Below are 55,379 nucleotides of genomic sequence, written 5' to 3'. Positions count from 1 at the left end.
GAGCCCCCTCTAAGCTGATCGCATGCAGTTCGAGCCCGGTGATCGCCGCCGCGTTCTGCCGCGCCATCTGCGACCGCAGCCGGAACCCGACGTGTTCTCGTACTCGATCCGTGCCGCACGGTCGGGCGACCTGCCATACGTTCGCGAGATCTACAACCATTTCGTCAGCAACTCGGTCGTCACGCTCGATGAGCGACGCAGCAGCATCCCCTATTGGCGGGAGAAGTTCGCGCTGCTGAACAAGCTCGGCCTGCCCTTCCTGGTGGCTGTCTCGCCGGCGGGAGTCGTGATCGGGTACGCGCTGGCGCAGCCGTGGGCGGGGAAGAACGCCTATCGATACACCGTCGAGGACTCGATCTACCTCGGGCCGGGGGCCGGCGGCAAAGGCCTCGGAGCCGCACTGCTGCAGGCGCTGATCGACGCATGCGAGCAGCTCGGCATCCGCGAGATGGTGGCCGTGATCAGCGACACCAAAGCAGACGCGTCGATTCGCCTGCATGCCAGGCTCGGATTCGTCGAAGCCGGGCGTACGGGTCGCGTCGGTCACAAGTTCGGCCGCGATCTCGGCACCGTCTACATGCGACGTGCCCTGCGCCCGAGCCGCCGGCGGAAGTTCTTCAGCATGAGCTCGGGGCGCTGAGACCCGAGATCACGCCGGGGGAGCGGGGATGACCGGGATCGCGGCCAGCAGCGTCTTCGTGTAGTCGTGCGTCGGGTGCAGCAGCACGTCCGCGGTGGTGCCGCGCTCGACGATCTCGCCGTCCTTCATCACGACGACGGTGTCGCAGAGGTTCTGCACCACCCCGATGTCGTGCGACACCAGCACGAGCGTGAGGTCGGCGGTGCGGCGCAGCTCGATGAGGAGCTCGAGGATCTGCGCACGGACGGTCACATCGAGCGCCGACAGCGGCTCGTCGCCGACGAGGATGCGCGGACGGTGGACGATGGCCCTCGCCAGAGCGATGCGCTGCCGTTGCCCGCCCGAGAACTCGTGCGGGTATCGATCGCCCATCTCGGGCTCCAGTCCCACCTGCTCGAGCACTTCGCGCACTCTGGCTCGGTGATCGCCATCGATCCCGAGCGCCCACAGCGGCTCGCCGACGGTCTGCGCGGCGGTCATCCGCGGGTCCAACGAGGCGTACGGGTCCTGGAAGACGAGCCCGGTCTGACGGCGCAGCCAGTGCAGCGATCGTGCGGATGCGGACGCATCCACCGCTCTGCCGTCGAGGGTGACGGTGCCGGACGTCGGGCGGTCGAGACCGAGAAGCAGTTTGACGAGGGTGGACTTGCCGGACCCGGACTCGCCGATGATGCCGACGGACGACCCCTCGACGATGTCGAGATCGGTCGGCGCCAGTGCGGTCTGCCGTCGGGTGCGCTCGAAGGTCGAACGCTTCGGGACCACGAAGTCGCGCTGCAGCGACCGGGCCTCGATCAGGCTCATCGTCTGCCTCCCTCAGGACGCCAGAGCGTCGCGGTGGCGTCGCGGAGGAGACCCTGCGTGATGGGGGACGTCGGAGCGGTCAGGAGCGTGCTCACGGGTGCAGCCTCGACCACGAGTCCGTCTTCGAGCACGACGCCGTGGGTCGCGACCTGTGCGAGCACCGCCAGGTCGTGCGTGATGAACATGAGAGACATGCCCTCCTCCTCGACGAGCCTCAACAGCAGTGAGAGGATCTCGGCCTGGATGGTGACGTCGAGAGCGGTTGTCGGCTCATCGGCGATGAGGAGACGCGGCCGGCACGCGAGGGCTATCGCGATCGCCACTCGCTGCCGCTGACCGCCCGAGAGCTGGTGCGGATAGCGATCGACGATCGAGGCGGGGTCGGGCAGCCGCACGCGTGCGGCCTCCTGGATCGCACGCTCGCGGGCCTCTCGCCGACCGATGCCCTCGTGGATGCGGATCGACTCGGCGATCTGTCTGCCGACCGTGCGGATCGGGTTCAGGGCGGTGCGAGGCTCTTGGAACACGATGCCGATCTCGTCACCGCGCAATCGCGCGAGTTCGCGATCCGGAAGTCCGATCAGCTCGGTGCCGTTCCAGCGGATGCTGCCGTTCGCGACCGCCCCCTCGGGGAGCAGCCCGAGCACCGCGAGAGCGGTCAGCGACTTGCCGGAGCCGGATTCGCCGATCAGGCCGAGGCGGGACCCGTCCGGCACCTCGAACGAGATGCCGTCGACGACGGTGCGTCCGTCGATGCGGACGACGAGGTCTGTCACCTCGAGGCTCATGCGATCACCGCCGGCGTATGGACCTCTGCCGCGCGGTGGCGCAGCGTGGGATCGGTGGCCTCCCGCAGCCCGTCGCCGAGGAGGTTGAGCGCCAGCACGGTGATCGTGATCGCCAGGCCGGGCCAGATGACGGACAGCGGGTGCACGCCGATGTAGCGCTGCAGGTCGGCGAGCAGCAGTCCCCAGCTCGGCTCCGTGACCGAGGCGCCGAAGCCGAGGTACGACAGGCCGGCCTCGGCGAGCACCGCGACCGCCATCGACCACGAGAGCTGCACGATGAACACGGGGGCGACGTTCGGAAGAAGATGTCGAGCGAGGCTCTGTCCGGTCGTGAGGCCGGACGCTCGCGCGGCGAGGACGAAGTCGCTCTGCTGCACGCGGCGCAGCTCGGGTCTCGTGACGCGGGCGATGTTGACGCCGAAGCCGATGCCGACCGACCAGATCACCACCCACAGCGAGCCGCCCCAGACCGATGAGATCATCATGGCGATCAGCAGCACGGGGAAGGCGATCAGGATGTCGACGAGCACGGCGACCGTCTCGCGCAGCCAGCGGGCGGTGAGCGCACCCAGGGCGGCGAGGGCTATGCCGACGAGGGTCGCGACGACACCGGCGCCGATGCTGACGAACACGGTCGTGCGAGCGCCCGCCATGAGCAGGCTGAGGATGTCACGGCCCGTGTCGTCGGTGCCGAGCAGATGCGGCCAGCTCGGGATCGACCAGCGAGCGCGCACATCGGACTCCTGAGGATCGAACGGCGTCCAGAACAGCGAGACGAGTGCGGTGAGCGCGATGACGGCGACGACGATCACGCCGAATCGCCCGGTGGAGGTTCGCACCAGCGTCGGAAGCCAGCCGCGCATCACGCCTCCCTCTGGCGCGGATCGACCGCGCGGTGGATCAGGTCGACGAGGAATCCCACCACGAGCACGAATCCGGTGAGCACGAGCAGCTCGCTCTGCACTTTGATGAGATCGCGCGTGCCGACGTCGGCGACCAGCATCCGTCCGATGCCGGGAAGCGTGAAGAGCTGTTCGATCACGACCGACCCGACGATGATGCCGGCGATCTGGAGTCCCAGCACGGTGATGATCGACAGGCCGACGGCGGGGATGCCGTGCGAGATCAGTGCCCGCGTGCGCGTGAGGCCCTTGGCTGCCGCCGTGCGCACGAAGTCCTGCCCGGCGGCCTGAAGGGTGGCGCTGCGGACGAACCGCATGAGCATCGCCCCCTCGACGATGCCGATCGTGAGAGCAGGCAGGATGAGCGACTCGAGCGCCTTCCAGGGCGTGCTCCATCCGGTGCGGGGGAAGCCCTGTGGCGGAAGCCAGCCCAGCCAGACCGAGAAGACGACGATGAGCATCATCCCCGCCCAGACGACCGGCACCGCGGCGAGTGCCTGCGCGCCGACGCTGAGGGCGGTGCCTCCGCGTCCGCCGCGGCGCAGCGCGGCCAGGATCCCGAACGGCACCGCGATGAGCACGGCGATCAGGAGGGCGAGGATGCCGAGGGGCACCGTCACCTGAGCCTTCTCGAGCAGTTCCTCACCGACGGAGGCGCCGGAGAGCAAAGACGTGCCGAGGTCGCCCCGGAAGATGCCCCCGATCCACTCGGCGTACTGCGCGGGAAGGGGGCGGTTGAGGCCCAGCGACTCGCGGAGCGCCTCGACCTCGGCGGGGGAGGCCTGGGTTCCCGCGATCAGCTGCGCGACGTCGCCGGGAAACACCCGCAGGGTCAGGAAGATCACCGCACTCGACACGAGGAGCCCTGCGATGAGCAGGACTCCTCGGACGAGCGCGTAGCGGATCACGACGTGCGCGTCATCACTGCTCGGTGGCCACGGTGACGCCGGCCAGGTTGATGCGCGAGTTGATCGAGTCCTCGGGGAACCCCGTGACGAGTGGGCTCACGGCCGTGATCGTCGCGCCGTTGTACAGCCAGTCCGCCGCATGGTCCTCGGAGACGATCCGAGCGGCCTCGGCGAGCAGGTCCGCCGACTTGTCGGGGTCGACCTCGGCCAGCGCCTCGGTGTAGAGGCTCTGCACCTCGGCGTTGTCGTAGCCGAAGTAGTACTCGGGGTTCGCGAAGTTGCCGAAGTCTCGCGGCTCGACGTGCAGCACGAAGCTCAGGTCGTAGTCGTGGTTGGTGTAGACGTCCTCCAACCAGGTCGGGAACTCGACCGAATCGACATCGAGGGTGACGCCGACCTTCTGGAAGTCGGAGATGAGGACCTTCGGGACCGTCGTGCCGTAGAAGCTCGGGATCGTCAGGGTGAGCTCGAGCTCTTCCTGCCCGGCCTCGGCGAGCAGCTCCTTGGCCTTCTCCGGGTCGTAGGAGACGACATCGGAGAGGTCTTCGTAGCCGGGGTCGAGTTCGGGGATCGGTCCGTAGAGGGTGGAGCCAGCGCCGACGGCTTCGACGAGAGCCTCGTGATCGATCGCGAGACGCAGCGCTTCGCGCACCCGGACGTCGTCGAGAGGCGCCTTGGCGTTGTTGAACGCGAGCGTCGCCTTGTCGGTGGTCCGACCGGTGGTGAGCGAGAAGTCGCCGGACTCCTCGAGCTGCGGGGCGAGATTCGGATCCACAGCGGTGAGCACCTGGACGCCGCCGTCGAGGGCGGTGTTCACTCCGGCCGTGAAGTCGGGGATGTACTGGAACTCGACCTCGGCGACTCCCGCAGGCTCGCCCCAGTACGCCTCGTTGCGGGCGAACGTGATGGCACTGCCCTTGCTCCATCGCTTCAGGGTGAAGGGGCCGGTGCCGTTCTCGGCGGTCTTGAGATCGGTCGCGTCGCCGGTCTGGAACACGAGGCCCGCGGGGCCGGTGAGCGAGAACAGGAAGTTCTGGTTCGGCTCGGTCAGCGCGATCTGCACCGTGGCCGGGTCTGGAGCTGTGATCGAGGCCACCGAGGCGAACTCGGCATTGCCCTGCAACGTCGCGTCAGTGCGCACGGCCTCGTACGAGGCGACCACATCGGCCGAGGTGAGTGCGGTTCCACTGTGGAAGGTGATTCCCTCGTTCAGCGTGAACGAGTACGTGAGTCCGTCTTCGGAGACCTCGTAGTCGGACGCGAGGCGCGGCACAGTCTCGTTCTCCTGCGTGCGGCTGACGAGACCCTCGTAGATGTTGTCGATCAGGATCTGCTCGAGCGCTGCACCGCTGGTGCGACGGATGTCGAGGTTGGTGGGCTCGAGCACGAGACCCACCTGCAGCGTCGCGTCCGGGTCGGGCTCTCCCGCCGGTTCGGTGGTCTCCGGCTCGGCGGCACCTGCGCAGGCGGTGAGGACGATGGCGCTCGCCGCGATCGCGGAGATCAGCGCGAGTCGTCGCGTACGTCGGAACATGGGGTGGTTTCCTCTCGGGGCGGCAGTTGCTGTGTGCCGATGGATCGAGCCTAGGGATGTGTCGGGGTGGTGAGGGCGAGATGTGGAACGGAAGGTCACATTCCGCGCGAAGCGAGGGACGAGGAGATCAGTGTCGCCAGCTCGGCGGGTGCGGTCTCCTGCACGTTGTGGGTGGCCTGGACGGCGGTGACGCGGGCGTGGGGCAGGCGCTCGGCGAACTCCTCCGCATCCGCCTCGCTCACGAAGCCGTCGATCGCGCGGACGAGCGTCACGGGGGCTGTCACCTCCGTGAGATCCTGCCATCCGGTGCTGTGGAGCGGTGACGGCGCCGAGACGTCGCCGGGGTCGTGGGCTGCCAGCGTCTGAGCGGCGAGGTGGGCGAAATGGTGCTTCCACTCGACACGTCCGTCGTCGCGCACACGCGTGTTGAGGAAGACGCCGCGCTCGGTGTCGGATCGGGCGCCGCCGAACCCGAAGGAGATCGCACGGTCGACGAGCTCGTCGCGCGTCTCGAAATCGGTGGGGCCGGCGTAGAACTCGCGCAGCGCGGCTGGGCCGGCGGAGGTGTCGATGCCGGGAGTGATGTCGACGACGATCAGCCCCGAGACGAGGTCGGGTCGAGCAGCAGCGAGCGCTGCCCCCGTGAGGCCTCCGAGCGACTGGCCGACGACCAGCTGTGGGCCATCGGTCCAGGCGTCGAGCGCTGTCGCGACATCGAGCGCGAGCGTGCGAGGGGAGTAGTCGACGTCGCTGCGCCAGGAGGAGTCGCCGTGCCCGGCGAGGTCGATCGCCAGCACCGGATGCCGGAGGGCGAGCACCGTCGTGTCCCAGGTGTGAGCGTTGAGCCCGGCGCCGTGCAGCAGCGTCACGCGGGGCGTCTCCTCGCCGAACCGGAGAGCGCTGACGTGACGGCCGTCGGGGAGAGGCAGCGTGACGCGCCGGACGGATGGTACAGAGACCCCCATCGCCTGCGCCTGTGCGGGAAGATAGTTGAACTCGCTCGTGTCGATCGCCACTTGCATATTCTGCTCTGTCTTCGGGGTGGTGCGGAAATGCCGCGACACTGTGACAACCTCTTGTGTGCGATCGGGTGTCAGATTGCGCATCCAGCGCGGTGGGGATCTATCACTATGCATTCCTCCGCCCGGTGTGCGGCCTGCCGGAACAAGTGCACAACGGAATATCATTGAGGCATGAGCGAGACGCGAGTGCACCTCTCCAAGACCGAGCCGGCTGCCTATCAGGCGCTCGACGCCTTCGCACGTACGGTCGGAGAGATCTGCGCCGCGAACGGCATCGACGACCGTCTCAAGGAGATCGTGATGATCCACTCCTCGCAGCTGAACGGATGCAGCTACTGCACCCGTCTGCATGTCGACAGGGCGCTCAAGGCCGGCGTCGACACGGACACGCTCATGCAGATCGCGACGTGGCGAGAGAGCGATGTCTTCAGCGATCGCGAAGAGGCGGCACTCGAGCTCGCCGAGGCTTTCACGTTCATCTCGGAGGAGGGGATCTCCGACGACGTCTACAACCGTGTCGGGGGAGTCTTCACGGAGAAGGAGTACGCAGCACTGAGCTGGGCCTGCATCTCGATCAACGCGTTCAACAGGGTCGTCATCGCCGGGCGTTACCCGGTTCCGCCGCGCGCTCCACAGGCGCAGGCGTGACCGTCCTCGACATCGGCGGCGTCAACAATTTCCGCGACGTCGGCGGACTGCCCGCACAGGGCGGGCGGATCCGTTCGGGAATGCTGCTGCGGTCGGGCCAGCTCTCGGCGGCCACCACAGCGGGTGTGCACGAGGTCCGTCGTCGCGTCTCGCACATCGTCGATCTCCGAGACGGTGAGGAAGTCGCTGCGGAGCCGACCGAGATCGAGGGGCCTGACACCACTCACCTCCCGTTGTTCCTCGGATCCGTGCGCTCGTTCTTCGAGACCGATACGAGTCTGGAAGACCTCTATCTTCATCTTCTCGAGGAGAGCGGAGAGCGGCTCGTCGCCGCCATCCGCATCATCGCGGCCGGAGAGCCGACCCTGGTCCACTGCACGGTGGGCAAGGATCGCACCGGGGTGACGGTGGCCCTTGCGCTTGCCGCAGTGGGCGCCGACCGTGAGGCGATCATCGAGGACTACGCGCTCACGGAGTCGCTGCTGCCGGCTGAGCGGTCGAATCGCATCGCCGCCTACCTGAGGGCGCAGCATCCGCAGGCGGTGCACGCGGTCGCGTTGGCCACACAGTCACCTGCGCCCGTGATGAGGGGGCTCCTCGAGCAGGTGGACGAGCGGTGGGGCTCTGCCGCCGGCTATCTCCGTGCGAACGGCATGACGGATCAGGAGCTCGGGGATCTTCGGGAGGCACTCGTGGAAGAAGTGCCCGAGCAAGGTTAGGCAACCCTTCGCGTGCTGTATGATGGATTCATCATGGAGACCTTCCTCGAGACCCGCAGCACGCGTGCCGAGCGTCGCGCCGCACGTCGTCGTGCTCACCACCTGGTGACCGCCGACGAGCACTCGTTGGCCGAACTCGAGGTCTTCCTCTCGACATTGCCGCTGTGCGCCTCGGGCCGGATCTTCATCGAGGTCGCTGACGCATCGGACATCGGTGTGATCGACGCGCCTGGCCGCATGACCGTCACCTGGCTCGCTCGAGCCCAGCGGTCAGGAGCACCCGGAACGGGTCGCGCCTGCGCTCCCGGCGAGGCGCTCGCGCGAGCGACCTGCGCCTGGGCTGACGAGATGCTCTGCGACGACGAGCTCGAGACGCACATCACCCTTCTCGGCGGTTACCTCGGCACTGCCGACATCGTCGAGCACCTGACCGGCGCACTCGACATCCAGCCCGCTCAGATCCACGCACCCGAGCGGTTCGGACTTCTGCCCGTCGAGCGCTAGGCGCTGAGCGTCTGCGGTCGAGTGCGGCTGCGGCGGACGTAGTTGCCGTCTTCGAGTCCTGCCTCGATCTCGAAGCGGTTGCGCAGGGGGTCGCGGCCCGCGAAGAGATAGAGCACCGGAAGCAGCACTCCGTACCGCAGCCACTGCGCCTTGTGCACGGCTTCGTGCCGCAGCATGGCGTCGCTCGGTCGTGCGTCGCCGGTGAGGAAGCAGCCGCCCACGCACACCCCACCGCGATTGAACGTCCAGTTCGGCATCCCCTGGAACACCCAGAGGCCGGCGCGTCTTTCGACGGGTCCGGTGCTCCACAGCGAGCCCCAGCACCAGCCGACGGCCGTACCCCACCAGTAGCCGAGTCGGCTGATCGGCGAGCGGAGCAGGAACGCGGGAATTCTACGGTCGAGTCGTCGACCACGGGCCAGGGCGAGATCGGCGGCGGGCCGCCAGTCGGCGGTCATGCGACGGCACCGACGAGGCGGAGCAGGGCGCCGAGGTCGTCGACCGCGTCGGCGGGAGAGCGAGGGGCGAACCCGGCGATGGTCGCACCTGCCAACGGCACGCGTGACCGCAGTGCCCGGATCGCGGCGCTCAGAGCAGCAGGTGCGAGTCCGAACGGGGCGGGGGAGGAGACACCGGCGATCTCGGCGGGGTCGAGCACATCGACGTCGATGTGCACCCACACGCGCCGCGCACCGGTCGCCTCGACCGCGTCGGCCAGCGCATCGGGCGAGTCGAGATCCCGGACGGACAGCTGGGTGAGGCCCTCGAGAGCCTCCACCTCGGAATCCTCGAGGTTGCGCATGCCCACCGTGACCACCCGGTTGCGGGAGATCCCGGGAGTGACGGCGAGCTGGGGTTCTCCCTCGCCCAGGACTGCGCGGAGTGCCATGCCCGAGAAGGCACCGGAGGGCGACGTGTCGGGTGTGTGAAGGTCGGCATGGGCGTCGCACCACACGACGGCGAGGTCATCGGTCCCGCCGGGGAGAGCCGCCAGCGCGGCGACCGTCACGCTGCAATCGCCGCCGATGATCACGGTGTCGGCCGTCATGCTCTCGTGGACGAGCTCTCTGGTGCGCAGGAGCGCACTGAGGCGGCGAACGCCTGTTCCCAGAGACTCGCCCGCCTCGACAGGCACGTCGAGCACCGTCGTGGCTGCACGTGGAAGATCGCCGGCGATCGCCGAGGCGCCGTCGACGAGAAGCATCGCGCGCGCGGCGGGGGAGCCCTGCCACTGCGGAACGACGAGGAAACGCACCATGAGTGCCTCCAGCTGGGAAAGAGGAGCGGGCGCCTCGGACGCGAGGATCCGAGGCGCCCGCAGATGTGTCAGGAGCCTTCGATGGCCTGGCGAGGGGCGGAGCCGCCGGACTTCAGCTCGGCGAGACGAGCCTCGACCTCGGTGAGCTCACCGAGGTCCTCGAGGCTCTCGAACTGCGCGTCGAGGCTGGACGCAGCGAGTTCGATCTTGCCCTGCGCAAGAGCCTCCTGGCGGCGGACCTTGTCTTCGAAACGGCCCAGTTCGCTGGTGGGGTCGAGGACGTTGATCGACGAGACCGCATCCTGCACCTTCGTCTGCGCCTCGGCGACCTTGGCGCGAGCGAGCAGCTCGCTGCGCTTGTTCTTCAGCTCGCCGAGCTTGTCCTTCATGCCGTTGAGGCCGGACTTCAGCTTGTCGACGATCTCGGTCTGCGCGGCGATCTGCGGCTCGGCGCCGGTCGCCTCGCGCTCAGCGCTGATCTGGCGCTGGAGCGCGATCTTCGCGAGGTTGTCGAACTTGTCGGCGTCTGCGGCGTCGCCCTTGGTGCGCATCTCGTCGGCCTTGCGGCTGGCGGCGAGGGCCTTGTTGCCCCATTCGGTGGCCGCCTGGACGTCTTCCTCGTGATCGCGCTCGAGGAGGCGCAGGTTGCCGATGGTCTCGGCGATGGCCGACTCCGCATCGGCGATGCTGTTCGTGTAGTCGCGAACGAGCTGGTCGATCATCTTCTGCGGGTCTTCCGCAGAGTCCAGGAGGGAGTTGATGTTCGCGCGGACGAGGGTCGAGATTCGTCCGAAGATGGACTGCTTGGTCATGCGTGGTTCCTTTCAGAGGGTCGGACTCGATGTCTGGGGTCGATGTGTGTGCGGTTCAGAAGCGTCGCCCTCCCGAACGGCCGCTGCGTCCGCTGGAGCGGCTGCCGCCGCCTCCGCCGAAACCGGAGCTGCGGAATCCGCCGCCTCCGCTGGAGCGCCAGCTGCTGCTGCGGGAGGAGCCACCGCCGCCTCCACCACCGGAGAGCAGGCCGCCGATGATGCCGCCGAGGATGTCGCCGCCGAGGCCGGAGCCGCCGGAACCGGATCCGCCGAAGATGCTGCCACCTCCGCCGCCCCAGCTGTCGTTCTGGTATCGGCTCGGATTCATCGCCTCGACGTCGGCCTGCGCGGATGACGTGGCTTGACGGACGAGATCGAGCGAGCGACCGGCTTCGGTGAGCGCCGCCACGGGGTCGGTCGCGCGCAGGTTCAGTGCCTGGGTGAGGGAGGCCTCGGCCTGCGACAGCCGCGTGCGTGCGGTCGACCCGACCGTGCCGCGGCGCGTCTCGATGTACTCACGGGTCGCGCGGATCTCGGAACCGGCCTGGGTCAGCGTCTGCTCGAGCATCTGCTGCGCTCGGCGGGTACGCTCCGCGGCCTGCGTGCCCTGGGCGATCGCGGCATCGATCTGCGTGTTCGCGGCCGTGAGGGCGTCGAGCACCCGCCGGGGATTGCGTGAGGCTCCGGCGAGGCCGGTCTGGGCCAGCTGCAGCTGGCGGACGGTCGCCGTGGCGACCGAGGCGATCGCTCCGTCAGGGTCTGGCAGCTGCTGCGCGGCGGCGATGTCTGCCTGCAGCTCGGTCACCAGGGCCTGCGCCTGCGCTTCGATGTCCGTCAGCTCGGAGCCGAGCGCGGTGATCGCCTGAACCAGCTGAGCCGCCTGTGCGACGGACTGCTCAGCCGTGCGGATCGCGAAGGCGGCCTCGCCTGATCTTCCCGCGGCGATCGCCTGTGCTGCGGCCTCGATCGAACGGTCTGCGAGCAGCGCGCGCTCCTGGGCCTGCGCCGGGTTGTCCGCCACGGTCGACAGAGCCGTGGGGTCGTAGGTGTCGGCGAGAGCCGAAAGAGCGGAAGCCGCGCCGGCGAGGACAGGTGCGAGCGCTGCCCGTTCGCCCTTGACGCGCTCGAGCTCCTGCGGGGCGTTCTGCTCGAGCTTGCGAAGGGCGTCGAACGCCTCGGTGTTCTCGTCGAGAACATCGTCGATCTCGTCACAGATCTGGATGATGCGGATGTGCCACGCGCGACGATCGTGGACGGTGTCCTCGATCTCGTCGTCGAGCTTCTGTTTGAGATCGAACGCCTCCGACATCTTGGCCTTGGCGGTCTCGACTGCGCCGGTGAACGCCGAGGTGGCCGCTTCGCCGAACTGCGCGACGGCGAAGCCGAGCTCCTCCCGGCTCGAGGTGATCGCATCGTCGGCCTGCACGAGGGCGGCACCTGCCTGTGTCTGCACCTGCTCGTCGGTCAGAGTCGAGAACGGATCGTTCGGATCGGGCTTCTCCGGCATGGCCCCGCGCCTGCGTATCTCGGCGTTCCTCCGGGAGCGGCGGACGAGCGCGATGACGAGCCACACGACCAGGCCGAGTGCGATGACGGCGACCACGATCAAGGTGGCTCGCAGAGCGCCCGCCCCGCCGTCACCCTCGATCTCGTCGGCAGCGAGGACGATCATGCCCTCCCAGTCCTCCTGTGCCGCCAGGCCCTGGATCTTGTCCTCCACATCGTCGAGCTTGCTGTCGCTGAGCGGACCGTCGGGGGCGGCCGAGATGTAGTAACTGCGTCCGTCCACCGCGATCGCGAGAAGATACTGCTCGGAGCCGAGGTTGTTGCTCTCTGCGACGGTGTCGGCCCAGGCGACGTTGTCGGACGGCGAGGTGAAGTCGTCGACGAGGACGACGAAGAGGTCGGAGGAGGAGTTGTCGCTGAGCGTCTGGAGTCGAGCCTCGACAGCATCCTCTTCGCTCGCGCTGAGGACGTCAGCGTCGTCGGTCACGTACCCCGAGTCGAGAGTGACCGGATCGGTCGCAGACGCGGCCGAGGCGGAGAACGCCCCTGCGGCCGCTGCCGCGGTCAGCGCGGCCAGCGCGAGCCACCGTGTCTTCATCGTGTTCCCTCCGACCGGCAGCCGAGCCCCATGGCACGAGTCTATGCACTGAGACCGACACGCGACAGCTTCCGAGCGGGGATAGCCGTTCGCCCTCAGCGGAGACACATACGCTGGATGGCATGGACGACAGGTATGGATCGGATGTGCTCGCGGCCGGCTGGCGGGAGCGCGCGGCGAGGCCGGTGCCGCAGGTTCCTGCAGAGCTCGATCTCGTCGTCGAGGTCGCACAGGACGGATTCTGCGGAGCGGTCACGCGGGTGCAGGGCGGCAACGTCGAACTCGAAGATCGAGTCGGGCGCAAGCGCCTCTTCCCCCTGGGCGGCGGGTTCCTGATCGACGGATCGCCTGTGCGCCTCACAGTCCCCGCCGCGAAGGAGCAGGGACTCCGGCGAACGGCATCCGGATCCTTCGTGTCCGCCGACCAGCGAGCCAGGGTCGCACTGCCCAGCCGCATCCTGGTGGAGGGCAAGCACGACGCCGAGCTCGTCGAGAAGGTGTGGGGCGCAGACCTGCGAGTGGAGGGTGTGGTCGTCGAGTTCCTGCAGGGCGTCGATCTGCTCGATGAGCTGCTCGCTGCAGAGCCGCCCAGCGCGTCACGCCGCTACGGGGTGCTCGTCGACCATCTCGTGCCGGGGTCGAAGGAGTCGCGCGTCGCCGATGCGGTCGCCCGCGGGCCGCATGGAAAGCACGTACGCATCGTCGGCCATCCCTTCGTCGATGTCTGGCAGTGCGTCACCCCTCGCGCCATGGGCATCGCGAAGTGGCCCGAGATCCCTCGAGGGACGGACTGGAAGACGGGAATCTGTCGCGCGTTCGGCTGGCCCTACGAGACGCAGGGCGACACCGGCCGGGCCTGGCAGCACATCCTGTCGAAGGTGCACACGTATCGTGACCTCGAACCCGCGCTCCTCGGGCGGGTCGAAGAGCTGATCGACTTCGTGACCGCCCCTGCGCACTGATCCGCGGTCTGTGCCGCTGATCGGCGCCGACTACCCTGGAACCATGCCCGAACCCCGCACCTTCCGCGACGAACCGGTCTCCTTCGTGCGCCGCAGCGGCCGCATGTCCGACGCCCAGGAGCGCGCTTTCGAAGAGCTCGGACCGCACTACCTTCTCGACGTCCCTCGCGATGTCGCCTGGACCTCGGTGCACCCTGAAGCGAGGCTCGACCCGACCGCCGAATACGGGCGGACGGCCGATCTGTACGTCGAGATCGGCTCCGGGCAGGGGCATGCGATCGTCGCCGCCGCGTCGTCGCGCCCCGGTGATGACTTCCTCGCCGTCGAGGTCTTCCGCGCCGGGCTCGCCAGGACGATGCTCGATGCCGACCGCGAGGGCGCTCGCAACGTTCGTGTGGTCGAGGCGAATGCGCCGGAGGTGCTCTCGTCGTACCTGCCCGAGGCAGCCGCGGCGGAGGTCTGGATCTTCTTCCCCGACCCATGGCATAAGAAGAAGCACACCAAGCGCCGGCTCGTCCGCCAGGGGTTCGGCGACACCGCCGCCCGCGCGCTTCGCGACGGAGGTCTCCTCCGACTCGCGACCGACTGGGAGGACTACGCCCTGCAGATGCGCGAGGTGTTGGACGCCGAGCCGTTGTTCGAGCGCGCGTTCGACGGCGAATGGGCGGAACGATTCGACGGAAGAGTCATGACGGCCTTCGAGCGCAAGGGCATCGCCAAGGGACGCGACATCCGCGATCTCGTGTATCGGCGGAAGTCGCGCGCGTGATCGACGCTCAGCGCACGTCGACGACCTGGCCCGCCGTCGTGCCCGCGCTGCTCGTGTGCCTTGCCGCACCGGCATTCTTCGTGGCGCAGATCGCGTGGCTGGGCTGGGTGCTGATCGCGCTCGGCGTCGGCGCAGCCTGGCTCGTCGAACGGCGCCTGCCGTCGTCGACGGATCAGACGGTGAGTGTCGGCGGGCGGCGTGAGAGCGCTCGCGTGATCGGAGTGAGCCGTCAGCCCTCGCTCACCCGGGACCTCTCGCTGATCGCCCTCGGCATGCTCATCGTGAGCGTCATCCCGCTGGCGGCCGAACTCGACAACCTCGCCATGCTGCGGTTCACCCTCGCACTCGGTGGCGCCGTCGTCGTGCCGTACGTCGTCTCCCGCTTCCTCTTCCGTGACCGCGCGATCAGCTTCCCCTGGCGAACAGGGCAGCGATGGGGGCGGCTGCAGTGGGGGTGGCTCGTCGCGGTCCTGGTGCTCGGATGGCTGATCCTGCCGTTCTACTTCATCACCAGCGGCGTCTATCAGAACTGGCCGGTCGTCGATTCCCCGGACCTCATCGCGCGACTCTTCGTCGGGGTGGGAGCCGTCGGCATCTGGGATGAGCTCTTCTTCATCTGCACCGTCTTCGCGCTGCTACGCCGCCACTTTCCCGATGTCCTCGCCAACGTCCTGCAGGCGATCGTGTTCGTGTCGTTCCTGTGGGAGCTCGGCTACCGCGAGTGGGGCCCCCTGCTGACGATCCCGTTCGCCCTCCTGCAGGGGTTCATCTTCGTGCGCACGCACTCGCTCGCCTATGTCGTCACCGTGCATCTGCTGTTCGATGCGGTCGTCTTCGCCGTGCTCGTGCATGCGCACAACCCGGGGCTGCTGCCGATCTTCCTGATCTGACAGCGCGCGAGGCTCGATACGATCGAGTCATGCTCATCGTCGGACTCGTCCTCGCCGCGGCCGCTGCCGCGTTCCACGTCTTCATCTTCGCGCTCGAATCGCTCAAGTGGACCGAACCCGAGACGAGGAAGATCTTCGGCGTCGCCAGCGAAGCGGATGCCGTCACCATGAAGGCCCTCGCTTTCAATCAGGGCTTCTACAACCTGTTCCTGGCTCTCACCGCGCTGCTCGGTGTCGGTTTCGTGATCATCGGACTCACGACGGTCGGACTCACGCTGGTCTTCGCCGGCACGGGAATGATGCTCGCCGCAGCGCTGGTGCTGGTGCTGTCAGACGGCACCAAGCTGCGTGCGGCCGCGATGCAGGGCACACTGCCGCTGCTCGCCGTCATCGCGACGGCGATCGGTGTCTCGCTCGGCTGACTTCCGCGCTGATCCTGTTCGAGGGGTGACTTCGCGGGGTGCACGGGCCACACTCGATGCATGAGCGACTGGGTTCTGCACGTGGACATGGACCAGTTCATCGCTTCCGTCGAGGTGCTGCGCAGGCCCGAGCTCGCGGGACTTCCCGTGATCGTCGGCGGCAGGGGGGACCCGACGGAGCGAGCGGTCGTCTCGACGGCCTCGTACGAGGCGCGCGAGTTCGGCATCGGATCGGGGATGCCGTTGAAAGTGGCGGCACGCAAGGCGCCCGACGATGCGGTCTTCCTGCCGGTCGACCACGACGCCTACGAGTCGGCGTCGACCGAGGTGATGTCGACGCTGCGCGCGCTGCCGGGGGTGGTGCTCGAGGTCATCGGCTGGGACGAGTGCTTCCTCGGCGTCACGACGGATGACCCCGAGCGGGTCGCGAGCATTGCTCAGACCGCAGTTCTCGAGTCGACCGGACTGCACTGCTCCGTCGGCATCGGCGACAACAAGGTGCGTGCCAAGATCGCGACCGAGTTCGGCAAGCCTCGCGGCATGTTCCGACTCACCGCCGAGAACTGGTTCGAGGTGATGGGGGACAGGCCCACGCGCGAGCTGTGGGGAGTCGGTCCGAAGGTGCAGAAGAGGCTCGCCACGCACGGCATCGCGACCGTTCGGGAGCTCGCCGAGGCGGACCAGGATCAGCTCGTCGCGGAGTTCGGGCCGCGAATGGGTGTGTGGTACCGCGACCTCGGGTCGGGTCTCGGACCGAGTGCGGTCGACAGCACCCCCTGGGTGGCGCGCAGCCACAGCCGGGAGACGACGTTTCAGCAGAACCTCACGACGGCCTCGGAGGTGCGGTCGGCGCTGACGGAACTCGCAGGTCAGGCCTTCGACGACTGCGCCGCCGAGGGGCGCCCGGTGGTCCGCGTGCACCTCAAGGTGCGGTACGCACCGTTCGAGACGAAGACCTTCGGTCGCAAGTTGCCAGAGCCGACGACCGAGCGCTCAGACGTCGTCGATGCAGCTCTCGCACTCGGCGCCACGCTCGATCGCGACCGTGAAGTGCGACTTCTCGGTGTGCGCGCCGAGATGGCGATGCCGCGCGGTGGCGGCCGGACGGAGCGCACCCCCGTCAGAGGTCGAATCTGACGGGGGTGGTCACACACCGGGAGTTCAGAACTTCAGGAGGACCTTGCCGACGCGTCCCGCGGTGTTGCTCGCACGCACAGCGTCCGCCGCGTCCGCGGCGTCGAAGACGCCGGCCACCGGCAGCGTCAGGGTGCCGTCGCTGACACGCTGGATGAGCTCGCCGAACAGGGCGCCGCGCGTGGCGGCATCCATGGTCTGGATGACCTTGCTGCCCCAGAAGCCCTTGACGGTGGCCTGCTTGAAGATGACGTCGCCGGACGCGATCTCCATCGTGGGGGAGTTCATGGCGCCGAACGCGACGAGGGTTCCGCCCTCGCCGAGGAGCGACAGCACGTCACCCGCCGACGAACCGCCGACAGAGTCGATGCCGTAGGCGATGTGCGCGCCGCCGGTGATCTCGGCGATCTGCTGACGCCAGCCGTCGTCGTCGGTCGAGACCACGTTCTCGATGCCCTGTTCGCGGAGTTCTTCGACACCGGCGGAGCGACGCACGAGGCCGATGACGTTCACGCCACGGGCGGCGCCGAGCTGGGCGAGCATGCGCCCGACTGCACCGTTCGCCGCGTTCTGGACGATCCAGTCACCCTTCTCCGCCCCCAGGAACTGCAGCAGGCTGATGGTGCTGAACGGCATCGAGACGAGCTGCGCCGCGCTCTCGTCGCTGAGCGACTCGGGAACCGGGATGAGCCCCGCGGCGTTCGCGACCACGTACTCCGCCCAGGCGCCGAACGTGCCGCCCGTCGCGACGCGCTGGCCGACGGTCAGGCTGTCGACGCCCTCACCGAGAGCGTCGACGATGCCGAGAGCCTCGGTGCCGGATGCCGCGGGCAGCTCGGGCTTGAAGCCGTAGGTGCCCCGGATGGTCCAGAGGTCGTGGTTGTGGATCGGCGACAGTACGATCTTCAGCCGCACCTGACCAGGGCCGGGCTCGGGCGTGGGGCGTTCGGTGACGGTCAGAACCTGTTCGGGATCGCCGAAGATGTCATGGGTGAGTGCGCGCATTGTGTCTCCTCGTGGGATGGATCGTGGGGGATGTACGGGGCGGATCAGTCGTCGGTGACGGTGATCTCGACGTCGATGTTGCCGCGGGTCGCGTTGGAGTAGGGGCACACCTTGTGGGCGGCGTCCGCGAGGGCCTGAGCCTGCTCGTGGGGGAGGTCGGGGATGACGACCTCGAGCTGCACGGCGAGTCCGAAACCTCCCTCTCCGTTGGATCCGATCTGCACGCGTGCGCCGACCGACGAGTCGGTGATCTTGACCTTCTGCGTGCGGGCGACCGACTGCAGAGCCGAGTGGAAGCACGCGGCGTACCCGGCGGCGAACAGCTGCTCGGGGTTCGCCCCGTCGCCGCTGCCGCCCATCTCCTTCGGGATGGCGAGGTCGAGCTCGAGGTTGCCTTCGCTCGTGGCGACGCGGCCGGCGCGTCCGGCTCCCGTGGCGAGTGCCTCAGCGGTGTAGAGAGCGTCCATGGTGTGGATTCCTTCCGGGTTGTGGTCAGTCGGCACGTGGTGTGCGCGTGAGGGGCGCGGGGGTGGCCCCTGTCTTCTGCAGCCGCTCGGTGAGCTCCTGCAGCTCGGCGATCAGACGGTGACGCTGGTCGTCGTCCTGCATTCCGGCGAGGGCTGCGATCGTGGTGTGGACCGGCGCGACCTCGGTGCGCAGTGCCGTGCCCGCCTCGGTCAGCCCCACCGTGACGACCCGCTCGTCGGCCGAGCTGCGGGCTCGGATCACGTACCCCGCCTGCTCGAGGCGACGGACGAGGGGGGAGAGGGTGCCCGAATCGAGCTGCATCGCGTCGCCCAGCGATCCGATCGTCTGCTCGCCCTCCATCCAGAGGATCGCGAGAACCAGGTACTGCGGGTAGGTGAGACCCCAGGGTGCGAGGAGCGCTCGATAGGCCTGCGTCGTCGCTCGTGCGGCGGAATACAGCGAGAAGCACACCATCTCATCGGTCACGGGCATTCCACAAGCATTGCACACGATTAAGTTGTGCACAATCTAAGTTCGATCGAACCCTCGCTACGATGAGGCCGTGCGGCTCCGTCCCGTCGACCTCGTCGACATCTTCGTCTACCTCGTGGTGCTCGGCGTCTTCATCCAGCTGTTCCCCGAGGTCATCTCCGAGTCGTTCCTTCTCGCACTGCTGACAGCGGTACTGCTCAAGGTCGTGCTCGAGGGAGTGCTCTTCGTGAAGAAGCGCATCGTGGCGCGCATCCGCGGCACGCGCAGCCACGGGATCAGAGTGCTGAACGTCGCCGCATTGCTCTTCGTCCTTCCTGGCAGCAAGTTCCTCGTGCTCGAGATCGTGGCGTGGGTCTTCGGCGACGCCGTGTATCTGGGTGGGTTCTTGCAGGTGACCGCACTCATCATCGTGCTCATGCTCGCAAGGGGCGGTGTTCGGCGGATCATCGATCCTCCGAGCCGCGAGTCGCAGGCAGGCTGATACTCGCTCGCCGTCGGCACGCAGATATCGTGACACCTGTCTAATTGCTAGCTAGGCTAGTAGTCATGGAACGCTACATTCGCCTGCGCTGGGTGGGCTTGGTCTTCATCAGCATCGCCGTGTCGCTGATCATCGTCGATTCGACGATCGTGAATGTGGCGATCCCGGCGATCGTCGACGACCTGGGCATCACCTCCACCGAGGTGCAGTGGGTGCAGGAGGCGTACACGCTGGTGTTCGCCGCTCTGCTCCTGGTGTTCGGCAGCCTGGCGGATCGCCTCGGACGACGGCGGGTGATGATCGTCGGCGTCGTCGTCTTCGCGGCATCCTCGGTGCTCGCCGCGTTCGCACCCGACGGCGGGATGCTGATCCTCGCCCGTCTCGCGCAGGGAGTCGGAGGATCGATGATCCTCCCGACCACTCTCTCGATCATCAACGCGACCTTCCGCGGCCGCGAGCGTGGCATCGCCTTCGCGGTGTGGGGCTCGACGATCGGTGGCATGGCGGCCGTGGGTCCGCTGCTGGGGGGATGGCTCACGACCGAGTTCTCCTGGCGCTGGGCTTTCGGGATCAACATCCCGCTGGGGATCATCATCGTCATCGGGGTGCTGCTCACGGTGGCCGAATCGCGCAGCGATCGGACGTCGAAGATCGACGTCGTCGGGGCGATCCTCTCGGTGATCACGATGGCCAGTCTCGTGTTCGGTCTGATCGAGGGGCGCACCTACGGGTGGTGGCTCGTCGACCAGCGCCCGCAGATCGGTGACTGGACCTGGCCGCTGGATGTGTCTCCGATCCCGTTCGCCTTCGCGGTGGCCGTCGCGGGGCTCGTCGCCTTCATCGCCTGGGGCGTGCACCGGGAACGCCACGGACGGTCGACCCTTCTGGCTCTGCGACTGTTCTCCATCCCGTCCTTCCGCAACGGCAACATCGCTGCCACAGTGGTCTCGCTGGGCGAGTTCGGCATCATCCTCGCACTGCCGCTGTGGCTGCAGTTCGTCCTGGGCTTCGATGCGCTCCAGACGGGCCTGCTGCTGCTCGCGCTGGCGGGCGGGTCGTTCGTCGCCAGCGGTGCTGCAGGCGCGGCGAGCGGCAAGATCGCTCCGGTCTGGGTCGTGCGCGCAGGCCTCCTCGCCGAGATCGTCGGAGTCGCGGGCGTCGGCTTCGTCATCGCACCCGACGCCTCGTGGGTGCCCCTCATCCCGTTCCTGTTCGTCTACGGACTCGGTGTGGGCCTCGCCACAGCTCAGCTGACGGGTGTCGTGCTCGCCGACGTGCCGGTCGACGACAGCGGCGCGGCGTCGGGGACGCAATCGACCTCCCGGCAGCTCGGAGCAGCACTGGGAGTCGCGATCCTCGGCACGGTGCTGTTCACGAGCACGGCCGGGATCCTCTCATCGTCGCTCGACGCACGGGGGCTTCCGATCGAGCAGCGCGATCAGATCGTGTCGTCCGTCGTCGACAGCGCGGGCGGGGCCATCAGCGGGCTGGAGGCGCAGCCCGAGACCGCCGGGATCGCAGACGACGCGAAGGCTGCTTTCTCCGACGGCACGCGATTCGCCGCGTGGACCGCGGCAGGGTTCTTGTCGCTGGGTCTGCTCTCGACGATCTCGCTCGGCGCCGGTGCGGGTGCGAAGCCACGCCGAGACGAGGGCTCTGAAGCGCCGCGGAGCGGTGCGTCCGACTGAGGGAGTCCCCGCGCTTAGCGGTCCGCTGCTCGATCGTCACGTGCGGCACGGCGACGACGGGGGCGCGTTCCGGGTCTTGCCTCCGCGGGGCGCACCTCTGGAGGAATCGCGGTGCGGTCGCCGGAGAGCCATCGAAGCCATGTCGTGCTCGGGTCGCCCTCGAGCACCAGAGAGCGCACGAGCAGGGTGAGCGGAATCGACAGGATCGCCCCGAGCGGTCCGATGATGAACGTCCAGAAGATCACCGAGAGGAAGCTCAGTGTGAGGCTGAGGTCGACCGCGTCGCTGACGAACTTGGGCTGCACGAGGACCTGCAGCACGACGTTGACCACGCAGTAGACCGCGACGACGGCGAGGAGCAAAGGCCAGTCGCCGACGACGAACGCGAGGATCGCCGGCGGCACGAGCCCGAGGATGAACCCGATGTTCGGGATGAAGTTCGTGACGAACGCGAGGATCGCCCAGACGATCGGAACGGGGATCCCCATCCACCACAGCGCGAGCCCGTCGATGACCGCGACGATGGCGCCGAACGTGGCGTTCACGACGTAGTACCTCCGGATGCCGGAGTTGAGTCGCACGATGCGCTCGATCGTCGCTCCCTCGGTCGCTGCGAAGAGCGCGGGGGCCTGACGGTAGCGGGCGGCATCGACGGCCATGAAGATGATGTACGCGCAGACGAAGAACAGCGCGGTCGCGACGCTGAGCACCGTGCCGCCGACGCTGCGAACGAGCCCGAGCAATGTCTCCGGATCGAGCACCGAGGCGGCGGCATCCGAGGCTTCCGCGTCCAGTCCGAGCGACTGCAGAGTCGAGACGAGCTGATCTGCGGCTCGGTTCAGACCACCCTCGGAGACGAGGTCGGTGATCAGCCGAGCGAACTGCGTGCCTGCGAGCCACAGCAGTGCCCCCATGGCCACGAGAATCAGATAGGCGAGAGCGATGACTGCCGTGGTGCTCGCCCACCGGGGCCAACCTCGGCGATCGAGCGGGCGGCGCAGGGGCTCGCAGATGATCACGATCACGATCGCGAGTGCGACGGGCCCGAACACCGCACGGAGGAAGTACACCCCGGCGAGAGCGACCGTTGCGGCCGCGAGCGTCAGGAGAACGCGCAGGCTGGGGGAGAGCCCTCCGACCGTCGCGGAATCCGGAGCGGGAGAGGTGCGTGTGGGGCCGTCGTTGTCCTTCGGCCGACGATTGCGCAACATCTCACGAATCATAGGCGGTGGGTGCTGCTCCCGGACACGGCAGATCAACGCGAAGAGCCGCCTGAAAACAGGCGGCTCTTCGCGATGCGGAATTCTGCGGACGACTTGACATTCGTTCCGACAAGAACCTGTGTGTGCCCCCGACAGGAGTCGAACCTGCGACCTACGGTACCGGAAACCGGCGCTCTATCCACTGAGCTACGGAGGCGTACCGGTCGACAATATCACTGCTCGGGAGTGGTCTCCGACTCACCGGCCTCGGTGACCGGCGCGTCGCCCAGTTCGCCGAGGGCGGTGGCCAGCTTCTCGGCGAGGTAGCGGTGGCCGTCGGTCGACGGATGCTTGCGGCCCACCTCGACGTCGATGACCGACAGATAGTTCTGGTCGGTGATCCACGCCTGCGCGATGGGGGAGATGTACCACCAGCTGCGAGCCGCGGCGAGTTCGGCGAGATCGGCGTCGATGCGAGCGGTCTCGGCACCCACAGGCAGCTCGTGCGGTGCGGGGCCGAGGATGACGATCGTCGCCTCCGGGTACTTCGCCGCCATCGCGTCCCAGGCGGCGGTGACGGCTTCTCTGTACCCGGCCTCGCCCTGGGCCCGGTCGTTGATCGACCCCTGCAGGACGATCAGGTCGGGGGCGAGCGCGGGATCGAGAGTGGCGATGCGCTCGCCGAAGGCGGGGCCGTCGAGTCCGGGCTTGAGATAGCCGCTGCCGCGGACGCCGTCCACGATCGTCGCGCCGTCGATCAGGTCGGCGAGCCGATACGCGTAGCCGAGGGTCGGGTCGGTCGCGGCCGAGCCGTAGGTCCAGGAGTCGCCGAAGACGAGAACGGTCGGATGCTCGGGAAGGAGAAGCGGAGCAGGCGCGATCTCGACCGCCTCCTGCTCACCTGCCGCGGCACCGACGGGAGTCGAGGACGGCACCGGAACCCACGGGCGCCAGACGCCGAGGACGACAGCGGCGAGCGCCAGGATCACGGCGACGGCGAGGGCTGCGACGGGCAGTCGACGACGGGCGGGTGCGGCCTTCATGGCATGACTGTAGATCACGATCCCGCCCCCGCAAATTCGGGCGCGTGACGCGCCGTAAACTGGGAGGCCTATGAATCCTGAAACGCTCGCCACAGCCCTCCTCGCCGTCCTCGCACCGATCGCCGAGCAACGACGTCCTGGCGAGCCGCTCGCGCTCACCGCCTCGGACATCGTCTTCGAGCGCCCTCGCAACCGCGACCACGGTGACTGGGCCTCGAACATCGCGATGCGCCTGGCGAAGCCGTTCGGCACGAATCCGCGTGAGCTCGCGCAGCAGATCGCCGACGGACTCGCGCAGGTCGCCGGCGTGCAGAGCGCCGAGGTCGCGGGTCCCGGGTTCATCAACATCCGCCTCGATGCGGCTGCCGCCGGTGCCCTGGCGAAGGTGATCGTCGAGGCGGGCGCCGAGTACGGGCACAACGACACCCAGGCCGGGCATTCGATCAACATCGAGTTCGTGAGTGCGAATCCGACCGGACCGCTCCACATCGGCCATACCCGCTGGGCAGCGCTCGGCGACGCGATCGCCCGTGTGCTGGCGGCCTCCGGAGCGCAGGTCGCCAGGGAGTACTACATCAACGACGCCGGCGTGCAGATGGAGCGCTTCGCGAACTCGGTGCTGGCCGCCGTCAAGGGCGAGCCCACCCCCGAGGGCGGGTACGCCGGCAGCTACATCGGCGACCTGGCGGCGCGTGTCCTCGCAGCGCGGCCCGACCTGCTCGATCTTCCCGACGACGAGCAGGTGGTCGTCACTCGTGAACTCGCCTACGGGTTCCAGCTCGACGAGCAGAAGCTCTCGCTCTCGAAGTTCAACGTCGACTTCGACGTGTGGTTCTCGGAGCGCACACTGCACGCGAAAGACGACGAGGGGATCAGCTTCGTCGACCGCGCCGTCGACCGCCTTCGCGAGCAGGGCCACGTGTTCGACGACGAGGGCGCGGTGTGGGTGCGCACGACCGACTTCGGAGATGACAAGGATCGTGTGATCCGTCGCTCCAACGGCGAGTACACCTACTTCGCCGCCGACGCCGCGTACTACCTCAACAAGGGCGACCGGGGATTCGAGTACAAGCTGTATCTGCTGGGTGCCGACCACCACGGGTACGTGCATCGTCTCAAGGCGATCGCGGGCGCGGCGGGGGAGGACCCAGAGAAGAACGTCGAGGTGCTGATCGGGCAGCTCGTGTCGGTGGGCGGAGCACGGCTCAGCAAGCGCGCCGGGAACATCATCGAGATGGATGATCTGCGCGAATGGCTCGGCACTGACGCACTGCGCTATTCGCTCGAGCGCTCGCCTGCCGATTCGCCTCTCGCGCTCGACCCCGAGCTGCTGCAGAAGCGCACGAACGACAACCCGGTGTTCTACGTCCAGTACGCGCACGCCCGCACGCACAACGTCGCGCGCAACGCCGCCGACTCCGGGGTGGATCGTTCGGAGTTCGCACCCGAGACGCTCACGCACGAGACCGAGAGCGCGCTGCTCGGCGCTCTGCAGGAGTTCCCTCGCATCGTGGCGTTCGCCGCCGAGGTGCGCGAGCCGCACCGTGTGGCGCGCTATCTCGAGGAGCTCGCGGGGTTGTACCACCGCTGGTACGACAACTGCCGTGTCATCCCGCAGGGCGACGACCCTGTAGAGACGGTGCACCGCACGCGTCTGTGGCTGAACGACGCCGCAGGGCAGGTGTTCCGCAACGGGCTCGACCTGCTCGGCGTGTCCGCTCCCGAGCGCATGTGACTCCTGCTGCCGTCCGGTGCCGTAGGGCAGGATGGCAGCATGAGCGACGACAACCACACCCTTCCATACCCCGCTGCGGATTCCGAGCACCCGACGCTCGTGATCCCCGGCGGGAAGGACGGCTCGTCTGCCGACGGTGTCGCGTCATCCGCACGCACGCGCAAGCGCTGGCCGTGGGTGCTGCTGATCCTCGTGGTGGTGGTGGGCGCTCTCGTCGTCGCGGCGGAGTTCATCGCGCGGGCGGTCCTGCCCGGCACAGTGCGGGGGATCGTGATCGAGCAGCTCGACCTTCCCGCCGACCAGGAGCTCGCCGTCGAGGCCGACGGCATCCTGCTGCCTCAGCTGATCGGTGGAACGCTCGACCGCCTGCACCTCTCCACTGATTCCGTGACTCTCGAAGGGATCACCGGCGCCGTCGACGTCACTGCCACCGGTGTCCCGCTGCGCGGCGGCGATCTGCGCGACGCGTCAGGCACCATCCGCATCGACGAATCGCAGTTCACGGCTCTGCTGTCGAACACCGATCTGCCGATCGACACTGTCACTCTCGAGGCGCCGAACGCGACGGTCGCCGGCTCCGTCAGCGTGCTGGGCCTCGCGATCCCGGTCTCCCTCACCGTCACTCCCGGCGTTGCAGAGGGCGATGTCGAACTGACGCCTGTCGGGTTGACGATCGGCGGTCTCGAGGTCGACGCGGATCAGGTCGGCTCGACCCTCGGGGCGCTGGGGGACCGGCTCACCGAGACGCAGCGCATCTGCATCGCCGATCAGCTGCCCGCCGGCATCGCACTCACCGACCTCGAGATCGATGGAACAGAGGCGGTGATCGACGTCGACGTCGACGGTGCCATCGCGACCGACGAGAGCCTGCTCGAGAAGGGCACCTGCCCGCGCGGGTGACGCTCAGCCGTCGTCGGAACCGAGGCGGGCGTCCCGTTCGGCCTTCTGCGCCGCGCGAAGCTCCGACGTCGCGAGCGCGACCTCGGCCTCAGCGCGCTGCACTCGACGCTGGGGGAAGGTCGTCGCGCCGAACCGGGCATGCACTCGGTCTTTCCGTTCCTCTTCCGACGTGACGATGTAGGCGCAGGAGATCAAGATGACCTGAGTCGACAGGTTGAGCCAGATCAGCAGCGCGAGCAGGGTGGCGAAGGACGCCAGCAGCGGATTGCTCGTAGCGCCGCCGATGAACAGTCCGGAGAGCTCCTGCAGCACGAGCAGCCCGATGCCGCCGATGAGAGCCCCGATCCAAAGGGAGCGCCTCGATGGTCGCAGACCGGAGAGCAGCCGGAACACACCTGCGATGAGCACCGTGTCGAGCACGAGCACGACGACGACGGAGACGATCCGGATGCTCCAGGACGCTGCCGGCGAATCCTCGGAGATGCCGAGCAATCCGCTGATCCAGGTGATTCCGAGCCGGCCGGCGAAGGTGACGGCCGCCGCGGCGACGAACAGCACAGCGACACCGGCCGCGAGCAGCAGGTTGCGCAGCAGCACCCAGATGAACAGCACATCCGCGTGTGCGGTGCCCGCGAGGACGCGCACCGCCCTGCGCAACGACCCCACGGCGCCGAGCGCCGAGCCGATCAGAGCGACCGTCGAGACGGCGCCGGCGATCGACAGCGAGATCGGCTCCTTCAGATCATCGGGATCGACCACCCCGTTGTCGCCGATGAGGCCGGGCACGACGGCCTGGACCGCGGAGATGATCGCGTCCCAGGCGTCGGGGTTTCCGGCCAGCCACAGCGCGGCGATCGAGAAGCCGAGGAGGACGGCGGCGAACACGCTGAACAGAGCGCGGTACGTCACGCTGTCGGCCAGCATGGGGCCCCGGCGCTCGGAGTAGAGCAGGAAGGCCCGCACCGGGCGACGTGTCAGTGCCCAGCGGATCGCCGCAGTGCTGACGCGCGCGATCAGGCCTGGGCGTCGGGCATCGGGTGCTGCGGATTCGGTGCTCATCTCCACCACCTTACGAGTCGGGGGAAGTGTCTGCAGGGGGTTGACGCCGAGCGTCACCGTGACTGCTGCGGCATGCACCGTGCCCTAGAATCGGGGGCAACCTCGCAGTGCGCGCATCCGCCCGAGACTCGTCCCACGATTGGTGTTCCTTGCTTTCCCCTGCCGACTCGCTCGCCCCGGAATGGCTCGTCGTGCCCGACGACGTGAATGATCTGCCCGCCGCTGTCTGGCCGGCATCCGCAGTTCGCGGTGACGACGGAGCGCTGCAGATCGCCGGCATCGCCGCGACCGCTCTCGCCGAGACGTACGGAACACCGCTGCTGGTGATCGATGAGTACGAGGTGCGTTCCCGCGCTCGCGCCTTCCGCTCTGCGTTCGACACGGCTGCGGCCGACCACGGAACGACCGCTCAGGTCTACTACGCGGGCAAGGCGCTGCTGACCACGACGATCGCGCGTTGGGTGGTCGACGAGGGGCTCCGCATCGACGTGTGCACCGGGGGCGAACTCGAGGTCGCGCTCGCCGCGGGCGTCTCTCCGGCATCCCTGGGCTTTCACGGCAACAACAAATCGGTCGTCGAACTGGAGCGCGCCGTCGAGGTGGGCATCGGCACGATCATCGTCGACAGTGCGATAGAGATCGAACGTCTGGCCGCGATCACCGCCAGAACCGGCACTGTGCAGCGGGTGCTGGTGCGGGTCATCAGCGGTGTGCACGCCGAGACCCATGATTTTCTCGCAACGGCTCACGAAGACCAGAAGTTCGGCTTCCCGCTGCCCGACGCCGAGCAGGCCGTCGCCCGCATCCGCGAGATCCCCGGCCTCGACTTCGCCGGACTCCATTGCCACATCGGATCGCAGATCTTCGGCGTCGCGGGCTTCCGCGAGTCGGCGTCGCGCGTGCTCGAACTGCACGCCGCGTTGCTCGACGGCGGAGCGGTCCCTCAGCTCAACCTCGGCGGAGGGTTCGGCATCGCCTACACGAGCGTCGACGATCCCACGCCGATCGAGACCCTCGCGGGCGAGATCGTCGCCGCAGTCGCCGAGGGATGCGACGCGCGCGGCATCGCCGTGCCGGCCCTGTCGTTCGAGCCCGGCAGAGCGATCGTCGGCACAGCCGGGGTGACGATCTACGAGGTCGGCACGACCAAGGACGTCGCGCTCGACACCGGAGCCACGCGGCGGTACATCAGCGTCGACGGAGGCATGAGCGACAACGCCAGGACGGCGCTCTACGAAGCGCAGTTCTCGGCTCGCCTCGCCTCGCGGCTCGGCACGGGATCACCGCAGCTCAGCAGGGTGGTCGGCAAGCACTGCGAGTCCGGCGACATCGTGGTCGACCACGAATACCTCCCCGCCGACGTGTCTCCCGGCGACCTGCTGGCTGTTCCCTCCACCGGGGCATACTGTGCGCCGCTCGCCAGCAACTACAACCACGTACCTCGCCCTCCGATCGTCGCCGTGCGCGACGGCCGGTCGGCGATCATCGTCCGCGGTGAGACCATCGCTGACGTCCTGTCGCGCGATGTCGGCGTCGAGGCGTCCGAGCGCCACGGGTGAACCGCGCGACGAACGACGCGGTTCCCGACGTAGCACGACTGAACAACCCTCCTAAGGAGAGATGCAATGACGACTGAGTACCGACGACTTCGGGTGGCGCTCCTCGGCGCCGGAGCGGTCGGCTCCCAGGTGGCCGACCTTCTGCTGCGCCACGGCGACGAACTCGCCGACCGTGCGGGCGCCACGCTGGAGCTGGCCGGCATCGCGGTGCGCAACCTCGATGCCCCGCGCGAGACCGATCTGCCCAAGGAGCTGTTCACGACGGATGCCGAATCTCTGATCCTCGGCTCCGACATCGTGATCGAGCTGATCGGCGGCATCGAGCCTGCCCGCACGAGCATCCTCCAGGCGATCGGCTCCGGTGCCGACGTGGTGACGGCCAACAAGGCGCTGCTGGCGACCCATGGTCCGGAGTTGTTCGAGGCGGCCGACCGCGTGGGCGCATCCGTCTACTACGAGGCGGCCGCTGCCGGGGCTATCCCGATCATCCGGCCGCTCCGCGATTCTCTCGCGGGCGACCGCGTGGTGCGCATCATGGGGATCGTGAACGGCACGACCAACTACATCCTCGATCGCATGGACACCGAGGGTGCCGACTTCGCCGACGTGCTCGCCGACGCGCAGCGCCTCGGTTACGCCGAAGCAGACCCGACTGCCGACATCGAGGGATTCGACGCTGCACAGAAGGCGGCGATCCTCGCGAGCCTCGCGTTCCACACGGCGGTTCCGCTCGATGCCGTGTACCGCGAGGGCATCACGACGATCACGGCGTCGATGATCGAGGAGGCGCGCGCCGCAGGCTTCGTGATCAAGCTGCTCGCCGTGTGCGAGCGCATCGAGGCCAACGGCACCGAGTCGATCTCGGTGCGCGTCTACCCTGCGCTCGTCCCCAAGTCGCACCCGCTCGCCTCCGTGCACGGCGCCAACAACGCCGTCTTCGTCGAGGCCGAGGCGGCCGGTTCGCTGATGTTCTACGGCGCAGGTGCGGGCGGAGTGCAGACGGCATCCGCTGTGCTCGGAGACGTCGTGTCGGCGGCTCGCCGACACATCGCCGGCGGTGTCGGCGTGGGGGAGTCCACCAGGGCCAACCTCCCGGTGGTGCCGATCGGCCACGTCACGACCCGCTACCAGATCACTCTCGAGGTCGCGGACGCCCCGGGCGTGCTCGCGACCGTCGCCGGCATCCTGAGCGACGGAGCGGTCTCGGTCGCCACCGTCGTGCAGACCGTCGAAGGGGAGGACGAGCCGACCGCGCGTCTCGTCATCGGCACGCACCGTGCCACGGATGCCGCGCTCAGCGCCACGGTCGACGCGCTCGCCGACAGCTCTGTCGTCGAGCGAGTCGTCTCTGTGCTCCGCGTGGAAGGCGAGTGACGGTGGCAGCGGGGCGCACGGTCGAGGTGACCGTCCCGGCGACCAGCGCCAACCTCGGCCCCGGTTTCGACACCCTCGGACTCGCGCTCAGCGTCTACGACACTCTGCTGGTGACCGAGCTCCCCGCGGGAGCGCTCGAGATCGAGGTCTCGGGCTCCGGAGCCGCAGAGATCCCGCGTGACGGCTCCAATCTCATCGTCCGCACGATCGCGCACGTCTACGCGGACGCCGATCGGCCCCTTCCGGGGCTGCGCATCGTCGCCGAGAACGGCGTGCCGCACGGTCGTGGTCTCGGGTCCTCGGGTGCGGCGGTCGCAGCCGGCATCCTCGCGGCCAAGGGACTGCTCGAGGGTGATGTCGAGATCAGCGACGCCGACATGCTGCGCCTCGCCACCGAGATCGAGGGACACCCCGACAACGTGGCTCCCGCGCTGTTCGGCGGGCTGACGATCGCGTGGATGGGCGAGCGCGGGGCGCAGCACAAGAAGCTGCTCGTGCACCGTGGTGTCTCACCGCTCGTGCTCGTGCCCTCGTACACGATGTCGACGTCGAAGGCGCGATCGCTGCAGCCCCCTCAGGTCTCGACGGCAGACGCGGTCTTCAACGTCTCGCGTTCCGCCCTGCTCATCGCCGCGCTCACGCAGAGTCCCGAACTGCTGCTCGACGCCACGGCCGACCGCCTTCATCAGGACTACAGAGCCGAGGCGATGCCCGAGACTCAGCGGCTGGTTCAGACGCTCCGTGCGGCGGGCTTCGCCGCTGTCGTCTCGGGTGCAGGGCCCAGCGTCCTCGTGCTCGCAGACGGCCCCGGAAGTCGTCAGGACGCCGTGGAACTCGCCGAATCCACGACCGACACCCCGTGGGACGCGCTGCTGCTCGCCGTCGACGTACGTGGTGGTACAGTGGGGAATCGAGCGGAGGGCTCCACGTGACTGCGTGAATCTGGCCCCATTGCAACTCTGCAAGACCCGCACGCAAATCCCTGTCGCACTGCTCTCACCGAGAACCTCGTTCTTTTCGAGAACCCAGTGCAGAGGCTGGCTGACGCCGAGCGTCAGTCCGTGCGATCGCGCGCAGCACCCGTTGTGCGCGTGCCGCTCATGTCCCCGAGACCGAAGAGGGAGTACTCGTGGAGAATTTCTCCGAGACCCAGAACGACCAGGCGGCACCTGCCGCCGACGCTGCGGCGAAGGCCGCAAGCTCCGACGCCGCGACGACTGCCGCGACCGAGGTGGCGCCGGCCCGCAAGCGTGCACCGCGCCGAGCGAGCACCGCGACCGCCGCCGCGAAGGCCGAGAAGGCTGCAGCGTCCGCTGACGGCGCACCGGCGGCCGAGGCCCCCGCAGTCGAGGCCCCCGCAGCTGACGCAGCACCCAAGGCCAAGGCACCGCGCCGCAGTCGCGCGAAGAAGGCCGACGCAGACGCCACCGCCGAGGCTCCCGCAGCGGCCGAGGCTCCTGCAGCGTCCGCACAGACGCCCGCCGAGGCCCCCGCAGCGAAGAACTCCGACGGCAGCGAATCCGCTGACGCGGCCGGTTCTGCGGATGCCGCTGGCTCCTCCGACGAGCCGAAGAAGACCACCGGTCGCGGACGCCGCACGGCGAAGAAGCCTGCGGCCGAGACCGAGGCTCCTACGACCGAGAAGCCCGTCGACGCAGCCCAGGCCGATGCGGCCCCTGCGGCCGACTCGTCCTCCGACTCCGCCGACGGCGGCGAGGAGCAGGGCGGCCGCAACCGCAACCGCAACCGCAGCCGCAACCGTGGTCGCGGCCAGAACGGCACCGGACAGGGCGGCGAGCAGCAGCCGCAGCAGCAGCAGCAGAACGCGCCGGCCGAAGACGAGGGTGGCAACGGTCGCAACCGCCAGCGCAACAAGCGTCGCGGCGGCGTGCCGACCGACGAGTTCGACACCGAGATCGGCGAGGACGACGTCCTCGTTCCGATCGCCGGAATCCTCGACGTGCTCGACAACTACGCGTTCGTGCGCACGACCGGGTACCTCGCCGGCCCGAGCGACGTCTACGTCTCGCTCGGACAGGTCAAGAAGTACAACCTGCGCAAGGGCGACGCGATCGTCGGCTCGATCAAGCAGCCGCGCGAAGGCGAGCAGCAGGGCCGTCAGAAGTACAACGCCCTCGTGAAGGTCGACTCGATCAACGGCCTGTCGATCGACGACGCCGCGACCCGCGTGGAGTTCGGCAAGCTCACTCCTCTCTACCCGCAGGAACGTCTGCGTCTCGAGACGGTGCCCGAGAAGCTGACCCAGCGCATCATCGACCTCGTCGCTCCGATCGGCAAGGGACAGCGCGGCCTCATCGTCGCACCGCCCAAGGCCGGAAAGACGATCGTCCTGCAGCAGATCGCGAACGCGATCGCGCAGAACAACCCCGAGGTCCACCTCATGGTCGTGCTCGTCGACGAGCGCCCCGAAGAGGTCACCGACATGGAGCGCACGGTCAAGGGCGAGGTCATCGCCTCGACGTTCGACCGTCCGGCAGAAGACCACACCACGGTCGCCGAGCTCGCCATCGAGCGCGCCAAGCGCCTCGTCGAACTGGGCCGCGACGTCGTCGTGCTGCTCGACTCGATCACGCGCCTCGGCCGTGCGTACAACCTCGCTGCGCCGGCGTCCGGCCGGGTGCTCTCGGGTGGTGTCGACGCCTCGGCGCTGTACCCGCCCAAGCGCTTCTTCGGTGCCGCACGCAACATCGAGAACGGCGGATCCCTCACGATCCTCGCCACGGCTCTCGTCGAGACCGGCTCCAAGATGGATGAGGTCATCTTCGAGGAGTTCAAGGGCACCGGCAACAGCGAGCTGCGCCTGTCGCGTCAGCTCGCCGACAAGCGCATCTTCCCGGCCGTCGACGTGAACGCGTCGAGCACCCGCCGCGAAGAGATGCTGCTCTCGACCGACGAGGTCAAGATCACGTGGAAGCTGCGCCGAGCCCTCGCGGGCCTCGACCAGCAGCAGGCGCTCGAGGTGGTCCTGGGCAAGCTCAAGGAGACCCACTCGAACGTCGAGTTCCTCGTGCAGATGCAGAAGTCGATTCCGACGCTGCCCTCGGGTTCGCACGGACACGACAGCAACATCCGCTGAGCGGAGCCGGAGTGTTCGAGTCCGTCCAGACTCTGATCGACGAGCATCGCCGGGTGCAGGAGGAACTCTCCGACCCGGCGGTGCACGCCGATGCTGCTCGGGCGAAGCGCGTGAACCGCCGCTACGCCGAGTTGTCGAGGATCGTCGCCGCCTACGAAGCGTGGGTGGCGGCCTCCGAAGATCTCGACGCCGCACGTGAGCTCGCTCGTGAGGACGAGGCGTTCGCTGCCGAGGTCCCGTCGCTCGAAGAGGACCTGCAGTCGGCGCAGGAGAAGCTCCGGCGACTCCTGATCCCGCGGGATCCTGATGACGCTCGCGACGTGATCATGGAGATCAAAGCGGGGGAGGGCGGTGCCGAGTCGGCGTTGTTCGCCGCCGATCTGCTGCGCATGTACATCCAGTACGCGGCCTCCAAGGGGTGGAAGACCGAACTGCTGGAGCGCAACGAGTCCGACCTCGGCGGCTACAAGGACGTCCAGGTCGCGATCAAGGGCTCCTCGACCGACCCCGCTCAGGGCGTCTGGGCCCACCTCAAATACGAGGGCGGTGTGCACCGCGTGCAGCGCGTGCCGGCCACCGAGTCACAGGGGCGCATCCACACCTCGACCACCGGAGTGCTGGTGTTCCCCGAGGTCGATGAGCCTGACGAGATCGCCATCAACCAGAACGATCTGAAGATCGACGTGTTCCGCTCATCGGGCCCGGGCGGCCAGTCGGTGAACACGACCGACTCTGCTGTGCGCATCACCCACCTGCCGAGCGGCATCGTGGTGTCGATGCAGAACGAGAAGTCACAGCTGCAGAACCGTGAGGCGGCGATGCGCGTCCTTCGCGCACGACTGCTGGCGAAGCAGCAGGAAGAGCTGGATGCCGCGGCGTCAGACGCGCGCAAGTCGCAGATCCGCGGGATGGACCGCTCGGAGCGCATCCGCACGTACAACTTCCCCGAGAACCGGATCGCCGACCATCGCACCGGCTTCAAGTCCTACAACCTCGATCAGGTGATGGACGGCGCGCTCGAGCCGATCATCGTCAGCGCGATCCAGGCTGACGAAGAGGCGCGACTCGCCGCAGTGGGCTCGGACTCCTGAGCACACGGCGCGTCGGTCGTCGCCCGTGTTCCGATCAGGTGCGGGCCGCGTACCGGTGCTCGGGTCGTCCGGTCGCGCCGTAGCGCAGGCGCACCTCCACGACGGTCCGGGCAGCGAGAGCCGCAAGGTGACGCTGCGCGGTGGCGCGCGAGATCCCGACGGCCTCCCCGACCTCGGCGGCGGAGGCCTCGCCGTCGCCGAGTGCGGCGAGCACGAGCTGCTCGGTCGCCGAACGCGAGACCGACACCGGTTCTCCGGAGCCGTGCAGGATCGCCAGAGCACGATCCGTGTCCTCCTGCCGCAGAGGTCGGTCGCCGGAGAGCAGGTTGCGGTATCGCGCATAGCGCTCGAGCAGGCCGACCAGCGCGCGTCGGTCGAAAGGCTTCAGCAGATACCCGACGGCCCCTGATCGGAGCGCTCGGCGCACGGTGGGGGCGTCATCCGCGGCCGAGATGAGGATCGCATCGATCTCGGCCTCGCTCACCAGGGCGATGCCGTCTCCGTCGGGGAGGAACACGTCAGCCAGGAGCAGGTCAGGGCGCGACGAGCGGATGCGCTCCCGCGCCTCGGCGACCGACCGCACCGGCTCCAGAGCGGTGAACCCCGGTTGGTCGTCGACGATGCTGCGATGCAACAGGCCGACGCGGAAGTCGTCGTCGAGGATCAGAACGCGCAGGGGGTCGGTCATGTCTTCTCCTTGGTCGTCGGAAGGTCGGCCACGGCTCGGCCGATGCGGGCGGCGAGGACGGCGCCGTGCTCTTCACCGCCCGCGTCGATGATCCAGAGGTCTCCGCCACGGCGGCGCGCGATGTCTCGAGCCAGCGGGATGCCCAGACCGTGACCGTGCACGCGGTCGGGGTCGCCCTCGCCCGGCGGGCGCGGCGCCATCGGATCGACGCCCTCGAGTCCCCGTCCGGAGTCCGCGACCGTGACGACCAGCGCATCGCCGTCTCCCAGCACCGCGACCTCGACCCAGCGGGGGATCCGCGTTCCGGAGGCGGCTGCTTTCACCGCATTGTCGACGAGGTTGCCCAGCACGGCGGCGACGTCTTCCGGCTCTGCGACGCTGCCGATCAGCTGCGTCTCGTCCGCGATGCGCAACGCGACGCCGCGCTCACCGGCTTCGATGCCCTTCGCGCCGAGAAAGGAGTGCAGGAAAGGATCACTGAGCAGTTCGAGTCCGGCGACGGGGAACGCGACCGAGCCGCGGTCGACGAGCTCATCGAGAAAGCCTCTAGCGTCGTCGATCCTCGCCGCATCGATGAGCCCGGCGACCACGTGCATGCGGTTGGCGAACTCATGACGTTGCACGCGTAGCGCAGAGGTGACGGCGCGCACGGTCTCGAGCCGCTCCGTCAGCGCGACGAGGTCGGTGCGGTCGCGGATGATCAGCACGTCTCCGAGCGGTCTCCCCTCACGGATGACCGGTCTCGAGTCGAAGTACAGAACGCGTCTGTCCACGACGGCGGTCGATGTGGTGCGCCTGCCCGTCGCAGTCTCGACGACGGCGGGAGGCAACCCGAGGGCCGCCAACCGCCGTCCGACAGGCGAGTCGAGGCCCAACATCCGGTCGGCCGCCTCATTGCTGACCCGCACGACCCCGGCGACGTCGACAGCGAGCACCCCGTCGTCGACGCCGTTGAGCACTGCTGTCTGATTCTGAACGAGCGCCACGAGCTCCTCCGGCTGGACGCCGAGCGTGAGCCGCTCCCAGCGACGACGCAACAGGAGGAACGCGATGAGCGCCAGAGCCACAGCTCCCGCAGCTGTGGCGCCGATCGCAGCGAGCAGGGGTGGCAGGTCGTCGAAGACCCCGGTGCGCTCGAACCCCACGCTCACCTCGCCGACGGGCACACCGGCTTCGTCATGCACCGGGACCTTGGCTCTCGCCGACTCGCCGAGGGTTCCGGTCTGCCAGTCGACGACCTCGTTCCCGGCGAGAACCTCCTCGAAAGGTGTGCTGACCGTCTGGCCGATGCGCGAGCTGGTGGGGTGGGCGAGGCGGATGCCGTCTGCATCGGCGATGACCACGAAGAGTGCACCGGTGCGGTCGGAGACGGCCGACGCGATGCGCTGCAGTTCGCCGTTCCTGAGCTTCTCGGCATCCGGGGGCTCGTGTGCCGACGAGATGCGCGCGACCTCGGCGCGAACCTGCGGGTCCTCGGCGAGAGTCCTGGCGATGCCGAGCGCGGTGGACTCGGCCTCGGCGCGCAGCTGTTGCACGGTGAGGGCGAGGTACACGCCTGTGCACAGCGCAACCACGAGGGTGACCGTGCCGAGGTGCAGCAGCAGCGTCCGTGTCGCGAACCGAGGTCTCGTCGTCTTCGACACCGTGTTCCCTTCGCGCGGGGTCATCGCGCAATATGCGCAGAACCCACGCTACGCGCACAACGTCCGGGAATGCGGCATACCGCGCTCGCAGGGGACGGATTGCCTAGTCTCGTCAGGATCCGTCGCAGTCGACGGAGCTTCGACGAAGGAGTCACCGCATGCACGACGTACTCACGGGCCTCTCAGCGGCAGCAGAAGATGCGCCGACGTACGACGTCGCCTTCGTGCCGCCGGAATGGGCCCTCGTGCTCCTCGGATTCACCATGGTGCTGGCCTTCATGACCCTGATCATGACGAAGCGGCTGACTCCCATGGTCGCGCTGATCCTCGTGCCGACCGTGTTCGGTCTGTTCGCCGGTGCCGGGCTCGGCATGGGGGACATGATCCTCGACTCGATCGCCACCATGGCACCGACCGCCGCGCTGCTGATGTTCGCGATCATGTTCTTCGGGATCATGATCGACGTCGGCCTGTTCGATCCGCTGATCCGCGTGATCACCCGTGTTCTCGGCGACGACCCGGCGAAGGTAGTACTGGGCACGGCGATCCTCGCGGGAGCTGTCTCTCTCGACGGCGACGGCTCGACGACGTTCATCATCACGACGTCGGCGATGCTGCCGATCTACCTCCGTCTCGGCATGAGCCCGGTCGTTCTCACCTGCGTCGCCGGGCTGATGAACGGCACGCTGAACATCGTGCCGTGGGGTGGGCCGACTGTGCGCGCGGCGACCGCACTGGGCCTGCAGCCGACCGACATCTTCGTGCCCATGCTGCCGGCGCTCGGCGTCGGCATCGTCGTGACGCTCGGCTTCGCCTGGATGCTCGGTCTACAGGAGCGCCGTCGTCTCGGGCGCCTCGACTCCGAGGCGCTGCTCACCGGCGCAGACGGTGGAGCTCTGTCGACCGTGCCCAAGATCTTCCGCGGTGCCGGCCCGAAGCCCGGCGCCCGCGCAGCTCTGCGCACCGGCAACATCGTCGTCGTGGCCGGCGGCCGCGGCCCGGTGTCCGCGGCGAGCGTCGACCCCGCGGACACCGCGATGGCGGACACCATGCTCGACCCCGCACGGCCGACGCTGCGGCCGCGGCTCATCTGGTTCAACCTCGCTCTCACACTCGCCGTGATGGTTCTCCTCGTGCTCGACATCATGCCGCTTCCCTACGTCTTCATGGTCGGCGCCTCGGTCGCGCTGCTCGTCAACTTCCGGGGGATCAAGGAGCAGGCGTCCGAGATCGTGGCACACGCCCCGAGCATCGTCGGAGTGGTGTCGATGGTCATCGCCGCCGGGGTTCTCGTCGGCGTGCTGACCGGCACCGGCATGGTCGACGCGATGGCGACGTGGATCACCGATGTGCTGCCGCCGGCGCTCGGGCCCTTCCTGGCACCCATCACCGGGGTTCTGTCGATCCCGTTCACGTTCTTCATGTCGAACGATGCCTTCTACTTCGGCATCCTGCCGGTGCTGTCCCAGAGCGCCGCGACCTTCGGCATCGATCCCGTCGAGATGGCGAGGGCGTCGATCATCGGCCAGCCGGTGCATCTGCAGAGTCCCCTGGTGCCGGCGATCCTGCTGCTCGTCTCGCTCGCGAGCGTCAACCTCGGCGATCATCACAGGAAGGTGCTCTGGCGTGCGGTGATCGTGTCGTTGGTGATGCTCGCCGTCGGCATCCTGTCGGGCGCGATCCCCTTCTTCGTGGCCCAGTGAGCGATATGCTCAGCCCGTGATCACCCTTCTGTTCCGCGCGCTCATGTATCTCGTGTCGGCAGGCCTCGGCCTCATCGTCGCCGATCTCGTGCTCGAGGGCTTCCGGATCGAATGGGACAGATGGTGGGGATTCGTGGTCTGCATCGTGATCTTCGCGGTCCTGCAGAGCGTGCTCGCACCCTGGGTCAGCAAGCTCGCCGATCGCTACGCGCCGGTCCTGATGGGCGGTATCGGGATCTTCTCGACGCTCATCTCCCTCGTCGTCGTCGTCGTCCTGCTGCCGATCGGCGGGTTGCGCATCGTCGATCTGACGGGCTGGCTGCTCGGATCCGTGATCGTCTGGCTCATCACCGCGCTCGGCAGTGTGCTGTTGCCGTTGATCTTCCTGCGAAAGAAGGTCGACAAGGCCCGGTCGCGTCGCGGGGCGTGAGGCACTCGCGAGAGCGTCAGATCGAGTAGTCGGGCGCGGTGAGCACGGCTCTGGTGTCCTCACCCATGATCCGTGCCCGCGGCTTCGCAGGCACACCGACGAGGATGCTGTCGGCCGGCGCATCACGGGTCACCACAGCGTTCGCCCCGACCACCGATCCTGCGCCGATCGTCACGGGGCCCAGGACCTTCGCCCCCGCGCCGACCGCGACGCCGTCGCCGAGGGTGGGGTGGCGCTTGCCGGCATCTCGCGTGCGACCGCCGAGTGTCACCCCGTGGTACAGCATCACGTCGTCGCCGATCTCCGCCGTCTCGCCGATGACCACACCCATGCCGTGGTCGATGAAGAAGCGACGGCCGATCCGAGCCCCCGGGTGGATCTCGATGCCGGTGAGCCACCGCGAGATCTGCGAGGTGGCTCGAGCGACGAGTCGCAGCCTGCGACTCCAGAGTGCGTGCGAGACGCGATGCGCCCAGATCGCATGCAGACCCGGATACAGCAGGGCCACCTCTGCGTCGCTGCGCGCCGCAGGGTCGCGAAGGCGGGCTGCCGCGACGTCCTCGCGCATTCGGCCGATCATGCCCATCGAGCGGATCAGCCTTCGCGAAGGTCTTCGTACAGAGCGGTCGAGAGGTATCGCTCGCCGAACGAGGGGATGATGACGACGATGGTCTTGCCCGCAGCCTCAGGGCGCCGGGCGACCTGCAGGGCGGCCCAGATCGCGGCGCCGCTCGACATGCCGACGAGGATGCCCTCCTTGCGAGCAGTCTCACGCGCGACACGGACGGCGTCGTCGAAGGTGACGTCGATGACCTCGTCGAGGACGTCACGATCGAGGATCGGCGGCACGAAGTTCGGTCCGATGCCCTGGATCTTGTGCGGTCCAGGGTGTCCCTCGGTGAGGATGGGGGAGTCCTTGGGCTCGACGGCGACGATCTGCACTCCCGGGACGCGCTCCTTCAGCACCTGTCCGACGCCGGTGATGGTTCCGCCGGTGCCGATGCCTGCGACCAGGTAGTCGACGGAGCCCTCCGTGTCGCGGAGGATCTCCTCGGCCGTGGTCTTGCGATGGATCGCGGGGTTCGCCTCGTTGGCGAACTGCTTCGCGAGCACCGCACCCGGCGTGCGGGCGGCGATGTCCTCCGCCTCAGCGACGGCGTGCGTCATGCCCTTGGTGGGATCCGTGAGGACGAGCTCGGCGCCGAACGCCTTGAGAAGGATGCGCCGCTCTTTCGACATCGAGGCAGGCATGGTGAGGATCACCTTGTATCCGCGCGCGGCACCGACCATCGCCAGGGCGATGCCGGTGTTGCCGCTGGTCGCCTCGACGATCGTGCCCCCGGGCTTCAGCTCGCCCGACGCCTCTGCGGCGTCGACGATCGCGATGCCGAGCCGGTCCTTGACACTCGAGGCCGGGTTGTAGAACTCGAGCTTGGCCAGCACGGTGGCGCCGAGGCCCTCGGTGACGCGGTTCAGGCGGACCAGGGGAGTGTTGCCGAAAGCGGTGGTGATGTCGGAGTGGATACCGGGCATGGGGAGAGCCTTCCTGTGCGGGGGGACTGCGCGCTCCAGCCTATGCGAGGGGCCCGGAGGGGTGGGCAATATGACACCTGACGCGCTCTACGCTGGATCCATGCCCGATCTCTCCCTCGCCTCCGTCGTGCACGGCGCGGCCCGACAGCTCGCCGATGCGGGCATCGCGGATCCCCTCGTCGATGCCGAGCTGCTCGCCGGTCATGTCCTCGGACTGCGACGGGGAGAGGTGCAGGCCGTCATCATCCGCGGTGATGCGGTCGACGAGGCGGATGCAGAGTCGTTGGGCGCCCTGGTGGCCCGCCGGGCCGCACGGGAGCCGCTGCAGCACATCACCGGAACCGCGCCGTTCCGGCATCTGGAACTCGCCGTGGGGCCGGGAGTCTTCGTGCCCCGTCCTGAGACCGAGACCGTCGTGCAGTACGCGATCGACGCGCTGCTCGGGTCTCCGTTGCCGGACCCCATCGGCATCGACCTCGGCACCGGCAGCGGCGCGATCGCGCTCGCCATGGCCACCGAGGTGCCCCACGCGCGCGTCTTCGCGGCAGAACTCTCGCCCGACGCCTATCCGTGGGCCGCCCGGAACACCGAGGGTGTGGCCAATCTCACGCTGGTGAATGAGGACCTGGCGCACGCTTTCCGCGAGCTCGACGGAACAGCGTCCGTTGTGATCTCCAACCCGCCGTACGTCCCTGACGCCGCTGTTCCCCGCGACCCCGAGGTGCGCCTCTTCGACCCGTCGATGGCACTGTACGGGGGAGAGGACGGTCTCGACGTCGTGCGTGTTCTCAGCGTGCGTGCCCTCGAGCTCCTGCATCCGGGTGGATTGCTGGTCATCGAGCACGGCGAGCTGCAGGGCGAGGAGATCCGCAGCATCCTCACACGCGACGGCTGGCGGGCGGCTTCGACGCACCTCGACCTCACCTTGCGGGACAGAGCGACGACCGCTCTGCGCCCGTGAGACGTGGACACGAACCGCACAGGCATCCCCAACTAGAATCGGATCGTCATGTCCTCCATCTTCGATTGCGGCGATGAGGCCCAGCTCCTCGCCGGCATGCGCCACGCCCGCCAGGCGATCAGTCGCGGCGAACTCATCGTCATGCCCACCGACACGGTCTACGGTGTCGCCGCCGATGCCTTCTCACCGGCAGCGGTGCAACGTCTCCTCGACGCCAAGGGGCGAGGGCGCAACCAGCCCCCGCCCGTCCTCATCGGCACGAAGGAGACCCTGCACGCGCTCGCAGAGTCGGTGCCGGAGCCCGTCCAGCGTCTCGTCGACACGTTCTGGCCCGGTGGGCTGACGATCGTCCTGCCCGCGCAGCCGTCCCTCGTCTGGGATCTCGGCGACACGGAGGGTACGGTCGCCGTCAGGATGCCCGAAGGACGCGTCGCCCTCGAGCTGCTCGCCGAGACCGGGCCGCTGGCGGTGTCCAGCGCCAACCTCACCGGTCGCGAGTCGGCGATCTCGGCGCTCGACGCCGAGCGGATGCTCGGTGACAGCGTCTCCGTCTATCTCGCAGACGGCGTCAGTCGCGATGGGATCGCATCGACGATCATCGACGCGACCTCGCTGGTGCCGCGCGGCGCGGAGCCCACCGAGGGCGGCGTGCGGATCCTCCGAGTCGGCGCCGTCAGCCGTGAGCGGCTGGAGGAGGTGCTCGGCGACCTGCTCGAGCCCGAGACTCCGGCTCCGGAATCGGATGGGGATTCGTGAAGCAGTACCTCTTCACGATCATCCTGACCGCCGCGATCACTTTCGCGTTGACCTGGGCGGTCTGGAAGCTGAGCCTGCGGTTCAAGCTCTACCCGACCATCCGCGAGCGGGATGTGCACACGACCCCCACCCCGCGTCTCGGCGGCGTCGCGATCTTCCTCGGCATCACCGCGGCGATCGGGTTCTCGGCGGTGAATCCGTTCTTCGCCACCATGTGGATGCCGCCGCAGACGATGTGGTCGATCCTCGCCGCGGCCCTGCTGATCGCGGTCATCGGCGTCGTGGACGACCTGTGGGATCTCGACTGGATGATCAAGCTCGGCGCGCAGTTCCTGGCCGCGGGGATCATCACCGTCGGCGGCGGACTGCAGATCCTCTCGCTTCCGTTCGGCGATCTGATCGTGTTCTCCAGCTGGCTGAGCATCACCATCACGATGTTCGCGATCGTCATCGTGATGAACGCGGTCAACTTCATCGACGGCCTCGACGGGCTCGTCGCCGGCGTCTGCCTGATCGCCAACGGCGTCTTCTTCGCGTACTCCTACATCCTGACGCGCGACACCGGCGCATCCAGCTACTTCAACCTCGCCTCATTCCTGGCGGCCGTGCTGATCGGCGCCTGCCTCGGATTCCTGCCCTTCAACTGGAGCCCGGCCAAGCTCTTCATGGGCGACTCGGGGGCGCTGGTCCTGGGCCTGCTGATGGCGACGTCCGCGATCGCCGTCACAGGGCAGCTCGAGCCCTCCGCGCTCGACCCCGAGCGCCTCGGGCGATCCCAGCTCCTCGGCGCCTTCATCCCGATCCTGCTCCCGCTGCTCGTGGTGCTGCTGCCGCTGCTCGATTTCGGGCTGGCCGTTCTGCGCCGCATGAACGCGGGAAAGTCGCCGTTCTCTCCCGACCGCAAGCACCTGCACCACCGCATGCTCGACCTCGGCCATCGCGACCGTGACGCCGTGCTCATCTTCTACGCCTGGACGGCGGTCATCTCCCTCGCCGTCCTTCTGATGTACGTGGGCGCTCGAGAGGACTGGCCCGGCCAGTACCTGCCCGGAGTCGTGTTCGGACTCGTGGGGATCGCCGCGTGCCTCGTCATCACCCTGAACCCCCTGCGCCGGCGGAAGCCCTCGGCGTCTGCTGAACCCGACCCGACACCCGTGGAGTCCCCGTGAGCCCGAGCCCTGTTTCCAGCAACCCGATCCTGCGCAGGACGCTGCTCTGGTCCGCCCTCTCGATGGTGATCCTCGCTGTCGTCGCCGGGGCGATCGGTCTCCTCGTCGGCGGGGGAGAAGGACTCATCAGCGGCCTGCTCGGCGTCGTGCTCGCCATGCTGTTCCTCGGCATCACCGCGCTCAGCATCCTGATCGCCAACCGCTGGTTCGGCGACCCGCTCTATGTACAGCTGTTCTTCGCGATCGTGCTGGGCGGCTGGCTGCTGAAGCTCGGCGTCTTCCTCGTCGTGATGATCCTCCTCGCCGGTCAGCCGTGGCTGAATCCCATGGTGTTCTTCCTCTCGATCGTCGCCGGCGTGATCGTGTCACTGGTGATCGACGTGATCGTGCTCACGCGCATGCGACTGCCCAACGTGAGCGACGCCTCCTTGCCGTCCGAAGCGCCGAGCGACTACGCCCCCGGCGTGCAGCTGCCCACCGTCGTTCCCGAGGATCGCGCCCCTGGGCGGCACAACCTGATCCCCGACTCCCTCGATCAAGAGGGGCCGACAGAAGAGGCCCCGCGGTCTTAGGACACCCTCAGATTCTGATAGTGTTGTCACGTGCCCGCCGCTCGTTCGCGAGCGCTTGCGCTTGAAGCACACCGACCATCGTCGCCCCGGTTCTGACCGGTGCCCCGAAGCTGGAGCCCGCGCTGTTCAATCTTGCTGCGACCCTGATGCCCAAACTCGCGTCCTCTGACGGCGAGTTCCACGGACCTTCGATCGACGAGTTCTTCCCGGAGATCCTCTTCAACGCGTTCGGGGTCATCCCCGTCCACCGGATCCACCTCGTGCAGTTCCTCGCCGTCGTCGTGGTGGTGCTGCTCCTGGTTCTCGGAACCCGCCGCATGAAGATCGTTCCCGGACGCTTCCAGAGCGTCGTCGAGATGGGGCTGGACTTCGTCCGCACCAACATCGCGCACGATCTCCTCGGACGCAAGGACGGCACGCGATTCCTGCCGATCCTCACCACGATCTTCTTCATGGTGCTGTTCATGAACATCACGGGAATCATCCCGTTCCTGAACATCGCCGGCACGAGCATCGCGGCCGTGCCGCTGACGCTCGCGCTCGTGAGCTACTTCACGTTCATCTACGCGGGTATCAAGAAGAGCCCGCTCGGCTTCTTCAAGAACGCGTTGTTCCCGGCCGGAGTCCCGTGGCCGGTCTACATCATCGTCACGCCGATCGAGTTCCTCTCGACCTTCATCATCCGGCCGGTCACGCTGATGCTCCGACTCCTGATGAACATGGTCGTCGGACACATGCTCCTGGTGCTGTGCTTCGCGGCCACCCAGTTCTTCTTCTTCACCGCAGGTGGCGGCTGGGCCGCTCTCGGTGTCGGAACCCTCGCCTTCGGCGGCGCCTTCACTCTCTTCGAGATCCTGGTCGCCGTTCTCCAGGCATACGTCTTCACCGTCCTCACCGCGGTCTACATCCAGCTCGCGGTCGCAGAAGAGCACTGAGCGGGTCGGCAACTGCCGACCCACCCAACGAAAGGAAAAACCCGTGGACGCTACTACGGTTCTCGCAGACATCAACGGTCACCTCGCGTCGGTCGGCTACGGCCTCGCAGCGATCGGTCCGGCCATCGGCGTGGGCATCGTCGTCGGCAAGACCATCGAGGGCGTCGCCCGTCAGCCCGAGCTGGCCGGTCGCCTTCAGGTCCTCATGTGGATCGGTATCGCCTTCACCGAGGCGCTTGCATTCGTCGGCATCGCCGTCGGATTCATCCCCTTCCCGTAATCTCTACCGACTTCTGAAGGAGACAGGATGCTGAACGCTCTTGTCACGAACCTCGCGGCTGAGGGAGAAACGCCTAACCCGCTGATCCCCGCGTGGTACGACATCATCTGGTCGGGTCTGTGGTTCCTCGTCATCCTCATCGTCGTGTGGAAGGTCGCCCTTCCGAAGTTCACGGCGATGCTCGACAAGCGGTCCGCCGCCATCGAGGGCAATATCGCCAAGGCTGACGAAGCACAGAAGCAGGCTGAGGCCGCACTCGAGGAGTACACCCGGCAGCTCGCCGAGGCACGCACCGAGGCCGGTGAGATCCGTGAGGCCGCCCGTGAGGACGGCAAGAAGATCGTCGCCGAAGCCAAGGAGGCCGCGTCGAGCGAGGCTGCTCGCATCACCGCGACCGCGCACACGCAGATCGAGGCCGAGCGTCAGACCGCTCTCGTCTCGCTGCGCAGCGAGGTGGGCTCGCTCGCGATCGACCTCGCCGGTGGCGTGGTCGGCGAGACGCTCTCCGACGATGCGCGCGCGACCGCAGTGGTCGACCGCTTCCTCGCAGACCTCGAAGCATCCGAGAAGGCGGCTCAGTAATGGGCAGCGCGACCACTCAGGCACTCGCGGCATCCACTCAGACGCTTGCCGCAGCGAAGGACGTCACTCTCGACACGGCACGGGAGCTGTTCGCAGCCGCGCGCGCCGTGACGGAGTCGTCTCATTTGAGCGGCGCGCTCGCCGACGCCTCGGCTCCGGTCGTGGCGCGACAGAACGTCGTCGCAGCGGTGTTCGGCGGTTTCTCTCAGGATGCCCAGAGCGTCTTGAAGACCGTCGTCGCCGAGCGCTGGTCTTCGGCTTCGCAGCTAGTGGACGGTATCGAGGAGCTCGCCATCCGAGCTGCGGCGATCGCCGAGCCTCAGGCTGACATCGGGGGAGAGCTGTTCGGCTTCACCCGCGTGATCGCCGCCAACGCGGAACTCGAGCTCGCGCTCGGAAGCCGCCTCGGGGGAGAAGACGCCAAGGGTGCACTCGTCGACAAGCTGCTCGCAGGTGGCGTCAGCGACGCGACTGCGTTGATCGTCTCGTCGCTGGTGCGCCAGCCTCGTGATCGTCGGGTCCGTCAGATGCTCGGTCGGGCAACGCGGGTCGTCGCAGATCAGGGCGACCGCGTGGTGGCCACGGTGCACAGCGCCAAGCCGCTCACCGATGCACAGCGCACTCGTCTCAGCGACGCGCTCTCGCGTCGCTACGACGGCAAGATCTCGCTCAACGAGGTCTCTGACCCCGCCGTCGTCGGAGGCCTGCGCGTGCAGATCGCCGATGACGTCATCGACGGCAGCATCTCCGCCCGTCTCGCCGATCTTCGCCAGAAGCTCGCCGGCTAACACGACTTCGCGCGGGGAACCGCGCACCCAGATACAAAGGGAAGACAATGGCAGAACTATCGATCAGCCCCGACGTCATCCGTGACGCGCTGAAGGACTTCGCCGCAGCATACGAGCCCACTGGGGCCGCGGCGACCGAGGTCGGCACCGTCATCGACGCGGCAGACGGCATCGCGCACGTCGAGGGACTTCCCGGCGTGATGGCGAACGAACTCGTCACCTTCGCAGACGGCACCAAGGGACTCGCGCTCAACCTCGACGAGCACCAGATCGGTGTCGTCGTGCTCGGCGAGTTCACCGGCGTCGAGGCCGGTCAGGAAGTCACCCGCACGGGTGAGGTCCTCTCCGTTCCCGTCGGCGACGGCTACCTCGGCCGCGTGGTCGACCCTCTCGGCAACCCGATCGACGGCCTCGGCTCCATCGCCACCGACGGCGTGCGTGAGCTCGAGCTCCAGGCGCCCGGCGTCATGCAGCGCAAGTCGGTGCATGAGCCGATGCAGACCGGCATCAAGGCCATCGACGCGATGATCCCCGTCGGCCGCGGTCAGCGTCAGCTGATCATCGGCGACCGCCAGACCGGCAAGACGGCCATCGCGATCGACACGATCATCAACCAGAAGGACAACTGGGAGTCGGGCGACGTCAACAAGCAGGTTCGCTGCATCTACGTCGCGATCGGTCAGAAGGGCTCGACCATCGCTTCGGTGAAGGGCGCGCTCGAAGAGGCCGGCGCCCTGGAGTACACCACGATCGTGGCCGCTCCGGCATCCGACCCCGCGGGCTTCAAGTACCTCGCCCCCTACACCGGCTCGGCCATCGGCCAGCACTGGATGTACGGCGGCAAGCACGTCCTCATCATCTTCGATGACCTGTCGAAGCAGGCCGAGGCCTACCGTGCCGTGTCGCTCCTCCTGCGCCGTCCGCCGGGCCGTGAGGCATACCCGGGTGACGTCTTCTACCTGCACTCGCGTCTTCTCGAGCGTTGCGCCAAGCTGTCCGACGAGCTCGGCGCGGGTTCGATGACCGGTCTGCCGATCATCGAGACCAAGGCGAACGACGTCTCGGCGTACATCCCGACCAACGTGATCTCGATCACCGACGGCCAGATCTTCCTCCAGTCCGACCTCTTCAACGCCAACCAGCGTCCCGCGGTCGACGTGGGTATCTCGGTGTCGCGAGTCGGTGGCGACGCTCAGGTCAAGTCGATCAAGAAGGTCTCCGGAACGTTGAAGCTGGAGCTCGCGCAGTACCGCTCGCTCGAGGCCTTCGCGATGTTCGCATCCGACCTCGACGCGGCTTCGCGTCGTCAGCTCTCGCGTGGAGCGCGTCTCACCGAGCTGCTGAAGCAGCCCCAGTACTCGCCGTACCCCGTCGAGGAGCAGGTCGTCTCGATCTGGGCCGGCACCAAGGGCAAGCTCGACACCCTCGAGGTCTCCGATGTCCTCCGCTTCGAGCGCGAGCTGCTCGACTACCTCCGTCGCAACACGAAGGTGCTCGAGACGCTGCGCGACACCAACGTCCTCGATGACGACACGGTCGCCGAGCTCGAGAAGCACACTGACGCTTTCCTCCTGGAGTTCCAGGGTGGCAAGGGACACGCCATCGGCGCTCCCGGCCACGAGGAGCACGCTGCAGCAGAGGCTGAGGACGTCAACCAGGAGAAGATCGTCAAGGGTCGTCGCGCGTAACCGCGTGAGGAACTGAATTCATGGGCGCTCAACTCAGGGTCTACAAGCAGAAGATCAGCTCTGCTCAGACGACCAAGAAGATCACGAAGGCGATGGAACTCATCGCGGCTTCGCGCATCCAGAAGGCGATGGCACGTGTCAAAGCGTCCAGCCCCTTCGCGCGAGCCGTGACGAGGGCCGTGTCGGCCGTCGCGACGCACTCGAACGTCGACCACCCGCTCACCCGCGAGCCTGAGACGATCCGCCGCTCCGCGGTCGTGATCTTCTCGTCGGACCGCGGTCTCGCCGGAGCCTTCAACTCGCAGATCCTCCGTGAGGGTCTCGAGGTGGCAGAGCTCCTGCGCGGGCAGGGCAAGGAGCCGGTGTTCTATCTCGTCGGACGCAAGGCCGTCGGGTACTTCCAGTTCCGTCGCATCGCGGCGGCTGCGGAGTGGACCGGCGACACCGACACACCGTCGTTCCACACCGCAGAAGAGATCTCGGCCAAGCTGCTCGAGGACTTCGGGCGCGGTGCAGACGACGGTGGCGTCGACGAGATCCACCTCGTGTACAACCGTTTCGTCAGCATGATGACGCAGTCGCCTGAGTCCGTGCGTCTGCTTCCGTTGGAGATCACGGAAGCCGATGACTCGGAGGCAGGCAACGCCGTCTACCCGCTGTACGAGTTCGAGCCGGATGCCGAGACCGTTCTCGACGCGATCCTGCCGGTGTACATCCAGAGCCGCGTCTTCAACGCGCTTCTGCAGTCGTCTGCTGCGAAGCAGGCCGCGACCCAGAAGGCGATGAAGTCGGCCAGCGACAACGCCGACAAGCTCATCACCGACTACACCCGTCTGCGCAACAACGCGCGTCAGGCGGAGATCACGCAGCAGATCGCAGAGATCGTCGGCGGCGCCGACGCACTCTCGTCGAGCAAATAGACCATCAGGAGAGAGACGAAAATGACCCCCACCGCTACGGCTGACCAGCCGGCGACCGCGGTCGTCGGGCGCGTCGCACGCGTCAACGGTCCGGTTGTCGACATCGAGTTCCCGCACGACTCGATCCCCGACATCTACAACGCACTCAAGACCACGATCGTGATCGGCGACTCCTCGGTCGAGATCACCCTCGAGGTCGCTCAGCACCTCGGCGACGACCTCGTCCGCGCCATCGCTCTGAAGCCGACCGACGGCATCGTCCGTGGCCAGGAAGTGCGCGACACCGGCGAGGCCATCTCGGTTCCCGTCGGTGACGTCACCAAGGGCAAGGTCTTCAACGTCATCGGCGAGGTCCTGAACCTCGAGCCCGGTGAGACGATCGAGGTCACCGAGCGCTGGCCCATCCACCGCAAGGCCCCGAACTTCGACCAGCTCGAGTCGAAGACGACCATGTTCGAGACCGGCATCAAGTCGATCGACCTTCTGACCCCCTACGTGCTGGGTGGAAAGATCGGTCTGTTCGGTGGAGCCGGTGTCGGCAAGACCGTCCTCATCCAGGAGATGATCCAGCGCGTCGCGCAGGACCACGGTGGTGTGTCGGTGTTCGCCGGCGTCGGCGAGCGTACCCGTGAGGGCAACGACCTGATCCACGAGATGGAAGAGGCGGGTGTCTTCGACAAGACGGCCCTCGTCTTCGGCCAGATGGACGAGCCGCCGGGAACGCGTCTGCGTGTCGCCCTCTCGGCTCTGACGATGGCGGAGTACTTCCGCGACGTGCAGAAGCAGGACGTGCTGCTCTTCATCGACAACATCTTCCGCTTCACGCAGGCCGGTTCCGAGGTCTCCACGCTGCTCGGCCGCATGCCCTCCGCGGTGGGATACCAGCCGAACCTCGCCGACGAGATGGGTGTGCTCCAGGAGCGCATCACGTCGACTCGTGGCCACTCGATCACCTCGCTGCAGGCGATCTACGTCCCGGCCGATGACTACACCGACCCGGCTCCGGCGACGACGTTCGCCCACCTCGACGCCACCACGGAGCTTTCTCGTGAGATCGCGTCGAAGGGTCTGTACCCGGCCATCGACCCGCTGACCTCGACGTCGCGCATCATGGACCCCCGTTACTTGGGCGAGGACCACTACCGCGTAGCGACCACGGTCAAGCAGATCCTCCAGAAGAACAAGGAACTGCAGGAGATCATCGCCATCCTCGGTGTCGACGAGCTCTCCGAAGAGGACAAGATCGTCGTGTCGCGTGCACGTCGCATTCAGCAGTTCCTCTCGCAGAACACCTACATGGCCAAGAAGTTCACCGGTGTCGAGGGTTCGACCGTTCCGCTCAAGGAGACGATCGAGTCGTTCGACGCGATCGCTCGCGGTGACTTCGACCACGTCGCAGAGCAGGCCTTCTTCAACGTCGGTGGCATCTCCGACGTCGAAGAGCAGTGGGCGAAGATCCAGAAGGAGAACGGCTGATCATGGCACTGCATGTCAGCCTCGTCTCCGCGGACGCGGAGGTCTGGACGGGAGAGGCGAGTCTCGTTGTCGCCAAGACCGTCGAGGGCGAGATCGGATTCATGGCCGGCCATGAGCCGGTCCTGGCGATCCTCGCTCAGGGCGAGGTCCGGATCACGCAGACGGATGGCACCAAGGTGCTCGCCAACGCACAGGACGGCTTCCTCTCGATGGAGAGCGACGTCTTGACGATCGTGGCAGGCAACGCGGCTCTCATCGCCTGAGCAGTTCAGTTCCTCGCGTCCGCCTCGGCCCTTCTGGGGTCGGGGCGGACGCGTCTGTATGACCGAGGTTCCATGAAGATTCTCCTGCCCCCGTCAGAGACGAAGCGACCCGGAGGCGACGGTGCGCCCCTCGATGTGAGCGGGCTCGCACTTCCGGACCTCGGCGCCAAGCGTCACGAGGTGATCGATGCGCTCGTCGAGCTGGCAGGAGACGAAGAGCACGCGCGGAAGGTGCTGAGGCTCAGCCCGAAGCAGGCCGGAGATGTCCTTCACAACCGGATGCTGCGCTCCGCGGCGACGATGCCGGCGGTGGATCGCTACACGGGTGTCCTGTACGACGCGCTCGACGCGGGCAGCCTCAGCGCGGCCTCCCGTCGCTGGCTCGGCGCCCACGTGTGGATCCACTCGGCGCCGCTCGGCCCGATCGGCGCGCTCGACGCCCTACCGCCGTATCGCCTGGCAGCCGGCACATCGCTGCCTGGTCTCCCTGCGCTGCGCCGACATTGGGCCGACGCGACCACCGATGCGATGGCGGGGGAGGAGCCCGACTTCATTCTCGACCTGCGGAGCGAGGCCTACGTCGCTCTCGGTCCCGTGCCGGATACCGTCAGCTCCTGCTACGTGCGAGTCGTCACGGAGCACGGTCGGGCTCTCAACCACTTCAACAAGAAGTCCAAGGGGACGCTCGTGCGAGCTCTGGCGCAGGACCGTCCGCGGGTTCGATCGCTGCGGACGTTCCGGACGTGGGCCGGTGGCAGAGGGCTGGTACTCCGCCGCACCGACGACCCCGGTGTAGAAGAGCTCGTCGTCGCGGAATGACCGAGCTCGACCCGCAACGAGTTCTCCGCGCGTGTGTCGTTGCCCCGCATATCGGCACACCGATATGGTTGGTGTCGCGGCGCGCACAGCGTCAGCTCCATCAGATCCGGAGGGGATCATGTACAACGACTATTACGACAACGGGGCGGCTATCGCCGGTCTCTTCGTCGTCTTCTTGATCAGTCTGCTCTTCGCACTGGCGTTCTATGTGATCTCGTCGATCTTCCTGATGAAGATCTTCGAAAAGGCTGGTGTCCAGGGCAAGTGGCGCGCGTGGGTGCCTGTCTACAACTCGATGATCTTCGCGAAGCTCGGAGACATCTCGCCGTGGGTCGTCCTGATCGGCATCGGGCTCTCGTTCATCCCGTATCTCAACTTCCTGACCGGCATCGCGCTGGCCGTGGTTCTCGCTCTCGCTGCATGGCGAGTGGGGCTGAAGCTGCAGAAGGACGCTGTGTGGGTCGTCCTGTTCGTTCTGCTCTCGATCGTCTGGTACGGCATCAACGCCTTCGACAAGTCCCGCTGGAACCCGAACATCACTCCCGCCCCGTGGGCCGGGAACGGCTTCCTCGCCGACTCCACCGTCTGGGACGGCGTCCCCGTGCAGCCTCGCCCGGCAGCCGGTCCCGGCTACGGCGCTCCTCAGGGATACGGCGCCCCTCAGCAGGGCTACGCGCCTCCCGCCCCGCAGGGGTACGCTCCGCCCGCTCAGCCCGGCTACGCGCCGCCGGCTCAGCCCGCCCAGCCCGGCTACGCGCCGCCCGCAGCGCCGTCGTCCCCGGCCGCACCCGGCGTTCCGCCGGCCGCGCCGTCCACGCCTCCGACGGCTCCGCCCGCTCCGCCCGCAGCACCTCCGGCCGCTCCGCAGGTTCCGCCTACTGACCCCACGCAGCCTCCGGCTTGATCTGATCTGATCTGGCGCGACGCAGAGCCCTCGACTTCGGTCGGGGGCTCTGTGCTGTGCGGGATGGGTGCGCACCGTGTCGGAGGGCCTCGGTGGAAAGCGATAACGTGGAGGCATGGTCATGTCGCAGCCTCGAATCGGCGCAGCAGGACTCCGCGTGACGGCCGGGGGTGCGAGTGCGACCCTCACCGCGTCCACTACGATGTGTGAGTGCCCTGGGGTAGCCCGACCCGCAGGCAATTCGGAGGCGACGAGTGGCTGAGACGACGACGAAGACGCGCAGCGTCACGGTTGCGCAGCGCACGCTGCTGCTTTCCTGGGCGGGTGTGACCGATGTCGGTCGGCGCCGTGAATCGAATCAGGACGCGTTCTTCGCGGACTACCCGCTGTTCATCGTCGCCGACGGCATGGGGGGTCACGCCGGTGGCGAGATCGCGAGCCAGAGCACGGTCAAACGACTGGACGCCGTCGTCGCCGCGGGCGCTGTCGATCGCGGATCCATCGAGGGTGCGCTCGAGCTGGCCGTCGCCGACATCGCCGATCATCCCGAGACCACGGACGAAGGCACCGGCACCACACTCACCGGAGTCTTCCTCGAGTTCGAGGGCGATGAGCCGCACTGGACGTCGCTCAACATCGGCGACTCTCGCGTGTACCTCCTCAGGGACGAGCGTCTGGTGCAGATCACCACAGACCACTCTGTCGTCCAGGAGCTCATCGCCGCAGGCAAGATCAGCCCCGAAGAGGCCGAAGGGCACCCGTACAGCAACGTGATCACACGAGCGGTGGGGGCGAGTGAGCTCACTGCTCCCGACTACGTCACGCTCGATGTCCGCCCGGGCGACCGGTTCGTGATCTGCTCAGATGGGCTGACGAAAGAGCTGACCGATTACGGCATCCAACATTTCCTCCGCGAGAACGCCGATCCCGCCGCTGCCGTCGATGCGATGCTCGCGGCGGCGTTGGAGAACGGAGGCCGCGACAACGTGACGCTCGTCATCGTGCAGATCGCGGACGAGTCGTCCCCCGCACCGGCTGAGTCCTTCTCCACACCGGACTAGACCGACGAATCGTGTCCGATCCCTGTGGAGGGCACGCTCGGTTGCTCTCCCATGGGGTCCACTGGGGGCATGGACTCTCTGCCGATAGCGATCCCTGCCACCCCTGTGCCGGCTCGCAGGCCACCCACCCCGTTCATCGCTGCACTCGTGCCGGTGGTCGCCGGAGTGGTGCTCTGGCTCGTCACCGGCTCGCTGTTCTCGCTGTGCTTCGCGGCTCTCGGACCCCTGATGATCTTCGCGTCGCTGATCGACGGGGCGCGTTCCCGGCGAAAGGCGTTCCGCGTCGCCGAGATCGAGAGCGCGGCGGCGTGGTCGCTCGCTGAAGCACAGCTGTCGCAGCTCCACGACGACGAGCGTCAGATGCGATGGCACCGTCATCCTGATGCTGCGGCCGGTCTTGCGCAACCGCCGTTGCGCGGCCTCGAATCACCGAACGCCGACACGGAGATCGTCGTCGGCAGCGGAGTCGGCGCCAGCGCAGTGCGCGCATCGGGAGGGGAAGGAGAGCGCGAACGCGAGTTCCGGACTCGATGCGCCAGGCTCGACAGCGTGCCGATCACGGTTCCGCTCAGCGGGGGTGTCGGATTGCGCGGTGCGCACCCCGTCGTCGCCTCCGTCGCTCGAGCGCTCGTCGTGCAGCTCTGTCTGCGGTTCGGCGCCGCTCAGATGTCGATCCTCGGCCCGCATCTCGAGGAACTCGGAATCGCGGGGTTCCCACAATCGCGTTTCGCGCGGCGCGGTGCGTTTCGTCTGGCGGTGACCCGAAGCGGAGACTCTCACCCGTCGTCTGATGCTGTGATCTGGCTGCTCGGCCGCGACGAGGACGTCCCTGAGGGAATCGCGACGGTCATCGACGTCGTCGAGCCGCACCGCGCGAGCGTCCGCACGCCGCAGGGGATCATCGAGGTCGCCGCCGAGTGCATGTCCCGAGATCAGGCGATCGCGATCGGAGAAGAGAGATCGCGTGAGGGCGACGAGCTGGACTCCCTGCCGCCAGGGGTGGCGCTCAGCGACCTGCGCCAGCCCGAATCGGGGATCGGATTGGCGGCGGTGGTGGGCCGGGGCGAGCGAACTGACACCCTCCTCGACATCGTCGACGACGGGCCGCACGCCATCGTGACCGGCACGACCGGCAGCGGCAAGAGCGAGCTGCTGGTTTCGTGGGTGACCGCCATGGCGAGCGGCCACGGGCCGGACCGAGTGACGTTCGTCCTGGCGGATTTCAAAGGGGGCACAGCCTTCGAGCCGCTTCGGATGCTCCCGCAGGTGGCCGCTGTGATCACGGATCTGGATGAAGAGGGTGCGCGCAGGGGAGTGTCCAGCCTGACGGCGGAGCTGCGCCGCCGTGAGTCGGTCCTCGCGGAAGCCGGCGCACGTGATGTGCGTGAGATCGGAATGGCGAGGCTGGTGATCGTGGTCGACGAGTTCGCCGCGCTGCTTCAGGAGCACTCCTACCCCTGATAGGACACTCTAGCGCCGCCCGAGGATTTTGACTTCCCGCATCGCAGGGTGGGGCGCTTCGTCGACCCGTCGCAAGTTTTTCCGGAGGTCCTTTGATGATCGGCATGTCTCATGCGTATCAGTTAACAGGAGAGGGAAACGCCCGCTCCGCTGAGGAGAAGTGGAAAATGACCGAAATCGACCCCGTAGCTGAGATCGACCGCCTGATGGGAGAGTTCGAGAAGCTGAGGACAGAGCAGTTGGTGTCTGAAGCTCTGATGGCCACGTGGAAGCTGAACGCGCTGTACCGCACTCTGCTGAAGCGTGACGTGGATGAGGACGCGCTTGAAGCGGTTGGTCATCACGCCATCGCGAGCGCCAGCGCGGTGACTGCCTTGCGCATCACCCTTTAACCGGACGCAGGAAGACCCATCAGTCGATCTTGGACGGTGGGTCTTCCCTTGTCCCCGGGGCAGTCATAGGTTGAACATTGCTAGAGGTTGGGCTGTGGTGGCGAGCCACATGTAACGGATTCTAGAGACCGACTAACCATCTGACTGCTGGAGTCAGGAGCAGCAACAAGGCCGTGCTCCCGAGGACGGGAAGGAAGGTGAAGATATTGCTCCCGAGTACTATCAGCTTCCTCTTGAAGAACCCCACGACCGACAGTCGATCGGCGGGATCGACGCTAGATGGTTTGTCCCGTTTGATCTCGCCGGGGAACGCCTTGAAGAAGTCGGCAGGGCTGTGGTTA

At 67.6% G+C, this 55,379-nt stretch carries 59 protein-coding genes and 1 tRNA gene (2 of these 60 cut by a window edge); 38 read left to right on the top strand and 22 right to left on the bottom strand.

Annotated features, from left to right (window positions below; genetic code table 11):
- Positions 1–18 carry the end of a uracil-DNA glycosylase gene (locus QMA07_RS03930; protein WP_290160155.1) on the top strand. Its footprint begins 693 nt before the window's first position, so only the last 18 of its 711 coding nucleotides appear in the window; the start codon falls outside the window, past its left edge; it ends in the stop codon at positions 16–18.
- 4 nt (positions 19–22) lie between these two features.
- Positions 23–640, top strand: coding sequence for a GNAT family N-acetyltransferase (locus tag QMA07_RS03925; protein ID WP_290160154.1), 618 nt, complete (start codon positions 23–25; stop codon positions 638–640).
- Between the two features lie 9 nt (positions 641–649).
- On the opposite strand, the gene QMA07_RS03920 is transcribed toward QMA07_RS03925, so the two are convergent.
- From QMA07_RS03920 to QMA07_RS03895, 6 genes are all read right to left on the bottom strand, one after another.
- On the bottom strand, positions 650–1,444 hold the full coding sequence (locus QMA07_RS03920; protein ID WP_290160153.1) for an ATP-binding cassette domain-containing protein: 795 nt from the start codon (positions 1,442–1,444) through the stop codon (positions 650–652).
- A complete protein-coding gene (locus QMA07_RS03915) occupies positions 1,441–2,232 on the bottom strand; it encodes an ABC transporter ATP-binding protein (RefSeq protein ID WP_290160152.1) in 792 nt (263 codons plus the stop codon). The genes QMA07_RS03920 and QMA07_RS03915 overlap by 4 nt, the downstream gene beginning before the upstream one ends.
- On the bottom strand, positions 2,229–3,095 hold the full coding sequence (locus QMA07_RS03910; RefSeq protein WP_290160151.1) for an ABC transporter permease: 867 nt from the start codon (positions 3,093–3,095) through the stop codon (positions 2,229–2,231). The genes QMA07_RS03915 and QMA07_RS03910 overlap by 4 nt, the downstream gene beginning before the upstream one ends.
- Positions 3,095–4,042: an ABC transporter permease gene (locus tag QMA07_RS03905; RefSeq protein ID WP_290160150.1), complete on the bottom strand. Its 948-nt coding sequence runs from the start codon at positions 4,040–4,042 to the stop codon at positions 3,095–3,097. The genes QMA07_RS03910 and QMA07_RS03905 overlap by 1 nt, the downstream gene beginning before the upstream one ends.
- Positions 4,043–4,055: 13 nt before the next feature.
- Complete coding sequence (locus QMA07_RS03900) at positions 4,056–5,576, bottom strand: ABC transporter substrate-binding protein (protein WP_290160149.1); 1,521 nt, start codon at positions 5,574–5,576, stop codon at positions 4,056–4,058.
- 95 nt (positions 5,577–5,671) lie between these two features.
- Positions 5,672–6,598 (bottom strand): alpha/beta hydrolase, encoded by a 927-nt coding sequence (locus QMA07_RS03895; protein ID WP_290160148.1) that lies wholly within the window; start codon positions 6,596–6,598, stop codon positions 5,672–5,674.
- Positions 6,599–6,769: 171 nt separating this feature from the next.
- On the opposite strand from QMA07_RS03895, the gene QMA07_RS03890 reads away from it, so the two are divergent.
- From QMA07_RS03890 to QMA07_RS03880, 3 genes are read left to right on the top strand one after another with little or no spacing between them, the layout of a single operon-like run.
- Entirely contained in the window at positions 6,770–7,246 is a 477-nt protein-coding gene (locus tag QMA07_RS03890) for a carboxymuconolactone decarboxylase family protein (RefSeq protein WP_290160147.1), read from the top strand.
- Positions 7,243–7,965 (top strand): tyrosine-protein phosphatase, encoded by a 723-nt coding sequence (locus tag QMA07_RS03885; protein ID WP_290160146.1) that lies wholly within the window; start codon positions 7,243–7,245, stop codon positions 7,963–7,965. Before QMA07_RS03890 ends, QMA07_RS03885 begins: the two co-directional genes overlap by 4 nt.
- 33 nt (positions 7,966–7,998) lie before the next feature.
- On the top strand, positions 7,999–8,469 hold the full coding sequence (locus QMA07_RS03880; protein WP_140036758.1) for an SIP domain-containing protein: 471 nt from the start codon (positions 7,999–8,001) through the stop codon (positions 8,467–8,469).
- Here the strand turns inward: QMA07_RS03880 and QMA07_RS03875 are convergent.
- The 4 genes from QMA07_RS03875 to QMA07_RS03860 all read right to left on the bottom strand — a co-directional run bounded on the left by QMA07_RS03875 (position 8,466) and on the right by QMA07_RS03860 (position 12,643).
- Positions 8,466–8,927, bottom strand: coding sequence for a Fe-S oxidoreductase (locus tag QMA07_RS03875; protein ID WP_290160145.1), 462 nt, complete (start codon positions 8,925–8,927; stop codon positions 8,466–8,468). The two genes, QMA07_RS03880 and QMA07_RS03875, sit on opposite strands and share 4 nt — an antisense overlap.
- On the bottom strand, positions 8,924–9,727 hold the full coding sequence (locus tag QMA07_RS03870; protein WP_290160144.1) for an arginase family protein: 804 nt from the start codon (positions 9,725–9,727) through the stop codon (positions 8,924–8,926). The genes QMA07_RS03875 and QMA07_RS03870 overlap by 4 nt, the downstream gene beginning before the upstream one ends.
- Positions 9,728–9,795: 68 nt before the next feature.
- A complete protein-coding gene (locus tag QMA07_RS03865; protein ID WP_290160143.1) occupies positions 9,796–10,539 on the bottom strand; it encodes a PspA/IM30 family protein in 744 nt (247 codons plus the stop codon).
- Between the two features lie 55 nt (positions 10,540–10,594).
- Positions 10,595–12,643 (bottom strand): TPM domain-containing protein, encoded by a 2,049-nt coding sequence (locus QMA07_RS03860; protein ID WP_290160142.1) that lies wholly within the window; start codon positions 12,641–12,643, stop codon positions 10,595–10,597.
- Between the two features lie 122 nt (positions 12,644–12,765).
- On the opposite strand from QMA07_RS03860, the gene QMA07_RS03855 reads away from it, so the two are divergent.
- The 5 genes from QMA07_RS03855 to QMA07_RS03835 are packed head-to-tail and all read left to right on the top strand — an operon-like array spanning position 12,766 to position 16,823.
- Positions 12,766–13,605 carry a DUF3097 domain-containing protein gene (locus tag QMA07_RS03855; protein WP_290160141.1) on the top strand — a complete coding sequence of 280 codons (840 nt, stop codon included), beginning with the start codon at positions 12,766–12,768 and terminating at the stop codon, positions 13,603–13,605.
- Between the two features lie 43 nt (positions 13,606–13,648).
- Positions 13,649–14,374 carry a tRNA (guanosine(46)-N7)-methyltransferase TrmB gene (trmB, locus tag QMA07_RS03850; protein ID WP_290160140.1) on the top strand — a complete coding sequence of 242 codons (726 nt, stop codon included), beginning with the start codon at positions 13,649–13,651 and terminating at the stop codon, positions 14,372–14,374.
- Positions 14,371–15,264, top strand: coding sequence for a CPBP family intramembrane glutamic endopeptidase (locus QMA07_RS03845; RefSeq protein WP_290160139.1), 894 nt, complete (start codon positions 14,371–14,373; stop codon positions 15,262–15,264). Before trmB ends, QMA07_RS03845 begins: the two co-directional genes overlap by 4 nt.
- Before the next feature lie 29 nt (positions 15,265–15,293).
- Positions 15,294–15,686: a DUF1304 domain-containing protein gene (locus QMA07_RS03840; RefSeq protein ID WP_290160138.1), complete on the top strand. Its 393-nt coding sequence runs from the start codon at positions 15,294–15,296 to the stop codon at positions 15,684–15,686.
- Positions 15,687–15,746: 60 nt separating this feature from the next.
- Positions 15,747–16,823 carry a DNA polymerase IV gene (locus tag QMA07_RS03835; protein WP_290160137.1) on the top strand — a complete coding sequence of 359 codons (1,077 nt, stop codon included), beginning with the start codon at positions 15,747–15,749 and terminating at the stop codon, positions 16,821–16,823.
- Positions 16,824–16,847: 24 nt separating this feature from the next.
- Here QMA07_RS03835 and QMA07_RS03830 read toward each other — a convergent pair whose 3' ends face one another.
- From QMA07_RS03830 to QMA07_RS03820, 3 genes are read right to left on the bottom strand one after another with little or no spacing between them, the layout of a single operon-like run.
- Positions 16,848–17,825 carry a zinc-binding dehydrogenase gene (locus QMA07_RS03830; protein WP_290160136.1) on the bottom strand — a complete coding sequence of 326 codons (978 nt, stop codon included), beginning with the start codon at positions 17,823–17,825 and terminating at the stop codon, positions 16,848–16,850.
- 44 nt (positions 17,826–17,869) lie between these two features.
- Positions 17,870–18,292 (bottom strand): organic hydroperoxide resistance protein, encoded by a 423-nt coding sequence (locus QMA07_RS03825; RefSeq protein ID WP_290160135.1) that lies wholly within the window; start codon positions 18,290–18,292, stop codon positions 17,870–17,872.
- A 25-nt stretch (positions 18,293–18,317) separates the two neighbouring features.
- A complete protein-coding gene (locus tag QMA07_RS03820) occupies positions 18,318–18,785 on the bottom strand; it encodes a MarR family transcriptional regulator (RefSeq protein WP_290160134.1) in 468 nt (155 codons plus the stop codon).
- A gap of 70 nt (positions 18,786–18,855) precedes the next feature.
- Between QMA07_RS03820 and QMA07_RS03815 the strand changes: the two genes are divergently transcribed.
- Together QMA07_RS03815 and QMA07_RS03810 are read left to right on the top strand one after the other, a co-directional pair.
- Entirely contained in the window at positions 18,856–19,266 is a 411-nt protein-coding gene (locus QMA07_RS03815; protein WP_290160133.1) for a hypothetical protein, read from the top strand.
- Between the two features lie 65 nt (positions 19,267–19,331).
- Positions 19,332–20,954 (top strand): DHA2 family efflux MFS transporter permease subunit, encoded by a 1,623-nt coding sequence (locus QMA07_RS03810; protein WP_290160132.1) that lies wholly within the window; start codon positions 19,332–19,334, stop codon positions 20,952–20,954.
- A 14-nt stretch (positions 20,955–20,968) separates the two neighbouring features.
- Here the strand turns inward: QMA07_RS03810 and QMA07_RS03805 are convergent, their stop codons facing one another.
- The 3 genes from QMA07_RS03805 to QMA07_RS03795 form a co-directional block, all read right to left on the bottom strand.
- Complete coding sequence (locus QMA07_RS03805; protein WP_290160131.1) at positions 20,969–22,165, bottom strand: AI-2E family transporter; 1,197 nt, start codon at positions 22,163–22,165, stop codon at positions 20,969–20,971.
- A 135-nt stretch (positions 22,166–22,300) separates the two neighbouring features.
- Positions 22,301–22,373: transfer RNA gene (locus QMA07_RS03800), tRNA-Arg, on the bottom strand.
- A 16-nt stretch (positions 22,374–22,389) separates the two neighbouring features.
- Positions 22,390–23,199, bottom strand: a complete 810-nt coding sequence (locus QMA07_RS03795) for an SGNH/GDSL hydrolase family protein (protein ID WP_290160130.1) — start codon at positions 23,197–23,199, stop codon at positions 22,390–22,392.
- A gap of 70 nt (positions 23,200–23,269) precedes the next feature.
- Between QMA07_RS03795 and argS the strand changes: the two genes are divergently transcribed.
- Positions 23,270–24,934 (top strand): arginine--tRNA ligase, encoded by a 1,665-nt coding sequence (gene argS, locus QMA07_RS03790; protein WP_290160129.1) that lies wholly within the window; start codon positions 23,270–23,272, stop codon positions 24,932–24,934.
- 39 nt (positions 24,935–24,973) lie between these two features.
- On the top strand, positions 24,974–25,834 hold the full coding sequence (locus QMA07_RS03785; RefSeq protein WP_290160128.1) for a DUF2993 domain-containing protein: 861 nt from the start codon (positions 24,974–24,976) through the stop codon (positions 25,832–25,834).
- Positions 25,835–25,837: 3 nt separating this feature from the next.
- Here QMA07_RS03785 and QMA07_RS03780 read toward each other — a convergent pair whose 3' ends face one another.
- Entirely contained in the window at positions 25,838–26,893 is a 1,056-nt protein-coding gene (locus QMA07_RS03780; protein ID WP_290160127.1) for a YhjD/YihY/BrkB family envelope integrity protein, read from the bottom strand.
- Between the two features lie 149 nt (positions 26,894–27,042).
- Between QMA07_RS03780 and lysA the strand changes: the two genes are divergently transcribed.
- The 5 genes from lysA to prfA all read left to right on the top strand — a co-directional run bounded on the left by lysA (position 27,043) and on the right by prfA (position 34,014).
- Positions 27,043–28,452, top strand: coding sequence for a diaminopimelate decarboxylase (gene lysA / locus QMA07_RS03775; protein ID WP_290160126.1), 1,410 nt, complete (start codon positions 27,043–27,045; stop codon positions 28,450–28,452).
- Between the two features lie 66 nt (positions 28,453–28,518).
- Positions 28,519–29,826, top strand: a complete 1,308-nt coding sequence (locus QMA07_RS03770) for a homoserine dehydrogenase (RefSeq protein ID WP_290160125.1) — start codon at positions 28,519–28,521, stop codon at positions 29,824–29,826.
- Positions 29,823–30,758: a homoserine kinase gene (thrB, locus tag QMA07_RS03765; protein ID WP_290160124.1), complete on the top strand. Its 936-nt coding sequence runs from the start codon at positions 29,823–29,825 to the stop codon at positions 30,756–30,758. The genes QMA07_RS03770 and thrB overlap by 4 nt, the downstream gene beginning before the upstream one ends.
- A 197-nt stretch (positions 30,759–30,955) precedes the next feature.
- Complete coding sequence (gene rho / locus QMA07_RS03760) at positions 30,956–32,923, top strand: transcription termination factor Rho (RefSeq protein ID WP_290160123.1); 1,968 nt, start codon at positions 30,956–30,958, stop codon at positions 32,921–32,923.
- A gap of 11 nt (positions 32,924–32,934) precedes the next feature.
- On the top strand, positions 32,935–34,014 hold the full coding sequence (gene prfA / locus QMA07_RS03755) for a peptide chain release factor 1 (protein ID WP_290160122.1): 1,080 nt from the start codon (positions 32,935–32,937) through the stop codon (positions 34,012–34,014).
- Positions 34,015–34,048: 34 nt separating this feature from the next.
- On the opposite strand, the gene QMA07_RS03750 is transcribed toward prfA, so the two are convergent.
- Together QMA07_RS03750 and QMA07_RS03745 are read right to left on the bottom strand one after the other, a co-directional pair.
- Entirely contained in the window at positions 34,049–34,702 is a 654-nt protein-coding gene (locus QMA07_RS03750; protein ID WP_290160121.1) for a response regulator, read from the bottom strand.
- A complete protein-coding gene (locus QMA07_RS03745) occupies positions 34,699–36,345 on the bottom strand; it encodes a sensor histidine kinase (protein WP_290160120.1) in 1,647 nt (548 codons plus the stop codon). Before QMA07_RS03745 ends, QMA07_RS03750 begins: the two co-directional genes overlap by 4 nt.
- A gap of 158 nt (positions 36,346–36,503) precedes the next feature.
- Here QMA07_RS03745 and QMA07_RS03740 point away from each other — a divergent pair, with 158 nt between their 5' ends.
- Both QMA07_RS03740 and QMA07_RS03735 read left to right on the top strand, forming a co-directional pair.
- Positions 36,504–38,048 carry a CitMHS family transporter gene (locus QMA07_RS03740; RefSeq protein ID WP_290160119.1) on the top strand — a complete coding sequence of 515 codons (1,545 nt, stop codon included), beginning with the start codon at positions 36,504–36,506 and terminating at the stop codon, positions 38,046–38,048.
- Between the two features lie 16 nt (positions 38,049–38,064).
- On the top strand, positions 38,065–38,478 hold the full coding sequence (locus tag QMA07_RS03735; RefSeq protein WP_290160118.1) for a hypothetical protein: 414 nt from the start codon (positions 38,065–38,067) through the stop codon (positions 38,476–38,478).
- 16 nt (positions 38,479–38,494) lie between these two features.
- Here the strand turns inward: QMA07_RS03735 and epsC are convergent, their stop codons facing one another.
- Together epsC and cysK are read right to left on the bottom strand one after the other, a co-directional pair.
- On the bottom strand, positions 38,495–39,064 hold the full coding sequence (gene epsC / locus QMA07_RS03730) for a serine O-acetyltransferase EpsC (protein ID WP_290160117.1): 570 nt from the start codon (positions 39,062–39,064) through the stop codon (positions 38,495–38,497).
- Between the two features lie 8 nt (positions 39,065–39,072).
- Entirely contained in the window at positions 39,073–40,011 is a 939-nt protein-coding gene (gene cysK / locus QMA07_RS03725) for a cysteine synthase A (protein ID WP_290160116.1), read from the bottom strand.
- A gap of 100 nt (positions 40,012–40,111) precedes the next feature.
- Between cysK and prmC the strand changes: the two genes are divergently transcribed.
- From prmC to QMA07_RS03640, 17 genes are all read left to right on the top strand, one after another.
- Positions 40,112–40,972 carry a peptide chain release factor N(5)-glutamine methyltransferase gene (gene prmC / locus QMA07_RS03720; protein ID WP_290160115.1) on the top strand — a complete coding sequence of 287 codons (861 nt, stop codon included), beginning with the start codon at positions 40,112–40,114 and terminating at the stop codon, positions 40,970–40,972.
- 48 nt (positions 40,973–41,020) lie between these two features.
- Positions 41,021–41,728 (top strand): L-threonylcarbamoyladenylate synthase, encoded by a 708-nt coding sequence (locus QMA07_RS03715; RefSeq protein ID WP_290160114.1) that lies wholly within the window; start codon positions 41,021–41,023, stop codon positions 41,726–41,728.
- Positions 41,725–42,897: an MraY family glycosyltransferase gene (locus QMA07_RS03710; protein ID WP_290160113.1), complete on the top strand. Its 1,173-nt coding sequence runs from the start codon at positions 41,725–41,727 to the stop codon at positions 42,895–42,897. Before QMA07_RS03715 ends, QMA07_RS03710 begins: the two co-directional genes overlap by 4 nt.
- A complete protein-coding gene (locus QMA07_RS03705; RefSeq protein WP_290160112.1) occupies positions 42,894–43,469 on the top strand; it encodes a hypothetical protein in 576 nt (191 codons plus the stop codon). Before QMA07_RS03710 ends, QMA07_RS03705 begins: the two co-directional genes overlap by 4 nt.
- 146 nt (positions 43,470–43,615) lie before the next feature.
- Positions 43,616–44,404, top strand: a complete 789-nt coding sequence (gene atpB, locus QMA07_RS03700; RefSeq protein WP_290160111.1) for a F0F1 ATP synthase subunit A — start codon at positions 43,616–43,618, stop codon at positions 44,402–44,404.
- Between the two features lie 43 nt (positions 44,405–44,447).
- Positions 44,448–44,684 (top strand): ATP synthase F0 subunit C, encoded by a 237-nt coding sequence (atpE, locus tag QMA07_RS03695; RefSeq protein ID WP_042541851.1) that lies wholly within the window; start codon positions 44,448–44,450, stop codon positions 44,682–44,684.
- 27 nt (positions 44,685–44,711) lie between these two features.
- Positions 44,712–45,266: a F0F1 ATP synthase subunit B gene (locus tag QMA07_RS03690; protein ID WP_053095759.1), complete on the top strand. Its 555-nt coding sequence runs from the start codon at positions 44,712–44,714 to the stop codon at positions 45,264–45,266.
- The gene (locus QMA07_RS03685; RefSeq protein WP_290160110.1) at positions 45,266–46,054 is read left to right on the top strand and encodes a F0F1 ATP synthase subunit delta; all 789 of its coding nucleotides are present in this window, start codon (positions 45,266–45,268) and stop codon (positions 46,052–46,054) included. Before QMA07_RS03690 ends, QMA07_RS03685 begins: the two co-directional genes overlap by 1 nt.
- A 47-nt stretch (positions 46,055–46,101) precedes the next feature.
- Positions 46,102–47,742, top strand: coding sequence for a F0F1 ATP synthase subunit alpha (gene atpA / locus QMA07_RS03680; RefSeq protein ID WP_290160109.1), 1,641 nt, complete (start codon positions 46,102–46,104; stop codon positions 47,740–47,742).
- A gap of 20 nt (positions 47,743–47,762) precedes the next feature.
- On the top strand, positions 47,763–48,662 hold the full coding sequence (locus QMA07_RS03675; protein ID WP_140036789.1) for a F0F1 ATP synthase subunit gamma: 900 nt from the start codon (positions 47,763–47,765) through the stop codon (positions 48,660–48,662).
- 21 nt (positions 48,663–48,683) lie between these two features.
- Positions 48,684–50,138 (top strand): F0F1 ATP synthase subunit beta, encoded by a 1,455-nt coding sequence (gene atpD / locus QMA07_RS03670; RefSeq protein ID WP_290160108.1) that lies wholly within the window; start codon positions 48,684–48,686, stop codon positions 50,136–50,138.
- A 2-nt stretch (positions 50,139–50,140) separates the two neighbouring features.
- Positions 50,141–50,401 carry a F0F1 ATP synthase subunit epsilon gene (locus tag QMA07_RS03665; RefSeq protein WP_053095764.1) on the top strand — a complete coding sequence of 87 codons (261 nt, stop codon included), beginning with the start codon at positions 50,141–50,143 and terminating at the stop codon, positions 50,399–50,401.
- 72 nt (positions 50,402–50,473) lie between these two features.
- A complete protein-coding gene (locus QMA07_RS03660; RefSeq protein WP_290160107.1) occupies positions 50,474–51,220 on the top strand; it encodes a peroxide stress protein YaaA in 747 nt (248 codons plus the stop codon).
- A gap of 118 nt (positions 51,221–51,338) precedes the next feature.
- Complete coding sequence (locus tag QMA07_RS03655; protein ID WP_290160106.1) at positions 51,339–52,124, top strand: large exoprotein; 786 nt, start codon at positions 51,339–51,341, stop codon at positions 52,122–52,124.
- A gap of 254 nt (positions 52,125–52,378) precedes the next feature.
- Entirely contained in the window at positions 52,379–53,185 is an 807-nt protein-coding gene (locus tag QMA07_RS03650; protein ID WP_290160105.1) for a protein phosphatase 2C domain-containing protein, read from the top strand.
- Positions 53,186–53,254: 69 nt separating this feature from the next.
- The gene (locus tag QMA07_RS03645; RefSeq protein WP_290160104.1) at positions 53,255–54,646 is read left to right on the top strand and encodes an FtsK/SpoIIIE domain-containing protein; all 1,392 of its coding nucleotides are present in this window, start codon (positions 53,255–53,257) and stop codon (positions 54,644–54,646) included.
- A 167-nt stretch (positions 54,647–54,813) separates the two neighbouring features.
- Complete coding sequence (locus QMA07_RS03640; protein WP_290160103.1) at positions 54,814–55,038, top strand: hypothetical protein; 225 nt, start codon at positions 54,814–54,816, stop codon at positions 55,036–55,038.
- A 121-nt stretch (positions 55,039–55,159) separates the two neighbouring features.
- Here the strand turns inward: QMA07_RS03640 and QMA07_RS03635 are convergent, their stop codons facing one another.
- A protein-coding gene (locus QMA07_RS03635) for an SLATT domain-containing protein (RefSeq protein ID WP_290160102.1) crosses the window boundary here: on the bottom strand, positions 55,160–55,379 show its 3' portion. Its footprint extends 437 nt past the window's final position; only the last 220 of its 657 coding nucleotides appear in the window; its start codon lies beyond the right edge, outside the window; the stop codon is at positions 55,160–55,162.

Source organism: Microbacterium sp. APC 3901 (assembly GCF_030407765.1).
Lineage (GTDB): Bacteria > Actinomycetota > Actinomycetes > Actinomycetales > Microbacteriaceae > Microbacterium.
The sequence above is the reverse complement of the archived record's forward strand: the minus strand, read 5'-3'. Positions and strand labels throughout refer to the sequence as shown.

Excerpts from the sequence above, each read along its gene's own strand:
- QMA07_RS03740 (WP_290160119.1), top strand. The coding sequence starts at position 36,504 with ATGCACGACGTACTCACGGGCCTCTCAGCGGCAGCAGAAGATGCGCCG.
- QMA07_RS03805 (WP_290160131.1), bottom strand. The coding sequence starts at position 22,165 with ATGTTGCGCAATCGTCGGCCGAAGGACAACGACGGCCCCACACGCACC.
- cysK (WP_290160116.1), bottom strand. The coding sequence starts at position 40,011 with ATGCCCGGTATCCACTCCGACATCACCACCGCTTTCGGCAACACTCCC.
- QMA07_RS03870 (WP_290160144.1), bottom strand. The coding sequence starts at position 9,727 with ATGGTGCGTTTCCTCGTCGTTCCGCAGTGGCAGGGCTCCCCCGCCGCG.
- QMA07_RS03830 (WP_290160136.1), bottom strand. The coding sequence starts at position 17,825 with ATGCGCGCACTCACCCATGACATCTTCGGCGATCCCGAACAGGTTCTG.
- QMA07_RS03660 (WP_290160107.1), top strand. The coding sequence starts at position 50,474 with ATGAAGATTCTCCTGCCCCCGTCAGAGACGAAGCGACCCGGAGGCGAC.
- QMA07_RS03640 (WP_290160103.1), top strand. The coding sequence starts at position 54,814 with ATGACCGAAATCGACCCCGTAGCTGAGATCGACCGCCTGATGGGAGAG.
- trmB (WP_290160140.1), top strand. The coding sequence starts at position 13,649 with ATGCCCGAACCCCGCACCTTCCGCGACGAACCGGTCTCCTTCGTGCGC.
- argS (WP_290160129.1), top strand. The coding sequence starts at position 23,270 with ATGAATCCTGAAACGCTCGCCACAGCCCTCCTCGCCGTCCTCGCACCG.
- QMA07_RS03810 (WP_290160132.1), top strand. The coding sequence starts at position 19,332 with ATGGAACGCTACATTCGCCTGCGCTGGGTGGGCTTGGTCTTCATCAGC.
- QMA07_RS03900 (WP_290160149.1), bottom strand. The coding sequence starts at position 5,576 with ATGTTCCGACGTACGCGACGACTCGCGCTGATCTCCGCGATCGCGGCG.
- QMA07_RS03685 (WP_290160110.1), top strand. The coding sequence starts at position 45,266 with ATGGGCAGCGCGACCACTCAGGCACTCGCGGCATCCACTCAGACGCTT.
- QMA07_RS03895 (WP_290160148.1), bottom strand. The coding sequence starts at position 6,598 with ATGCAAGTGGCGATCGACACGAGCGAGTTCAACTATCTTCCCGCACAG.
- QMA07_RS03860 (WP_290160142.1), bottom strand. The coding sequence starts at position 12,643 with ATGAAGACACGGTGGCTCGCGCTGGCCGCGCTGACCGCGGCAGCGGCC.
- epsC (WP_290160117.1), bottom strand. The coding sequence starts at position 39,064 with ATGGGCATGATCGGCCGAATGCGCGAGGACGTCGCGGCAGCCCGCCTT.
- QMA07_RS03910 (WP_290160151.1), bottom strand. The coding sequence starts at position 3,095 with ATGCGCGGCTGGCTTCCGACGCTGGTGCGAACCTCCACCGGGCGATTC.
- QMA07_RS03925 (WP_290160154.1), top strand. The coding sequence starts at position 23 with ATGCAGTTCGAGCCCGGTGATCGCCGCCGCGTTCTGCCGCGCCATCTG.
- QMA07_RS03665 (WP_053095764.1), top strand. The coding sequence starts at position 50,141 with ATGGCACTGCATGTCAGCCTCGTCTCCGCGGACGCGGAGGTCTGGACG.
- QMA07_RS03655 (WP_290160106.1), top strand. The coding sequence starts at position 51,339 with ATGTACAACGACTATTACGACAACGGGGCGGCTATCGCCGGTCTCTTC.
- atpA (WP_290160109.1), top strand. The coding sequence starts at position 46,102 with ATGGCAGAACTATCGATCAGCCCCGACGTCATCCGTGACGCGCTGAAG.
- QMA07_RS03890 (WP_290160147.1), top strand. The coding sequence starts at position 6,770 with ATGAGCGAGACGCGAGTGCACCTCTCCAAGACCGAGCCGGCTGCCTAT.
- QMA07_RS03715 (WP_290160114.1), top strand. The coding sequence starts at position 41,021 with ATGTCCTCCATCTTCGATTGCGGCGATGAGGCCCAGCTCCTCGCCGGC.
- QMA07_RS03820 (WP_290160134.1), bottom strand. The coding sequence starts at position 18,785 with ATGCCCGTGACCGATGAGATGGTGTGCTTCTCGCTGTATTCCGCCGCA.
- QMA07_RS03855 (WP_290160141.1), top strand. The coding sequence starts at position 12,766 with ATGGACGACAGGTATGGATCGGATGTGCTCGCGGCCGGCTGGCGGGAG.
- atpB (WP_290160111.1), top strand. The coding sequence starts at position 43,616 with ATGCCCAAACTCGCGTCCTCTGACGGCGAGTTCCACGGACCTTCGATC.
- QMA07_RS03880 (WP_140036758.1), top strand. The coding sequence starts at position 7,999 with ATGGAGACCTTCCTCGAGACCCGCAGCACGCGTGCCGAGCGTCGCGCC.
- QMA07_RS03645 (WP_290160104.1), top strand. The coding sequence starts at position 53,255 with ATGGACTCTCTGCCGATAGCGATCCCTGCCACCCCTGTGCCGGCTCGC.
- QMA07_RS03690 (WP_053095759.1), top strand. The coding sequence starts at position 44,712 with ATGCTGAACGCTCTTGTCACGAACCTCGCGGCTGAGGGAGAAACGCCT.
- QMA07_RS03780 (WP_290160127.1), bottom strand. The coding sequence starts at position 26,893 with ATGAGCACCGAATCCGCAGCACCCGATGCCCGACGCCCAGGCCTGATC.
- QMA07_RS03915 (WP_290160152.1), bottom strand. The coding sequence starts at position 2,232 with ATGAGCCTCGAGGTGACAGACCTCGTCGTCCGCATCGACGGACGCACC.
- QMA07_RS03675 (WP_140036789.1), top strand. The coding sequence starts at position 47,763 with ATGGGCGCTCAACTCAGGGTCTACAAGCAGAAGATCAGCTCTGCTCAG.
- prmC (WP_290160115.1), top strand. The coding sequence starts at position 40,112 with ATGCCCGATCTCTCCCTCGCCTCCGTCGTGCACGGCGCGGCCCGACAG.
- QMA07_RS03875 (WP_290160145.1), bottom strand. The coding sequence starts at position 8,927 with ATGACCGCCGACTGGCGGCCCGCCGCCGATCTCGCCCTGGCCCGTGGT.
- QMA07_RS03920 (WP_290160153.1), bottom strand. The coding sequence starts at position 1,444 with ATGAGCCTGATCGAGGCCCGGTCGCTGCAGCGCGACTTCGTGGTCCCG.
- QMA07_RS03825 (WP_290160135.1), bottom strand. The coding sequence starts at position 18,292 with ATGGACGCTCTCTACACCGCTGAGGCACTCGCCACGGGAGCCGGACGC.
- QMA07_RS03785 (WP_290160128.1), top strand. The coding sequence starts at position 24,974 with ATGAGCGACGACAACCACACCCTTCCATACCCCGCTGCGGATTCCGAG.
- QMA07_RS03795 (WP_290160130.1), bottom strand. The coding sequence starts at position 23,199 with ATGAAGGCCGCACCCGCCCGTCGTCGACTGCCCGTCGCAGCCCTCGCC.
- QMA07_RS03865 (WP_290160143.1), bottom strand. The coding sequence starts at position 10,539 with ATGACCAAGCAGTCCATCTTCGGACGAATCTCGACCCTCGTCCGCGCG.
- QMA07_RS03840 (WP_290160138.1), top strand. The coding sequence starts at position 15,294 with ATGCTCATCGTCGGACTCGTCCTCGCCGCGGCCGCTGCCGCGTTCCAC.
- QMA07_RS03835 (WP_290160137.1), top strand. The coding sequence starts at position 15,747 with ATGAGCGACTGGGTTCTGCACGTGGACATGGACCAGTTCATCGCTTCC.
- QMA07_RS03770 (WP_290160125.1), top strand. The coding sequence starts at position 28,519 with ATGACGACTGAGTACCGACGACTTCGGGTGGCGCTCCTCGGCGCCGGA.
- atpD (WP_290160108.1), top strand. The coding sequence starts at position 48,684 with ATGACCCCCACCGCTACGGCTGACCAGCCGGCGACCGCGGTCGTCGGG.
- QMA07_RS03750 (WP_290160121.1), bottom strand. The coding sequence starts at position 34,702 with ATGACCGACCCCCTGCGCGTTCTGATCCTCGACGACGACTTCCGCGTC.